This is a genomic window from Flavobacterium sp. WG21, from assembly GCF_000335775.1.
Taxonomy (GTDB): domain Bacteria; phylum Bacteroidota; class Bacteroidia; order Flavobacteriales; family Flavobacteriaceae; genus Flavobacterium; species Flavobacterium tructae.
This window is the reverse complement of the sequence record NZ_AMYW01000029.1, coordinates 1-57245: the sequence shown is the minus strand read 5'-3', so window position 1 is coordinate 57245 and position 57245 is coordinate 1. Positions and strand designations below refer to the sequence as shown.

Genomic DNA, 57245 nt, shown 5'->3' with positions numbered 1-57245 from the left:
TGCAAAATACCAATTCTGGCCCAACGCAGAACGATACGGCACTTCTATGATCAATGATTTTAATAACGGAACCGTGGGCTGGACAGACTGGAATATACTTTTGGACCAATTTGGAGGACCGAACCATGTAGGCAATTTTTGCTTTGCACCCATACATGCAGATACCACTACAGGGGAACTCATTTATACCCCGTCGTATTATTATATCGGGCATTTTTCAAAATTCATTCGTCCGAATGCCGTTCGTGTAAGTACTTCGGTAAGTCGCAGTTATTTGTCAAGTACCTCTTTTTTAAATACTGACGGAAAAATGGCAACCGTAGTGATGAACAATACCGACAATGCTATTACCTATAATTTTATTATTGCAACAGAACAGACCATTGTAAAAATTCCTGCACACGCGATACAAACGCTGGTCTATTAAAATTTTGGAGTTAGTTAGAGGGGCAATCTGATTCGTCCGTTTCGCCCCTTGCTTTTTAATAATAATGAAATCGTTTTGAGTGTACCATGAAAGCCATAAATAGAGTTTTAATCGCCCCATTGCTAGTGCTGCAATTCGTTTCTTCTTCAAAAGTTGGAGCACAGTCTGCAGCACCCTCATTTAAATCAAACCCAAAAATACAAGTATATACTACTGCCGAAAACACCAAATTAAGATTGTCATTATCCAATAATTTCATTTTAAATTCAGCTTCACAGCAAACAAAATCAACGGTTTCAATTGCGATTGATCCTTCAAAAACTGATCAGACTTTTTTAGGAATCGGAGGAGCCATTACCGATGCCAGTGCAGAAGTTTTTGCTAAACTGTCATCCAAAAAGCAACAGGAATTTCTAAACGCTTACTATGATAAAAATAAAGGAATAGGGTATTCTTTGGCCAGAACCAATATGCATAGCTGTGATTTTAGCAGCGAAAGTTATACCTATATTCAGGAAGGAGACAAAGAGCTAAAAACCTTTACTATTGATCACGATAAAAAATACCGAATCCCATTACTCAAAAAGGCAATTGCAACGGCCGGTGGGAAATTAACTTTATTTGTTAGTCCGTGGAGTCCTCCGGCTTTCATGAAAAACAATAACGATATTTTGCACGGCGGTGTTTTATTGCCGGAGTTTGCACAATCATGGGCCAATTATTATGCTAAATTTATAAAGGCATACGAAAAAGAAGGAATTCCGTTCTGGGGACTGACGATTCAAAATGAACCAATGGCAAGTCAGAGATGGGAATCTTGCATTTACACCCCAGAAGCCGAAAGAGATTTTCTGAAAAATTTTCTGGGGCCTACTTTAGAAAAAGCAGGATTGGGATCTAAAAAGATCATTATTTGGGACCACAACCGCGGAGAGATGCTAGAGAAAAGAGCTAATTTAGTTTTTTCTGATCCCGAAGTTTCCAAATACGCCTGGGGAATTGGATTCCATTGGTACGAAACCTGGAACGGAGGCAGTCCGAAATTTGAATCCGTGGGGAAAGTGCATGAAGCTTTTCCAAACAAAAATCTGCTTTTTACAGAAGGCTGTATCGAAAAATTTGACGCTTCGAAATTCCAGTTTTGGGGAAATGCCGAACGATACGGAATCAATATGATCCATGATTTTAACAACGGAACGACAGGCTGGACGGACTGGAACATTTTGCTGGATCAAAACGGAGGACCCAATCATGTTGGTAATTTTTGTTTTGCCCCAATTCATGCCGATACCACAAAAGATGAACTGATCTACACACCGATGTACTATTATATTGGACATTTTTCAAAATTCATCCAACCGGGAGCGAAAAGAATTAGAAATGTAATAAGCGACAAAAGTGTATTAAGCACTTCTTTTTTAAATACAAACGGAAAAATTGCCACCGTTGTAATGAATCAGTCAGACAAAGCAGTGGTATACGAAATAGCAATCAATGCGGTGAAAAAAACGTTTACTATACCGGCTCATGCCATGCAAACGTTAGTGTATTAGCCTCTTTTAGCAGCATATTAATTTAAAGAAATACAATGAAAAACACGAAGTTTATAGTAGTTGCTCTATTTTTTTGTGGAGCAGTATGGAGTCAGGAAGCCAGGAAAACGAGAGCAGCAATAGATGCCAAGGTATCAGAGTTGTTATCAAAGATGACATTGGAAGAAAAAGTAGGGCAAATGACACAAATTACAGTCACTGTTTTTGAAGATGCTCAAAAACCGGGTTATTTTGATGCCGCCAAACTAAAAAAAGGAATTCAGGAGTACCATATCGGTTCAATTCTTAATGTACCTAATCCGGGAGCACCAACGCTTCAGAGATGGCAGGAGACCATGACCGCCATTACCAATGAAGCCAACAAATCGAGACTTAAAATTCCGGTATTGTATGGTATAGATGCCATACACGGAGCGAGTTATACCGCCGGAGCCACCTTATTTCCACAACAAATTGGTCTGGCGGCAACCTTTAATACAGAGCTGGTAAAACACGGTGCTGAAATTTCGGCTTACGAAACCAGAGCCTCCTCCATTCCATGGGTATTCTCACCAGATTTGGATTTTCCGAGAAACCCGGCCTGGTCCAGAATGTGGGAATCTTTTGGAGAAGATGCCTATTTGTCTTCCAAAATGGCCGTCGCTTTGGTAGATGGTTTTGAAGGAAGTAATGTAGGATCAAAATATAGCGTAGCCTCCTGTATGAAACATTATATTGGTTATGGCAGCACTACAACCGGAAAAGACAGAACACCAAGTATTATTCCCGAGCGCATTCTAAGACAATATGATTTAACCATATATCAGGCTGCCATAAAAGCCGGAGCAAAAAGCGTAATGGTAAGTTCCGGAGAAATCAACGGAACTCCGGTGCATTCGAGCAAACATCTGATTACGGACATTCTTAAAAAAGAATTAGGTTTTGAAGGAGTGGTAGTAACCGATTGGAAGGATATTATTTATTTGAACACCAGACATAAAATTGCAGCAACCAAAAGAGATGCGGTTCGTATCGCGGTCATGGCCGGAATAGACATGAGCATGGTACCCGAAGAATTTACTTTTTACACAGACCTTGTAGATTTAGTTCAAAAAGGAGAAGTGCCAATGTCCCGTATTGATGATGCGGTAACCAGAATTCTGAGAATGAAATTCGAGTTAAACCTGTTTCAGAATATAGTTGCGAATCTAAAGGATTATCCAAAATTTGGTTCATCCGAACACATTCAGGAAGCTTATAAAACGGCTGCAGAATCCATTACATTGTTAAAAAATAACGATGCCGTTTTACCTTTAAACAAAGAGGAAAAAATTCTGGTAACCGGAGCAACGGCAAACAGTATGAAAAACCTGAATGGAGGCTGGTCGTACACCTGGCAGGGTGAAAATGCAGATACTTACGCTGCTGACAAATTAACTATTCTGGAAGCTTTTCAGGCTAAATTAGGAAAAGAGAATGTGCTCTATACCGCCGGAGCAGATATTGAAAAAGAAGATGATGCCGAAATTCAAAAAGCGGTTGAACTGGCTCAAAAGGCATCGAAAATTGTATTGTGTCTGGGAGAGAAAAACTACACCGAAACTCCAGGAGATATCAGTAATCTTTATATGAGTAAATCTCAGGTAAAATTAGCCCTCGCCTTAGCCAAAGTAAACAAACCAATTATTCTGGTTTTAAACGAAGGAAGACCAAGACTGATTAGTGATTTTGAAGATAAAATGAGCGCCGTTGTACAATGTTATTTACCAGGAAATGAAGGAGGAAGAGCATTGGTTGATATACTGTACGGAGAGGTAAATCCAAGTGGGAGATTGCCTTACAACTATCCGAGATACCCTAATTCATTAGAAAAATACAACAGAAAACATACAGAGAGTTTAGCAGATGAAGAACAAAATAATGATGCTAAATACGAGAAAAGTTATTCCCCTCAGTTTGAATTTGGAACAGGATTATCCTATACCACCTTTACGTATTCGAATTTAAAAATCGACAAAGCAGAAATTACGAATACCGATGAAATAAAAATAACAGTTGATGTTACCAATTCCGGAAAAAGAGCCGGAAAAGAATCGGTTTTGTTGTACCTGTCAGATAATTATGCTTCTATAACTCCTGAAGTTAAAGCGCTAAAAAGATTCGAAAAGATTAGTTTAGAGCCAAACGAAACCAAAACGGTAAAATTTACTTTAAACCAAAAAGATTTGCAATTCGTAAACGAAGACCTGAAATGGATTTCCGAAAAAGGAACTTTTACAATTCAGATCGCAAATCTTAAAAAGGACTTTTTATTAAAGTAACCCGTTGCGGGAAATTGTTTTAACACATAGAGTCATAGTCTTTATAGACTTAAAAAAGGCGTTTCACTAGTCAAAAAGCAAATAACTATATGAAAGAAATATTTCTATTTTGTCTTCTTTTTTGGGGTAGTACTATCTAAGTGTTTAAGAACAATAACGACAGATTGAAAGGATTAAGAAGATTATTAAATCTGCAGAATCTGCGAGATCTGCGAGTGAAAAAATATTCAACATATAGATACATAGTTTTTTAAAGCAAGAAAGTCTATGCTTCTGCTAATGTGTTAAAATTAAAGTTTGTTCAATTTCACCTCACGGGTTAAAGCAAAGAAAATAAACATCGTTATTTCCGCAAAGATATTTGGTGTTTGAATGTCAAAAGAAAATTAGCTATTTCATATTATAGAGACATGAAAAAAATAATTATTACCCTACCGTTACTACTTTCCTTTGCCGCTTTCGCTCAGGGTTTTTTACATAGAGACGGACAAAAAATTGTAGACGGAACCGGAAAGAATATCATTTTAAGAGGTCTCGGAACAGGAGGCTGGATGGTTCAGGAAGGCTATATGTTAAAGACACAACCTTTCGCAAGTCCACAGTATGTTATCAGGCAGAAGATTCAGGATGTTATTGGAGAAGAAGCAACCAAAGAATTTTACGCTGCCTACAAAGCAAACGGAATCACCAAAAGAGATGTAGATTCATTAGCCGCCTGGGGATTCAATTCGATCCGCCTGCCGATGCATTACAATTTATACACACCACCAATCGAAGCCGAAAAAAAGGATGAAATCTCCTGGATTGAAGAAGGCTTTATCATGACGGATAATTTGTTGAAATGGTGTGCCGAAAATAAAATGTATCTGATTTTAGACTTGCATGCCGCTCCCGGAGGTCAGGGCAATGATGCCGCAATTTCGGATTATGATACCACAAAACCCTCCTTGTGGGAGAGCGAAGCCAATCAGAAAAAAATGATTGCCTTATGGAAAAAACTGGCTTCACGTTACAGAGACAATCCGTGGATTGGAGCCTATGACATTATCAACGAACCCAATTGGAATTTTACCGGGACGAATAAAAATGGCTGTGATGAAAACTCAAACGGTCCTTTAAGAGATCTGATGGTTCGGGTTACAAAAGCCATTCGGGAAGTCGATACCAACCATTTGATTTTTATTGAAGGAAACTGCTGGGGAAACAATTACAACGGAATTTTTCCTTTATGGGATGAAAATATGGCATTGAGTTTTCACAAATACTGGAACTACAATACCACAGCCTCCATTCAGAAAATGCTGGACTACAGAACACAATACAATGTGCCGATCTGGCTGGGTGAAAGCGGAGAAAATTCGAACGTATGGTTCAAAGAGGCATTGACATTGGTCGAAAACAACAATATAGGCTGGGCATTCTGGCCCATGAAAAAAATCGAGAATATTGCGGGAGTGACCTCCGTTACAAAGATTCCCGAATACGATGTTTTATTAAAGTACTGGAAAGACGGCGGAGAGAAACCAAAGTCTGATTTTGCTAAAAAAACTTTAATGAAAATCGCCGACAATTACAAAATGGAAAACGTAACCGTAAAACCGGACGTGATCGATGCCATGTTCAGACAAGTGCAGACCAATGATACCAAACCTTATAAACGGCATTTGATTCCCGGAAAAATTGCAGCAACAGAGTATGATTTAGGAACAAATGATAAGGCTTATTCAGACAAAGATTTTATAAACTACAGAGTCGAAACCGGAAAATTTGACGAGTGGAACAAAGGAAATACAATGCGAAATGATGGCGTTGATATTTTACCCTGCAAAGATGCCGGATCAAACGGATATCAGGTTTCATTTATTGAGGATGGAGAATGGTTACAGTTTACAGCTGAAGTAAAGAAGCAAAATACATACAAAGTAGCAATTCGATATTCGGCTGAAAAATCAGAAGGAAAAATACACCTCGAAGCAGAAAATGGAAAAAGATCCCCGATCGTTACATTACCTGCAACGGGAGGAAATGACAAATGGAAAACGGTTGTACTGTCCGGAGTGATATTAAATGCCGGAACGCAAAAAATTAAAGTTGTTTTCGAAAAAGGAGGTTTCAACCTGAATTACTTAGATTTTTCAGAACAGAAAAAATAAAGGCTTAAAGAGGTATTTAGAAGAGAATAGGTATTTAAATGAAGTGAAATGTCTTTTTTATGCGTGCAGCACCTATGTGTTTAGATAACCGCCACAGATTAAAAGGATTAAAAAAAATCTGCATAATCTGCGAGATCTGCGAGAAAAAATAGATGCGTGAAATATGAAATGTTAGATGTGAAATGCGACTGCAATCTATGAATTTAAGTAACCGATACAGATTAAAGGATTTAAAAAAATCTGCGAGATCTGCGAGAAAAAATAGATGTGTGAAATGTGAAATGTGGCTGAAAACTGCGACTGCAAACTTTCTATGTGTTTAAATAGATGCAACGGGTTAAATTAACATTATTTTGAAGCTTATATTTTTCTTTAGGGCTAATGAAATGGTAGCTTTACGAATTCAATTTTTTTATTATGAAAAAGACAAATACAATTGCTCTCGTAATGTTTCTGATTTTTGTTAGTACTTCATTTTATGCTCAGACTGTAAAAATGATGACGTATAATATTCGTTTAGATGTTGCTTCTGACGGAGAAAATGCCTGGCCAAACCGGAAAGACTTTTTTAATTCTCAAATCAGATTTTACAGTCCCGATATTCTTGGAATTCAGGAGGCGTTGCCTAATCAGGTGGCTGAGATTGCTTCGGCCTTACCGGAGTACCATAAATTTGGGATAGGCAGAGAAGAAAAAGGAACCGGAGAAGCCTGTACGATTTACTATAAAAAAGACCGTTTTCAGGTAGAACATACGAACACATTTTGGCTGTCAGAAACACCGGAAAAAGTATCAAGGGGCTGGGATGCTGCCTGTAACAGAGTTTGTACCTATGGATTGTTTAAAGATTTAAAAACAAAAAAAATGTTTTGGGTTTTTAACCTTCACCTGGATCATGTTGGAGAGGTAGCCCGCGTAAAAGGAGTCGAGTTAGTTCTCTCAAAAATAAAAGAAATAAACACTAAAAATCACCCCGTGTTTTTAATGGGAGACTTCAATTCAGTACCGGACACGAAACAAATTGTCGAGATAAAAAAGGTGATGGACGATACCAGGGATATTTCGATAGAAAAACCTTTTGGTCCTTTGGGAACCTTTAACGAATTCAAACACAATGAACCAGTGAATTTGTTACTGGATTATATTTTTGTATCAAAAAATAGCGGATTAAAAATTCAAAAACATGCAGTCTTAAGTGATTCAAAAGATTTAAAATATCCATCCGATCATTTGCCTGTTTTGATCCAAATAAATTAATTATGAAAAAAATAACCACATTTACCCTGTTGATGGTATCGCTTTTTGCGACCGCTCAGCAAGAAACAATAGATCAGAAAGTTAATGCTCTATTGAAAAAAATGACTCTTGAGGAAAAAATCGGTCAGCTAAATCAGTATACGGGCGACAATGCAGCAACGGGGCCTATTACCATAAACGCCAACAAACAAGCCGAGATTAAGGCAGGATTAATAGGTTCGATGTTAAACGTAACCGGAACAAAATACACCCGACAATATCAGGAACTGGCCATGCAGTCCCGATTAAAAATCCCCCTGTTATTTGGTCAGGATGTCATCCATGGGTACAAAACGACTTTTCCAATTCCGTTAGCCGAAGCAGCGAGTTGGGACTTAGCAGCTATTGAATTGGCGGCAAGAGTTGCGGCTACAGAGGCTTCAGCAAGTGGGATTCACTGGACATTTGCTCCAATGGTCGACATTGGCCGTGATCCGCGTTGGGGGAGAGTGATGGAAGGAGCGGGAGAAGATACCTGGCTGGGTTCTAAAATTGCCTATGCCAGAGTTAAAGGTTTTCAGGGAAATAAACTCGGAGATCTGAACTCGGTTATGGCCTGCGTAAAACATTTTGCAGCATATGGCGCAGCTGTGGGTGGCAGAGATTACAACTCGGTAGATATGAGTGAACGCATGCTTTTAGAAACGTATCTGCCTCCTTTTAAAGCAGCTCTCGATGCCGGCGCAGCGACTTTTATGAATTCTTTTAACGACTTAAACGGAATTCCGGCTACCGCAAATGTGCATTTGCAGCGTGATATCTTAAAAGGAAAATGGAACTTTCAGGGATTCGTAGTTTCAGACTGGGGATCGATTGGGGAAATGGTAGCACACGGATATTCTAAAGATTTAAAGGCTGCAGCACTTGCAGCGATTACAGCGGGAAGTGATATGGATATGGAAAGTAATGCGTACCGATATCATTTGGCAGAATTAGTGAAAGAAGGCAAAGTACCTGTAGACCTGATTGATGATGCCGTGAAACGTATTTTACGCAAGAAATTTGAATTGGGTTTATTTGATGATCCCTATCGATATTCAGATCAAAAAAGAGCCGATAAAGCTTTAAACAACCCGGAAAACAGAAAAGCAGCTCTTGAAGTAGCTAAGAAAAGTATCGTTTTATTAAAGAACGACAACGAAACATTGCCGCTGTCTAAAAATCTGAAAACTATTGCATTCATTGGTCCAATGGTGAAAGAGTACAAAGAAAATATGGGATTTTGGTCAGTAGAATTACCCGAGGTTGATTACAATAAATGGATTGTCTCACAATGGGATGGATTGCAGAACAAAGTGGGCAAAAACACAAAACTGCTTTATGCCAAAGGCTGTGAAGTAGACGGAGATAACAAAGACGGTTTTGCAGAAGCAGTGGCAACGGCCCAACAGGCAGATGTGGTGATTTTGAGTATTGGTGAAAGACGTGACATGAGCGGTGAAGCAAAAAGCCGAAGCGATCTTCATTTGCCGGGTGTTCAGGAAGATTTGGTAAAAGCGATTCAGGCAACAGGAAAACCGGTAATAGTTCTGGTAAACGCAGGAAGACCTCTTATATTTAACTGGACAGCAGATCATGTTCCGGCAATTGTTTACACCTGGTGGTTGGGAACTGAAGCGGGTAATGCTATCGCCGATGTTTTGTTTGGAGATTACAATCCATCAGGGAAATTGCCCATGACTTTCCCGAGAGAAGTGGGGCAGATCCCAATTTATTACAATCATTTCAGTACCGGAAGACCTGCTAAAGATGAAGATGCCAAAAACTATGTTTCGGCCTACATTGATCTGAAAAACTCTCCTAAATTTCCTTTTGGATACGGGTTGAGTTATACCAAATTCAATTATTCTGATTTGAAATTGTCAGCAGTAAAAATGAAAAGCAACGAAACTATTAAAGTTTCTTTTCAATTATCAAATGTTGGAAAAGTAGCAGGAGAAGAAGTGGTGCAATTGTATTTAAAAGACAAATTCGGATCGGTGGTAAGACCCGTTTTAGAATTGAGAGATTTTCAAAAAGTAAAACTAAATGCAGGAGAATCTAAAACAATTGAATTTACTATTGACAAAGAGAAACTTTCCTTCTACAATAATAAATTAGAATGGACAGCAGAACCGGGAGATTTTGAAGTCATGATCGGAGCTTCATCAGCTGACCTCAAATTAAAAGCAGATTTTGAATTGCTTTAACTTTTTTAACCAAACAGAAATATAGATTACTGTTATAAAAAATAACACGAATTGCACGAATTGTCACTAATTTGTTGGTGTAATTAATTTCACAAACAAGGTTAACGCATTAAATTTGTGCAAATTCGTGTAATTTGTGTTGAGACAGTAGGCTACAATTAACCTCCTTTTTGGATGATTATTTTACTAATTTTTTGAAATTGAATTTCAGCTTGTTCAATAAACCGTCTTCTATAATGTCGACTCCAATTCCAAAATTACTGTCGGCTACCTCGTTATGGGCCTCCCTGAAATCTTCAAAATCTTTTTCAGGAATTTCTAAGTTAATCAGCGGTTTATAGTCGATGTAAATAGTTCCTCCGTTTTTGTTGATCTTTTTACGGCTCACATAATCAAAGTAAGCATTGTTGATCGTACTTTCCTGTATCGTAAACTTCTCGCTAACATCAATTTTTTGATCCGTTACAAGAGTGATTTCATATCGCTCATTGTCAAAATTGTGCCAGAAAGAGATGTCTTTATGCATAAAATCCCTTGCTCTGTTTTTCACAATATTGGAGTCAAAATACATCAGGAAACGATTGTTTTTCCCGTCTGAGAAATAAGGGTTTTCAATAGTGGTCTGATATTCAATTTTAAACTCATTCAGTTTTTTATCATCACTGACAATTTCGATTGCGGCATCTTTAAAAATCTTTCGAAGATCAGTTCCGTTTCTGTCATTCGTATAATTTAAGGTATAAAAAAAGAAATTGTTCCAGCTGTCAATAATCTCTCTTTTGTTGGTGTTTTTGAAATACCTTCGCATGCTGTTGGCGCGATTTCCTTTGTATACGGTCGTTAGTTTCAGTTTACCAACATTGTTCTCCGCAACAAGTTCTGATTTTTCATCAAGCGCATAATAAGGGAAACGATGAGGAGGTTTATGTTGTAATTCCAAATTAGGCTTCACTTCCAGATAATGCAGGAAGAAAATAAAACCACGATTTTCAATCAGTCCAAATTCATCGCGCAATGTGGCATCAACAAAGTAGCTTTCACCCTTGTAATTGATCTTTACAATTACGTGATTAAAAGTTAGTAACGACGGTAAGTAATGTTTGATATAAAAATCAGTACCGAAATTGACCAGAATAATCGAAGAATCAATACCAATATAATCTAAAATAACTTTTAGTAAAACCGATTTAGCCTTGCAGTCGCCCTGTTTATTAGTAAACGTTACAGCAGGCTCCTGCGGCTTGTGGCCATTCATTTCATCGGCATTGTAAATATAATTGATATGGTTTTGAACATATTCTATCGCAAATTGCAACTGATCGTCTTTAGAACCTATTTTATCCAGTTTTTCAACCAGTTCGGGAGCAAATTCTGCCAAAGAAGATTTTTCGAAAATAGTCTCATAAATAGGAGAGATGTAATTGGATAATTCTTTCCAATCGGCAGCCGTGGCAAAATCTATAAACGAAGAAACCTCACGGTTTGAATCTACAAAATTGATGTAATTCTCTTCTTCTCTTACATATTTTTCTCCCTTTTGCAAATAAGCGGTCTGTGGTTCCAGCACATTTCCGTCTTCATCTCTAAAGAACGATTTTTTGTAAGCAACTGCCTTTTCGCGATCGTTTATAAAAGTGAATTTGTACTTTCCGTACGCCCAGTAACTGTCAGGACCTACCCAAACATATCTGGCGAATTCTTTGCGTAGAAAATCACGCTCGGTAAATATTTTAATTCTGGAATCTTCCATAATCAAAATATCATACAAACGAAGATCCTTTATCGTAATATTAATCTTTTTGTTACTGCTTAAAACACCGCCACCGCTTTGGTTTTCGCTGTCCAGTATTTTAACTTTAGTATCGGGAATTTTGTCGACTAAAACACCATCTCTTAAAACACTGATTCGGTGTATCACATAAGTTTCACTTTCTTCCAATACAACATCCACAGCAGAAGCTTTCTCCAAATTGGAAGGCTCATTTAAAGTATAGGCCACACAGGCATATTCGCTGTTTTCGTTATCATTGGTATAATAAATTTTATCTAAAAAATAACAATAGTCACGTCCCTCGTCTGCTTGTTTTTGAGAGAATTCAGATTCTTTGATATAATCTATAAGCTGGTTGTCATTAAGGTCACTAGCCCACGGTTCAGGCTTTTGAATTTTGTAAATTTCTGACTGTATATCTTGTTCCATAATAAGGCTTTTAATTGAAGTAGGTAAAATCTTCGGTTTATAACAAAAATATAGCTTTTTGTCTATATCTAAAGGGACCGAATGTATTATTAGGATAAGTTCAGTTTTCTTACAATAAATAAATTTATTATTTGATTTTGAAGAAATTTCACCTTAAATAATTTAAAAAAGGTCTGAAAGAATTAAGGAAATTAGGAAAATGAATTCCAAAAATAATAAGAGAAATTAAGGTATAAAGCGCTCCGTTTTTGTTGCGAAGAATAAAATAAGGAAATTTTTGTATTGAACTTAAAGGATCAAATAATTGAATGAAAATTATTTTAAAACAGTGTTGATAAAATCCATTACACCAATTCCTTTGTAAGAAGCATATAACGCCTTGTCATAAGCTTCGCTTTTTGCTTTTTTATTTTTGGATTCCGTTTCAACAATCATTTCGTTGAAGATTCTTTCCTGCTCTTCACTATATTTTAAAGAAGCTTCAAGAAGATAAGTCTTAGAAACAAACCCGAAAGAAGTCCAGATTTTATTTCTGATTTTTTTATTTATGTCTTTTAACGGATTGGTAATCATATCTCCGGCATTAAAATTCTACGTTCATGTTGGATTAAAAACTGTAAATAGTATGCTGATTTACAGTGTGTTTTTGTTGAAAAAATAACAAATCGTTTTTCAAATGTGTTATTATGACGCAATGTAATTATTTTTTTAATTCGATTTTCATTTTAAGTAAAAATTGTGATAGTTGTACCGGGAGTTTTTTAGAAGAATTCTTATAAAAACAGAAGCTCATTTTTTGCAAAAATGTTTCTGATTTATAAAAATGCATTAAATTGCAGGTATATTAAAGAACAGCATGCTGATTTAAGAAACGTTAAATGCCAAAAAAGATAATAGAAAATAGCGAAAATTACCAGCCCGGACTTTCAATTGACTGTGTCATTTTTGGATTTCATGACAATCAGCTAAAAGTTTTACTCATTAAAACTCCATTTGATGAAAAATGGTCCTTACCCGGAGGATTTATACCCATTGAGGAAGATATTGACACCGCAGCCGTAACCGTTTTAAAGGAACGTACCGGAATGCAGGGTATTTTTTTAAGACAGTTTGCGACTTTTGGCCGCGTCAAACGAAACGATCTGCATTTTGGGAATGCTGTACTGGATCACTATAATATTTCCAAAGAAGACGGAAAATGGCTTACTCAGCGTTTTATAACCATTGGATATTATGCCTTAATTGATTTTTTAAAAGCAGTTCCGCAAAAAGAAAACAGTCAGGAAATTATAGAATGGATCGATCACAAAGAAGTTCCTGAACTTATTCTGGATCATAGAGAAATTCTGGATAAAGCCCTGAATACTCTTAGGATCGAGTTGAATTTAATGCCGGTGGGTTACAATTTGTTACCCGAAAAATTTACAATTCCCCAGCTGCAAAAGCTGTATGAAACGATTTTAGATCGAAAATTAGACAGACGAAACTTTCTGCGTAAAATCACCAATATCGGAATTCTGAATAAACTGGACGAAAAGAAAAGCAATGTGGCTCACAAAGCCCCAAACCTATATACTTTTGATACAGATAAATACAAAGAGGTCCTTAAAAACGGACTGAATCAGGGATGGTGAAAAACAGGTTTTAAGCAGTGAGATCTTAAAAGACGAGTTAAATATGATTGCAATAGAAACATTTAGAAGCCTTGCGTTGTCATTTCCGGACGCCACAGAAGAACCTCATTTTGAGAAGACCTCTTTTCGCATCAACAAAAAAATATTCGCCACTTTTGATGAAAAGAACAATACAGCCGTTTTAAAATTGAACGAAATCGATCAGTCCGTTTTTTGCGCTTCAAGTGAATTGATTTTTTATCCGGTTCCCAATAAGTGGGGCAAACAAGGCTGGACGGTTGTAGAGCTTTCAAAAGTAAGGCCGGAAATGTTTGAAGACGCTTTGATTCTTTCTTATCAAAATGTAGCTTTTAAAAAAAAGTGAAAAGTGAAAAGTGAGAATGTATTGTTAAGTTACAATAGTTCTGAACGTCAGATTTACTCTTGGTTTTGAAGTCGTTTTTGTGGGAGGTAAACGATGCAGCCAGTTCGTTTGAGTAGCATCTTTCATAACCAGTAAACTTCCGTGTTCTAAAATTAAAGAAACAGTTTCTTTGGTTTCCTTGTGTTTGAAGGCAAATTTTCGTTCAGCGCCAAAGCTAACGGAGGCAATGGCACCGTTCTTTTTTAAATCTTTTTCAGCATCACTGTGCCAGGCCATTCCTTCCTCACCGGAATGATATAAATTGAGCAAACAGGAATTAAAGGTCTCTCCCGTTTTTTCTTCTATCACCGCTTTTAGTACTAGTAATTCCGGAGTCCACGCAAGCGCTTTTTTGGTGGTATTGGAATACGTATATTCAAAACCTGAATCACCATACCAGGCCACTTTCCGTTTGGTTAAAATCAATTTACCAAAGATAACAGCTTCATCATTTTTCCATTCAATGGTATTTAAAAGGACCTCCAAATAATGATTGGAGTCCTCTCTGGAAAACAACTTTCCGTAATAATTAACCGTTCCGTCTTTAGGAAGCAGATTCGTTGTTTCGTCTGTATGCGGATTAAATAAGTCCATTTTTCCAGTTTTGATATTCAGTTTTCATACAATGTCCACAAGGCCGAAAATTGTTTTCTTTGGCTTCGTCCTCGGTTGAAAAGAAAACCCTGTTTTCGCGTTTCATTCTTTTCCCGGATTTGCATTTTAGCGTTCCGTAGATTTTTAGTTTTCGGTTGCCACCAAAGCAAATTTCTTCATTTTTAATTTTACTTCGAAGATCTGAATCTTGAATTTGATTATGTTTAATCATTTTTTTAAAGATAAATTTCTCGCAAAGTCACAAAAACGCAAAGTCTTTGTCTTTATTGAAGAAACAAGGAAGAAAACTTAAAACGCAAAGGTAAGTAATTGCTTTTGCGACTTCGTAACTTTGCGAGAGATAAAATTATGAAAGAGCGTCGTGAAAAATAATTCCCAACGTATGTCGTTCGCCAGAATGAATCTCGCTTACACCATGTTTCATATTTACGCGATAGTATCCTTTTGTACCTTTCACAGGTCTGAAATTGGTGGTAAAAACTAAAACGTCTCCTTTTTTAGGTTTCAGTACAATAGCTTTGGATTGCGCCCGAGGTGTTTGCTGTGTCAGTACAAATTCTCCGCCTGTAAAATCTTCATCGGGTTCGTTCAGGAAAAGAACAATCTGAATTGGAAAATAAACATCTCCGTACAAATCCTGATGCAGCGTATTGAAACCGCTTTTACCATATTTTAAGATTAAAACAGTTGCCTTTAATTGATGATTGGCATGGCATTGTTCCAGTAATTCCTGATGCGTATCCGGAAAAACGGTCTGAATATGAAGTGCTTTCATCCAGGCGTTTGCGATAGGAGCGAGTTTAGGGTAAATAGAAGTACGAATGTTCTGAATCAGATCGGGTAAGGGATAAGTGAAGTATTTGTACTCCCCTAAACCAAAACGGTAGCGTTCCATGACGACCGTTTTTCGATATAATTCAGACTTTGAATAATCGGCTTTTAGAGCTTCACATTGTTCGTTATCTAACAGATTTGGAATAATGGCGAATCCGTTATCGTGCATAGATTCGGTGATGCTGTCCCAATGAAGGGAAGCAATTTTTGAGGATATGTTTTGCATAATGATTTTAAGTTGAGGTTTTTCGGCCACGATCCAAGCGATAGCGAACGGACGAAGTGATTCCCGATTATAGCAATTTTGCAGGAAAAGATTTTAAAAAATAATGGCAGAAAATTATGGATTTATCTGTGCGCCTTCCCATCCAATAATGGCCGTTTTACGGGTGTTTCCCCACATATATCCACCAAAGGTTCCGGTGGATTGAATCACACGATGGCAGGGAATTAAAAAAGCGACTGGGTTACTTCCGATAGCGGTACCAACGGCACGGGAAGCATTGGGCTTCTCAATTTGCTGTGCGATTGAACCATAAGTAGAAAGCTGTCCCAATGGGATTTTTAAAAGAGTTTCCCAAACTTTCAATTGAAAATTAGTGCCTTTTAAGTGCAGTTTAATTTCGGATAATTTGCTCCAGTCATTTTGAAAAATAAACAGTGCATTTTGTTGTATCAGATCCAGCTTTCTGGAGAATGTGGCGTTGGGGAATTTCTGTTTTAAATTCTCAAAACCCATTCCTTCATTTTCGGCAAAAGCCATAAAACAAACTCCTTTAAGTGTTGAAGCCACAATGATATTTCCAAACGGACTTTCGGCAAAACTGAAGTTAATTTCTAAGTTCTTTCCCCCATTTTTATATTCGGCTGGCGTCATACCTTCGATGTTCACAAACAAGTCATGCAAACGGCTGGTTCCCGAAAGACCGGTGTCAAATGCAGCATCAAATAAAGTAGCCTGATGGTCTTCCTGAAGTATTTTCTTGGCATGTTCAACACTTATGTATTGCAAAAACTTCTTCGGACTTGTGCCTGCCCATTCAGTAAACAAACGTTGAAAGTGAAAAGGACTTAAATGCACTTTTTCGGCAACTTCATCAAGATTAGGCTGCGCTTTAAAATTGGCTTTGATATAATCAATCGCTTCAGCAATTCGATTATAATTAATGTTTTCCTGTGTGTTCATTTTCGTTTCATTTTATAAGGCAAATATCGACACGTTTTTGCGGGTATAAAATCCGAAACTTGCGGAAGTAATAGTTTGTTTCAAGTTTCAGGTTTCACGTTCTGCCGAAACTTGAAACTTGAAACTTGAAACTTGAAACAATTACAGCTACAATTCTTTCTCCATTTTATAATTAATCAGTTCGACACCCAATCTTACATTTCGTTGTTTGACTTTTGCGGTAAAACCGTTCTTCTCGAAAAAAGGTTTGGCAGTAATGCTGATGTCTGATGTTATGATTTTTGAATGTTGTCTTTTGGCTTCAAGTTCTAATTCGGTTAAGAGCTTATTGGCGATTCCTTGTCTTTGATAGTCTTTGTGGATATAAAAGAAATCAATATAATCTCCGTCTTTTAAAGTGCCAAAACCAACAATTTTAGTTGCAATGATAGCCAGTAAAACAAATTGTGTTTGAATAACGTCTAACCAACGCTCGGTATTATGAACACCATAAGTCCAAGCCTCAATTTGTGCAGGATTGTAATCGCTCTTACAAACCGATTGTATGGTTTCGGTATACAATTGCTGCATTTCCGCTAAGTCTGAAATTGTTGCTTTTCTAAAATTCATTAAATTTTTGATTTATAGTGTAAGGAGTGTTTTTATAATATCATTTGATAGTATCAATGATTGATTTAAAATACCTTAATGCGCTGTAGTTTTAGAAAAAACATTAATGACAATAACACCTGCCATAATCAATGTTAATCCAATTATCGCTGGTAAATCGGGGATTTGTTTGAAGAAAACAGCGCCGATAATCGTGATCAGTACAATCCCAACTCCCGACCAGATGGCATAAGCAATTCCGACCGGAATGGTTCTGATGGCAAAACTTAAAAAATAGAAAGCGGCAAAATACCCCAAAATGGTTATAATACTTGGGATTAGTCGGGTAAATTCTTCAGATTTTTTTAGGGCCGAAGTAGCAATGATTTCAAAGATTATAGCAATGCCTAAAAAGAAAAAGTTTTTCATATCACGTTTTTTACAAAGATAGCTTTATTAAAAGAAGAACTTTATTTGAGATCGTCTTTTGCGACGGAAACACTTATGAGCTTGTAACCTTTTTCGGTTCGAAGAAATTCAAAATGATCCTGTTTGAAATCAGTTTTATTACTTGAATTAATAACTATGTTTTTAACAGGATACATCCATTCTTTAGGCTCATTACAATTATTAAAGTACGTATTATATTCGCTCGTTTCAAAAATAAAAGGATTCAACCCATCAGACGAAACGAAATAATCTATTCCGGAAGTCTTAAGCTGTTGAAGTTTTGATTTTAAAAGAGCATAATTATCTTCAATAAATTTTGTCTTTGATTCGCTTTTCCATCCAATTGGTTCTTTCCAATAAGTGATTTTGTCAAAGGAGATCTTCATTAAATTTTCTTTGGATAAATCAGAAAGCAAATTGTTTTTTAACCACCACTTAAATTCCTTATCGTAATTAATAAAAGAATAATACTCACCGTCAACGCCGGTGAAATTCTCTCTTGATTCTTCTTTATTAGGGGCTTTTGATTTTTGTAAAGAATAAAAGTTAAGATCAGTATGGTCGTTGAAATCCTCAATTAAGACTTTGTTGTTAAGGTCTGTAAGATATCTTTTTCCTCCTGTCCAGAAAAAATGTTCGCCGTCCTGTTTTTTTAGGGCACCTTTTAAGGCCACAATCATTCCGTTTTGAACTTTTGATAAAACACTGTAATCGGCAGGAATTGCAATTTTGCCTTCACTATTAAACATTCCGGTTTTGTCTGTTTTTCGGTCTGTAAATCTAATGTAACCTTCATTTTCGCAATCCGGGCCATTGTCAAAAATGTATAAACTATCACGTCCCACTATTTTACCGGATTTAGTTAAATAGTAGCTTTTCCAGCTGTCATTTATCTCTTCTGTTACAGCAATAATTTTATCGAATTTACGGGCAGTAGTGAACCCCATAAACTTTGGCGTTATTTTGATAGTTCCGTTTGCGTCTTTAAATCCAATATGTGTGGTGTCTTTGTCCCAAAATGAAATCCAGATATCTTTTTTTTGTGCGAGTATAACACAATTCGTAAAGAAGTACAGGCAAAAAACTAGAAATCGTTTCATAAAGGCAAATTTCCAGTAAAGATAAGAATAACATTTTCTAAAAATAGACCTTGGACATTTGGGAGGAAAAGCAGTACTTTTCGAGAAAAAATAAATGAATAGAATTGTATTGATTTTGATGAGCTTTAGTCTTTCTATGTTTTCCCAAAAAAAACAACCAAGTAAAGAGGAGAAAGACATGATCTATGAAATTACTTATAATGTAAATAAAGAAATTTTTAAGACTCCTAATTTTCCGTTTAAAAAAGTAAATAGAAAAATGGATGAAATTCAAAAGAAAGCCATTCAATCTGCTGAAGTAATCAACTCTTCAATAGATACAATTATCGCACGAGGAGTGTTGAAATTGGAGAAATCTACTTATGGATATGACCTCTTGTTTAATTCCCGTTTTCCTTCTTATTTTAAAGAAAATGATGAACCTACTATTGTAGATTTTCACCCCGTAACCAGTAAGCTGTTTAATTCGAAAAAAGAGTTGATTGAAATTCAGCATGTCGGTGGAACTTCTTTTGGAAGCGAGTTTTTGTACAAATACAAGAACGGAAAAGAGGTTAATTTGAATTTTACTACGTTACGCAAGCAGGATCAGATCAACAATGCCATAAATTTTAAAAACAACAACGAACTTGATGAAATTAAAGGAAGTGTGGTTTACAATATTAAATTCATTACAGATTATTCTCAGGTAAAGCTTTCTCAAAAGGATATAGGAAGTACGTTTAAGCTGAATAATAACGAATACAAGTTAGTAGATGTCATAAACAATGTGATTTTGATAGAAGCAGTTGATCAGAATAGTGATCGGGAAAACAAGATACGCTTGGTGAATTACGATGAGTTGGGCAATGTATTGGTTACATACAGTGACAAGGAAATGGCAGAACTAAAGAAGAAAAATAAAAAAATCAATGATGAAAGGGCCGGTCTTAGTGATATAAGAGGTAATATTAGTAAACATGTTTTTGAGACTTTTAAAGCCAACCCTGCGATGAGTTTTGAAGAATTTAAAAAAACATTTACTATTGATGAGGTAATAAATGAAAAAAGGAAGTACATCTTTATTCAGACTATTGCGCCAATTAAAAATGATTTTGTTCTTTATGAACCTGTTTATGGTATAGACAGGACTTTTGAGATGATTCCGAATCTGAAAGAGCCTGAGCCTAAAAAAATGAGGACTGAAGATTACAATGCTCCACAATTATCTGCAGATTGGAATGAGAAACTATTCGGAAACATTAAAGAATACACTGAGAACGTTTACTATGCAACAAAAAAGAACGGCAAGTATGTAAAAGGTAAAATGCAAAATTATACCACCTATAAAAAGAATGCTAATGGGGAGTTTGTTGAAGATAAAATATTTCCTAAAAAGTCTGATTATCCGGAGAACAAATATAATAGCTTAAAACAAAAGATCGAATCAATAGGTTACGATGATGATGAAAAAATTACCGGAAGAACAATTTACAGTTACGGCCCTGAAAAAAAATTAGTAGAAGAGAAAAGTTATTTTTCGGATAATGATACTCTAAGAAGTTTGGTGAAATATAAATACGATAAAAATCAAGTTGTAAAAACAAGCTTTTCGTATGATTATCAAGATGGAGAAACCAAAGTTACGGAGTCTGAAGATGTATTCGTATATGATGAAAGAGGGAATCTTATAGAAGAACATTCGAAGAATAATAAAGAGGATTCGGTGTATCTGGATGAAATGGTAATTTATAGAAAATACAACTCCGATAATAGAAGAATTGAAGAATCAAGTTCAGATTCCTTTTTAGGAGATGGAAAAATTAAGTTGGATACAAAATTAGAGTATCTTAAAATCGACAATCAGAAAAACTGGACCGAAATGTTTTTTGAAGGAAGGTTAAGTTCAGAAAAACAAGAGGCTAATTTTGTTGAGAGAATATTTGTATATGAATAGGAAGCATTACAAAAACTAAACCCGACAGGTTTTTAAAACTTGTCGGGTTTGAAAGATATTTTTTAATTTTTTCTACGGATTAAGTGATAATCCGACACTGAAAAACAATCGGACTTTGTCGATATTATTGATCCATGAAGTATCAAAGTGAATTGGGCCTAAAATAGACTGATAGGAAATAGCAGCTCCTCCGGATAGTACAAGGCTGGTTTCGAAATTATGATCCCAATTTCCTTTTGGTTTAAAGGCGTGGTCGATGAAATCGCCAAAACTGTCAAAACCTACAGAGGCAATATTAACATGAGGGGTCAGATAGATTTTTCCGGTAATATTTATTTGCGAGGCGAGTTTAAGCCCCATATATTGTGTAACATTGAGTTCGTCTTCATGCAAACCCGGGAATGAAAAGCGATTACTGCCGGAACTTGGGATAATACCACCAAGAAAATATCTTGTTGCATAACCAAAATCGAAAAACGAAATTTGATTGTTTTTGAGCTGATCTTGAAAAATAAAACAAGCATCAAACCCTACGATTCCTGTAATTTTCTTTTTTAAGGGCAACCTCTTTTCAAAGCTTAAGCCAAATTTCGTATAATTATTTGTTGAGCCTGAAAGACGCAGGACATCTGGGGCGGAAATGGAGGCGTTGACATTGCTAAGGAGTGATCGCGTTATATTTGATTTTATAATGGTTCCGTTTGTAGCAAAGAAAACTTTATCCATATCATTATAAGAATAATGCATGTTGAATTCGATATTATTAGAGCTGTAGTTGTTTAGTGAAACTGTGTTCGGATTGTATTCCCGGTCATATTTTGGTTTGAAGTAGGTGTAGTGATAGTTTAAACCAAAACCAAAATAGCTTTTCAGCGAATTTAAATTTCTGTTTACCTCATTGTTGAATTCAAATGTATTATAAAGGATATTATCTGAGGCTTTGCCATTAAGGTAAATTTCCTGTTTTAAGAAAGCTCCGTAAAGTTCCGTACCCCACCACCATTCTCTGCGTCCTCCAAAATTTTTCTGAAAATTGATTCTGCCTTTTGGTTGTTCTGCTATATCGGCAGTAACCAAAAGACGGGAAGCATCGGCAAGGACGTTTCTGGCGGTGTAGTTAAAAATAACGCCAACACCTCTGTAAGTATCATAGTGTACAGAGGTATTTAGCTGGTTTTTAGCACGCTCAGATCCAAATAATGTAAGTCCGGGTTTATCGCCATCTTTGATGAAATAGCTATATCCAATTTCATCAAAAAGATTGGTGCCCATAGCCCTGTTGATACCTGAAATTAAATCTTTGGAGGTATATTTTACATGGGGTTTAAGATTTGCTCTTCCCACTACCAGAGGGAGATTTTCAGGACTTATTTTCTTGTAAATTATGGTGTCAAGAACAAATTCTTTGGGCATATAGGGCAATTTGTGCGTTCGTTGCGTAAATCCCTTTAACTTTTCCGATAAAGCAATTAAAGCCGGAAGATTTTTATTTGCCGCTATTTTGCCGTCTTTGTAGATTTCGTTACTAGCTGCAAAGTCAGCTGTTGAGAAACGCAGGTTGGGCATGTGATCGACTAATATGGTACACAGATCACGGTTTGCCGGGTTTTTAACATTACTCGGAAACATACTCGTCTGCATTAATATCATCATAATATTATTCAGTTTCCCCATTGGCTGCATTCCTCCACCTACATCGCTGCCAATAATAATATCGGCACCCATTTTTTTGGCCACATCAGTTGGAAAATTATTTAATACTCCTCCGTCTACTAACATGGTTTTTTCGTAAGGCACTGGTTTGAAAATAGCGGGCAAAGACATGCTGGCTCGCATGGCGTAAGCTAAACTGCCTTTGCTTAAAATAACTTCTTTGCCTTCAACTAAGTCAGTAGCCATAGCTCTAAAAGGTATCGGGAGGCTATCAAAATCTTTAACATTATATACAGGAAAAGTCAACTCAGAAAGTGATTCCCTCAGGTTTTGATCATTTAAAAGGGAACCAACGCTATTGAGTTTTCCATCTTTAATCCCTATTCCGACCAAGTATCTTTGGAATTCTCTTTTTTCTTCGGCACTTACCGATCGTAATGACTGACCTCCGCCAAGGAGTTTATCCCAATAAATATTCTTAGTGATTTTTTCGATGCTATCGCCGGAATATCCCATGGCATATAAACCGCCAATGATACTTCCCATGCTATTTCCAACAATAAGATCAGGCACAATGTGTAGAGAATCCAGTTTTTGCAAAAGCGGAATATGTGCAATTCCCTTTGCTCCGCCACCACTTAATACTAAAACGACTTTAGGTTTCTTTTCCTGAGAAAATAGTATGTGAGGAAGACATAATAAAAACAAGAATACCAATAAACAAGATTTTTTTTTCAAGAGCACGGCGTTTATGTAGTTGAGAAGTAGTGACTTAATTGAATTCTATTTGAATTCTTAAAATTAAAAAGTTATTCTGAAAAAAGCTTTTTTTTGATAGAAAACTTTTTCTTTTTAGAAATAGACCTACGATTTATTTCTGAAAAGCCATTAAAAACAAAATCCGACAGGTTTTTAAAAACCTGTCGGATTTGAAAGATATAATTGAAGGAATCTAAAATCAGAAATCTTCAATCTAAAATTATTTAGTATCTGTAGTATTCTGGTTTGAATGGACCTTGAACTTCAACACCAATGTAAGCAGCTTGGTCTTCGCGAAGAACTTCCAATTCAACTCCTAATTTAGCTAAGTGTAGGGCCGCAACTTTTTCATCTAAATGTTTTGGTAACATATAAACATCATTGTTGTAAGCAGCACTGTTGTTCCATAATTCGATTTGAGCCAAAGTCTGGTTGGTGAATGAGTTACTCATTACAAAACTTGGGTGACCTGTAGCACAACCTAGGTTTACTAAACGACCTTCAGCCAAAATGATGATGTCTTTTCCGGCGATAGTATATTTGTCAACTTGTGGTTTGATTTCGATTTTAGAAGCACCGTGGTTTTTGTTCAACCAAGCCATGTCGATTTCGTTATCGAAGTGTCCGATATTACAAACAACAGTTTTGTCTTTCATTTGCTCGAAGTGCTCTCCAAGAACGATATCTTTATTTCCTGTAGTAGTAATGATGATATCAGCATTAGCAATTACAGTGTTTAATTTTTTAACTTCATAACCGTCCATTGCAGCTTGTAAAGCACAAATTGGATCAATTTCAGTAACAGTTACAATAGATCCTGCACCTCTGAAAGAAGCAGCAGTTCCTTTTCCAACATCACCATATCCACAAACTACAACTCTTTTTCCAGCCAACATTAAGTCAGTTGCACGACGAACAGCATCAACAGCAGATTCTTTACAACCGTATTTGTTATCAAATTTAGATTTAGTAACAGAGTCGTTAATGTTAATTGCAGGCATTGGTAAAGTTCCGGCTTTTACTCTTTCGTAAAGTCTGTGAACACCAGTGGTAGTTTCTTCAGATAAACCTTTAATTCCAGGAACCAATTCAGGGAAACGGTCAATAACCATGTTTGTTAAATCTCCACCATCATCAAGGATCATGTTCAATGGTTTTCTGTCTTCACCAAAGAATAAAGTTTGCTCAATACACCAGTCAAATGATTGCTCATCAAGACCTTTCCAGGCATAAACCTGAATTCCTGCAGCAGCAATAGCAGCAGCAGCCTGATCCTGAGTGGAGAAAATGTTACAAGAAGACCAGGTAACTTCAGCACCAAGAGCAATTAAAGTTTCGATCAAAACAGCAGTTTGAATCGTCATGTGCAAACATCCAGCAATACGAGCACCTTTTAAAGGTTGTTCGTCTTTATATTCAGCACGAAGCGCCATTAAACCTGGCATTTCAGCTTCAGCCAATTCAATTTCTTTTCTTCCCCAAGCCGCTAGAGAGATGTCTTTTACTTTGAAAGCCACAAAAGGCGTAGTTGTAGTACTCATTTATAGTATATTTGTAATTGTAAAATTTTTGCAAATTTACGGAATAGGTTTTTAATTTAGACTACTTTCTGTCAGAATTGTGAAATGTTTAATTTCTTAATCTTTAGAATATTAGTTGATTACTATAGCTGTTATATGGAGCGTAGTTGAAATAAGAAGCTAATCCTGCTGTCCACTATATCTTTTGCAGCGAACCCCGCTGCAAAAGGATGCCGTTCCCATCAGGGCTATAAGACGAGACGTTAAATAAGAAATTTCGTTTTCAAATCAGAAAAACAACTCATAGCTAACAACTCATAACTCATAATTAAAAAAGAATGCCTTTATTTGAAACCATACAATTCAACGAAACGACTAAAATCTTAGTTTGGCACATAACAGAATCATTTGAGGAGTTAGTGAGCAATGTACTTTTAAAAGAGAAAACACAGTTGAGGCTGAACGGGATGAAATCTGTAATGCATCAACGCGCCTTTTTGAGCGTTCGTATGCTGATCCAGGAAATGGGTTTTACAGATCAGGACTTGCACTACGACGAATTTGGGAAGCCCTATTTCAATTGCGAAAATCATATCTCCATCACACATTCACATGATTTTGCAGCGATTATAATTAGTGATAAAACAGTAGGAATCGACATGGAGCTGCAACGCGACAAAATCCTTCGAATTGCAGACAAATTTGTAGAGACCGAAAACAGTTATTTAAACACTCAAAATACTCCCGATTACATCAGGGAACTGACAGTAATTTGGGGAGCCAAAGAAGCTATTTTTAAGATCAGAAACGAAAAAGGAATCAGTTTTAAAGATCATATTAGTGTAGATGCATTTTCGTTAGATAAAAATCAGACCGAAGCCAGTCTTCATTTTAATGATCTTGCAGTAAATTTTGACGTGTACTATAAAGAAATTAAATCAAATACTTCTGGGCAGAACTTTACTTTGGTTTATGCTTTTGATAAATAAAGTTTAAATAAAAATTCAATAAAGAAATTCCATTATTGGTTCTCGATTTTGTCATTTCGATCGAAGAGAGAAATCACGCTGGAAGATCGACAAAGATTGGCGATTTTTGTTGGTGGAATTTCCTGGGTGAGTTGCTACGCCAATTCGCTACCGCTCAGGTCTCTTTTCGGTAGAAATGACAAACAATGTGTTTTAAGATCTGGTACTACAAGGTTTCATTCATTTTCTTTCGTTTTTCAAACATACTCAGAAACAAAAAAGTTCCCATTTTACGGGCACGTCGTTTTAATGTTTCGGCATTTTCGCCTTCAAAATGTTCTTCTAAAGTCTGAAACCAATGATTCAGCCAGATTCCAAATTCATTAGAGGTGATTCTTCCTTCAAAATGCGAATCGACTTCATTGTGTACAGCAATCGGATTACCATTATATTTTCTTATGGCAAATAAGTTAGTTTCCCAAAAATCGGTAAGCTTCTCTAAATGCGCATCCCAATCTTTAATCATAGAATTGAAATAAGAGCCGATTTCATTATCGGCTCTTATTTTAGCATAAAACTGATGGACTAAAAATTCGACATCTTCTCGATTCTCTATTTGTTTTTTCATAGAATAAAACTGTTTAACAGAATAAAAAATACACTTAAAAGGGCACTTGCAATAATAAGGTTAAAAACCGTTTTATGTTTCATTTGTGCCAATATAGAAGTATTTGCAAAAACACAAGCCAAAACAATAATGGCAAGTTGTATCATTTGTGGTATTGAGGTTCCGTTAGCCAGAACGTACATGGCTGCAGCACCACCTAAGCAGCTTTGACCAATTACAGCCATTGCAGCAGAACCCATATAGTTTTTATTGAAATTTTCGAATGTTGTTTGATATAGTGTCATGATATTGAGATTTTTATACTACAAAGGTACAGGCACTATAGGGTTGCATTTTATGATTAAAATCATATAAACTGAACTATTTTATCGGTATACTTTTCTGTTTATAATTTTTAAAAGACCTTTTTTCTCCAGAGTTTTTATCGTTCTGATGACCGTTTCGACACGTAAACCTGTTAGGTCTCCAATCTGTTGTCTTGTAAAATTGATGAGGTATCCATTTGCGTCTTTTTTAAAATTGAAATAGGCAATTCCATGATCGATTAATTTTAAAATCCGATGCTCCGGCTCCTGAGTAGACATCTCTGCCGCCATAACCGATTTGTAATACAGTCGCTGCGCCAGATTTTCGATTATTTTAAGACTGATGTCCGGATTCTCCCCCAGCAGTTTCATGAAACTATTTCTGTCAAGAAGAAGAATTTCCGAATCTTCAACAGCAATGGCATTTGCCGGATATTTTTGATTTAAAAATAAAGGAGGTTCTCCAAAAGGTTGTTCTTTGTAAAAAATACCCTGAATAAATTCACGTCCGTCATCGTTATAATTACTCATTTTCACTTCTCCGGAAACAATCTGATAATAGTATGCTGGCAGATTGTTTTCTTCAAAAATAATTTCATTTTTGTCAAAAGACTTTTTCAAAGCGCCATATTTTTCCAACAGATCAATTGCAATCATAATTTTGTTTAACTATAACACAAATATAATTCATTCAAAATAGTTCTTCTACATCAAAAAACTTTTACTTTTACGCCCATTATGAGACAAAAATTACTCACTATTCGGCAAGAAATTTTGGAAGCTAAAAGGAATGGGCAAAAATTACTGGCTATTCTGTTAGATCCCGATAAGATTGTTTGGGAAAATTTAGATCATTTATTGCTTAAAATAAATCAATCTCCCGCCACACATATTTTTGTAGGAGGAAGTATTGTGCAGGCAACAATTTTAGAAGATTTAATATCAAAATTAAAACAAGAAACCAATTTACCCGTTGTTATATTTCCGGGTGATCCTTCGCAGATTTCACCTCAGGCAGATGCGATTTTGTTCTTATCTTTATTATCAGGCCGAAATCCCGATTATTTAATAGAGTATCAGGTTCAGGCAGCTCCAATTTTAAAAAAGACAAATTTGGAAGTTATTTCGACAGGTTATATTCTGATTGAAAGCGGCAATGAAACTGCCGTAGCCCGTGTAAGTAAAACAAAACCACTGGAAAGGGATAACTTTGATCTGGTGCTGGCAACAGCGCAGGCAGGAGAAATGTTAGGAAACCAATTGATTTATCTGGAGGCGGGAAGCGGTGCAAAAAAAGCAGTTCCGTTAGAGATGATACAGCTAATTGCTCAAAATGTTGAGATTCCTATAATTGTTGGTGGAGGAATTGTAGATTTGCATGGAATTCAAAAGGCTTATAATGCCGGTGCTGATTTAGTAGTTATCGGAACTGCTTTTGAAAACGACAGCCATTTTTTTGAATCATAAATAAAAATCCAACCCAAACAAACCTGCTCAATTATGATTGATTTTTTTCTGGACAGTTATAAAAATACTCCGTTATGGCATATTGCCCTGGAGTTTTTAGTTTTTATCTGTGGGATTTTGAGTGTGTGGTTTGCGAAAAAAGAAAATATCTGGGTGTATCCAACCGGTTTGATTGCCACCGTTATTTCGGTTTATCTGTTATATGTCGCGGGTTATATCGGAGATATGATCATCAACGGATATTTTTCGATTATGAGTATATATGGATGGTATGTATGGGCCAAAGGAGGAACGGTTGAAGATAATTTGCCTATAACACGAACAAATGCCAATGAAAAAATAATTGGAATAGTATTGTTTTTTATAACTGTTTTTGTAGTTTTCGGTATCTATAAATACTTTGATTATGAAATTAGAAACGACAATTATGTCGATATGATTTCATCTGGAATATTTTTTGCAGGAATGTGGTACATGGCGAAGAAAAAGATCGAGAACTGGACGCTTTGGATCATTGGTGATATTATTGTGGTGCCCCTTTATGCTTATCGCGGTTTAGGGATGTTGTCACTTCAGTATTTAATTTTTACAATTTTGGCTATTTCAGCTTATTTAGAATGGAGAAAAATCTTAGACAGCAAAAAACAGCTATCATAAAAATTGCTTTATTTGGTCCTGAAAGTACAGGAAAAACTACCTTGGCAAAACAACTTGCGGAATATTATGAAACCGAATGGGTTCCTGAGTTCGCACGCGATTATTTGCAGGAAAAATGGGAAGAAAACCAGCACATTTGTGTAGCCGATGATATGATGCCTATTGCATACGGGCAAGTAGCTCTTGAAAATCAAAAGCAGGCTTTGTCCAGAAAGTATCTGTTTTGTGATACCAATTTAATGGTGACAAAGGTTTTTTCTGAAATGTATTATGGATTTTGTGACCCGCTTTTAAACGAAGCAGCATTAGAGCATGAATACGATTTATTTTTCCTGACTGATATTGATGTTCCCTGGGAAAAAGATGACATTAGAGATACTCCTAAAGGTCGTGAAACAGTATTTTCAGTTTTCAAACAGACTCTTATTGATACTAAAAAACCTTTTATTACCCTTTCAGGAGATAAAGAAAGTCGTTTGACTAAAGCGATAGCGATCATAGAGCAATTAGCTGTCGCAAAACAGCACGGTATTTCATCTGAAGATTTTGTTCAGATATACGAACATGGAATTTCTTTTGAAAAGATTTTACAGCAGCTGCAAATTTTTAAAAACGGAATAAACAAATCTAATTTGGTTAGTCCGGCTACAATTTCCAGTGGTATATTAAGTTTGTCAGAAGCAGAATTTGAAGAGAAAGCAGCCTTTTTTGATCTTCAAAAATCAGAAATCAAATTGAAAAAGTTTGTTCCGGCTTCGGGTGCAGCCAGCAGAATGTTTAAATTTTTAAGCGCTTTTCTGAACGATTTTGACATTCAAAAAGAAACTATCAACGCTTATATCAATCGTAAAAATGACAAAGAGCTATCTATTTTTATAGTGGCTATGGAGAAGTTTGCGTTTTTTAAAGCGGTTGATAAAAAGTTAAAAGAAATCTATCCGGATTTTGAGGCGCTTGACCGTGATCATAAAAATTATTATTTTATAAAAACATTATTGTCTGTTGATTACTTTGATTTTGCAAATAAGCCAAAGGCAGTTTTACCTTTTCATCAATATAAAAGACATATTGCAAATCCAATTGAAGAACATTTAAACGAATGTGTCCACTATGCTTCTTCCAATCAGATTTCGAATTTGCATTTTACCGTTTCAGAAGCCCATCAGAATTTGTTTGAACGCGAAGTTGAGATCCTTAAAGAAAAAGTTGAAGTGGATTCAGAGATTAAAATAAATATCTCTTATTCTTATCAAAGTAAAAGTACCGATTCGATTTGTGTAGATGCTAAAAATAGCCCAATTCGGGATAAGAATAATAAATTAGTTTTTAGACCCGGAGGTCATGGAGCACTAATTGAGAATTTAAATGAACTTGATGCGGATGTTATTTTTGTCAAAAACATTGACAATGTAATTCAAAATCATATGGGTCAGATTGCATTATATAAAAAAGCATTAGCAGGGACTTTAATTAAAATACAGCAAAAAGTTTTTGGTTATTTAAATGCAATTGAAAAAGGGGAGATACAAGAGAAAGATCTTGAAGAGATTGTTCTCTTTTTATCAAAAAAACTTAATGTTGAGTTGAATAGTGACTATAGTAAGTTTACTTTCGAAAATAAAATCAGTAAGATAAAAAGCTTATTAGACAGGCCAATTCGTGTTTGCGGAATGGTGAAAAATGAAGGAGAGCCCGGCGGTGGTCCATTTTGGGTAATGAGCTCTAAAGGATCAGTTTCATTGCAGATTGTAGAGGCTTCGCAAATAGATCTTACAAATAAAAGACAACAGGAAATCCTGGCTTCGGCAACTCATTTTAATCCTGTTGATTTAGTATGCGGAATCAAAAATTACAAAAATGAGAAGTTTGATTTATTGCAATTTGTAGATCAAAAGACTGGTTTTATTGTCGAAAAAAGTGTGGATGGCAAATTAGTAAAGAGTTACGAACTTCCGGGACTCTGGAACGGAGCAATGGCCAATTGGCTTACTATTTTTGTGGCAGTACCATTAATTACCTTTAATCCGGTGAAAACAGTAAACGATTTATTAAAAGCTGCACATCAGCCACAATAATGGATATCGAAAAAATCATATCAGAATTAAGTTTTAAAGCCGTACGAAGCAGTGGTGCGGGCGGACAAAATGTAAACAAAGTGTCATCAAAAGTGGTGTTGACTTTTGATTTGAATGTATCTCAGGCACTGTCTGAAGAAGAAAAACTACTTTTGCAAAACAATATCGGATCTCGTTTAACCACAGAAAATATCCTGGTTTTAAATTGTGATGAAGACAGAAGTCAGCTTAAAAACAAAGATATTGTTATAAAACGATTCTTAGAAGTAATTAAAAAAGGATTGCATGTTCCTAAAGTTCGTAAAGCCACTAAAATTCCGAAATCGGTAATTAAAAAACGAATCAAGGATAAAAAGAGTGTCTCTGAAATAAAACAATCCAGAAAGAAACCTAATTTAGATTAAATACCAACTTTTTAAATTTCAAATTCCAATTATGGCGTTTAGATTTCATTGTCAAAATTTGGAATTTGGAATTTGAAAATTGGATTTTTTAACATTACATTTGCATCGTCTCAAAGGGGTGCTCTAAATAACGAGCTGAGATCATACCCAAAGAACCTGAGCGAGTAATGTCGCTAAGGGAAAGACGACAATTTTAGCGAATACACTATACTTTGTCGTGAAACATTTATTAATTTAACAAAAAGAATAATTCCCCCTTTTATTCGTAAATTTTTTACGGATGAAAACTTTTTTTTAAGTACTAAGGTACTAAGTCACAAAGGTTCTAAGATTCAAAAGTCGAACAGAACCAAATCTATTTTCTTACTTCTTTTTTCTATTTTCTTTTCTCAATTTTCTTTTGCACAACAGCAGGATTCTACAAAAGTCAATAAACTGGATGATGTTTTAGTTTCGGCAGTTCGTGTTACTGCTAAAACTCCGGTAAGTTTTAGTAATCTTGATAAAAAGGATATTAAATTTAGAAATCTGGGACAGGATATTCCAATTTTAATGAATTATTTGCCATCGGTGGTGACTACTTCTGATGCAGGAGGAGGTATAGGCTATACCGGGATCAGGGTGCGTGGTAGTGATGCTACAAGAGTAAACGTGACCATTAACGGAATTCCTTATAATGATGCTGAAAGTCAGGGAACCTTTTGGGTAAATATGCCTGATTTTGCTTCTTCTGTTGAGAGTTTGCAATTGCAAAGAGGTGTTGGAACCTCTACTAATGGTTCCTCTGCTTTTGGAGCGAGTTTGAATATGCTGACTGATAATTATGCTACGAAAGCAACGGGAGAAATTTCAAGTTCTTATGGAAGCTTCAATTCAAATAAAAATACCGTAAAATTCAGTACAGGCTTACTGAACGATCATTTTGAGCTGGCAGGGCGTTTGTCTACCATTAAATCAGATGGATATGTAGATCGTGCAAGTTCTGATTTAAAATCGTATTTTCTTCAGGGAACTTATATTGGTAAAACAACTTTAATTAAGGCGCTGGTTTTTGGTGGAACCGAAAGAACATACCAGTCCTGGAACGGAATTGATGCTGAAAAACTAAATTCAGACCGTACTTATAATTCAGCCGGAAAATATAAAGATGAAGCAGGAAATGTTCATTTTTACGATAATGAAACCGATAATTACAAACAAAACCATTATCAATTGCATTGGAGTGAATCAATTTCTGATAAATGGAGCAGCAACTTAGCTCTTCATTACACTAAAGGACAAGGATACTACGAAAACTTCAAATATAATGAGCCAATTAAAGGGTATGGGTCGATTCAGCCTACTAAAATGGTAGAAAATGACCTTGGAGAATTAGTTCCGGGAACTGATTTAATTCGTCAGAAATGGTTAGACAACGATTTTTACGGTACCACTTTTTCTGTAAAATATAAAGAAGAGAAATTAGACGTAATCGTAGGTGGTGGCTGGAATAAATATGAGGGAGCTCATTTTGGTAAAGTAATCTGGGCCAGAAATTCTTCTCAGGCCCTGCCGGGAGATCATTATTATGATGATTTTTCAACCAAAACAGATGGAAATATCTTCGCGAAAGCCAATTATCAGTTAACAGAAAAACTTAGTTTTTATGGCGATTTGCAATATAGAAATGTAACGTACAAAGCTAACGGAAAAGATACAGGATTGGTTGATGACAGTTTTAATTTCTTTAATCCGAAAGCGGGTTTAAATTACGCAATCAATTCAAAAAACACTTTTTACTTTTCATACGCAAGAGCCAATCGCGAGCCTAACAGAACCGATTATGAAGGTGGAAATGTAAAACCTGAAAAACTAAATGATTTTGAACTGGGCTGGAGATTCAATTCAGATAAATTTCAGTTGAATTCTAATGTTTATTACATGGCTTACAAAGATCAGTTGATTTTGACTGGAAGATTGGACGATGTTGGAGCTCCAATTCGTGCTAACACGGAGAAAAGCTACCGCTTAGGTTTAGAAGTTGATGCTACAATACAACTTTCTGAAAAGTTTATCCTTAGACCGAATTTCACTTTAAGCAGTAATAAAAATATTGATTTAGCTGTTGAAGGCACACATTACGGAACAACCGATATCGCTTATTCACCATCAGTTATTGCAGGAAATATTATTGTATATAGTCCGATCCAAAATCTGCACATTTCGTTATTGCAAAAGTTTGTAGGAGAACAATACATGAACAATATTGAATTACCGGCAGCAAAATTGGCGGACTATTTCGTAAATGATTTGAATGTGTCGTATGAAATCAAACCAAAATCAGTATTTAAATCAATTTTGATTACTGGTCTGGTGAATAATTTTCTGGATAAAAAATATGTTTCAAACGGAGCAATGTGGGATGTTTATCCTTACTACTATCCTCAGGCAGGAATTAATTTCTTAGCCGGATTGACATTGAAATTCTAAAAAAGTAAGAAATCAAACGTAAAATGTAAAAAGCCTGAAAAGTTATCTTTTCAGGCTTTTTTTTAATTGTAAACGTGAATTATCGTTCCGGTAAATTCTACGCGATATTGTTTTAATGGATAATCTTTACCTCCCAATCCCGTAAATAAACTATAGGCTGTTTTATCGCACGAACAAACTGCATTTATGCCGTCAATTGTCATGGCGGTGCAGGAAGTTATGGGCTGATTGGGACAGGCGGCATCAAACGCATTGTAACCACTTCCGGTATTAAAAATGATAATTCCTTTTGCTCCGTAATTTGGAATAATCACACCATTACTTACAAATTTAAGATTGGAATAAGCAGGCAGATTAGTATCAATAGACAGGTTAACTGCATAACTAGGAATGTAAGGGTTTTTGTCGCGTCTACTATTTTCACTACAGGAGAAAAGTACAGAAACAAAGAGGATTAAGTACCAGAATTTTTTCATTATTTTAATAAGAATTAGTGAAACAAAAATAAATTATTTACATTTGAATTCTATATGATTAACATATAATTATGTACTATTAAAAATAATAGTATATTTGTAATTAAGAAATCCCGTCCCGATGGGATTTTTTGTATTTATATAAACGACGAAGTTATGAGTAAAGTATCTTATTATACAGCAGAAGGATTAAAAAAATTAAAAGATGAGTTGGAGCATTTAAAAAGTGTAATGCGTCCAAAGGCATCTCAAGATATAGCAGAAGCAAGAGATAAAGGAGATTTGTCTGAAAATGCGGAGTATGATGCAGCAAAAGAAGCACAAGGTTTATTAGAAATGAGAATTGCTAAACTGGAAGAAGTGTATTCTAATGCAAGATTAATTGACGAATCACAATTAGATGTTTCGAAGGCATTGGTTCTTTCTAATGTGAAAATTAAGAATCAAAGCAATGGAATGGAAATGAAATATACACTTGTTGCTGAAAGTGAAGCTGATTTAAAAACAGGAAAAATCTCTGTAACGTCTCCTATTGGAAAAGGATTACTGGGGAAATCTGTTGGAGAAGTAGCTGAAATTACGGTTCCAAACGGAGTTTTGAAATTTGAAATTCTTGAAATCACCAGAGACTAATTTTTTTACGTTTAATCGTTAAATCGGTTAGACGATTCACCCAATAAACAAAGAAATAATGCCATCAATATTTACCAAAATAGTAAACGGAGAAATTCCTGCTTATAAAATTGCTGAGGATGATAATTATCTGGCTTTTTTAGATGTAAACCCAAATGCAAAAGGACATACACTTTGTATTCCAAAACAAGAAATCGACAAGATTTTTGATATGGAAGAGGAGTTGTATTTAGGATTAATGAAGTTTTCTAAGAAAATTGCAGCAGCACTGGAAAAAACGGTTCCTTGCAAAAGAGTTGGAGTGGCAGTTGTTGGTCTTGAAGTGCCTCACGCACACGTACATTTGATTCCGTTAAACGAAATGGATGAAATGCGTTTTCAAAATAAAGTTTCACTTTCTAAAGAAGAATTTGAGGTTTTGGCCAAAGATATTCAGGCGAATTTATAAACAAACAAAACAAACTGTCCAACTGAGCGAAGTCGAAATGTCAGACTGAGCGAAGTCGAAGTCTCTCGTTTCAGGCATAAAAAATCTCGACTCCGCTCGATTTGACAGTCGAAATAAAAAGATAAAGTGTAGTAAAAGTAAAATTTTGCTACACTTTTTTGTTTAACGAAATCCGATGAATCTATAAAACACCACGTCAGACTGAGCGAAGTCGAAGCCTCTCGTTTTAAGTATGAAAAAATCTCGACTCCGCTCGATTTGACAGTCGAAATAAAAAGATAAAGTGTAGTAAAAGTAAATTTTGCTACACTTTTTTGTTTAATGAAATCAGTCGAATTTGTAAAACAACTATGTCAGACTGAGCGAAGTCGAAGTCTTTTACGGCACTTTTTTGTTTAATGAAATCTGAAAAGTAGTTCCTTTTCCAATTTCAGACTGTAGAACTTTTATCTTTCCGCCATGATATTCTTCAACGATCCTTTTGGTTAAAGAAAGTCCAAGTCCCCAGCCGCGTTTTTTGGTTGTAAAACCGGGTTCGAAAATAGTTTTGAACTGTTTTTTAGAAATTCCCGTTCCGGAGTCTTTTACATTAATTTTTACATGATGTGCATCTTCTTCAATTTGAAGGTCCAGCGTTCCTTTTCCTTTCATCGCATCAATAGCATTCTTTACTAAATTTTCAATAGTCCAGCTGTGCAGCGTGGGATTTATCATTGCCGATATACTTTGTTGAGGTGCCCGATAAGAGAAAGTAACCTGTTTCGAAAAACGCGATTGTAAATATTGGTAAGTATTCAAAGTTTCGGTAACAATATCTCTCTCCTCTAAAACAGGAACCGACCCAATTTTAGAAAAACGGTCTGTGATAGTCTGTAAACGTTCAATATCTTTTTCAATTTCAAAAGTTATAGACGAATCGATGTCTTCTGTTTTTAAAATCTCTACCCAGCCAATTAAGGAAGATAAAGGTGTTCCGATTTGATGTGCCGTTTCTTTTGCCATTCCTGCCCAGAGTTTATTTTGGGTAGCCATTTTGGTGCTTCTGTAAAAGTTATAAATCAAAGCCCCAAACAAAAAGATAATCAGCAATAAGGCGATGGGATAATATTTCAGTTTATTAATTAATGCCGAATTACCATAGTACAGTTCCTGATGTTTTCCGGGCGCATATTCAATAACGATGGGCTCATTCTCATTTTTCAGATTTTTGAGATAAGATAAGGTACTTTCGTTATTTTGCAGGACTTCTTCCGGAACATTCACAGAACTAATGACCTTGTCGTACATAGTAAGCATAACAGGAACCGAAGTATTGTTGTTGATGATTTCAAGCGGTAAATCTAAATCTGTATTTTCATCTGCATTGACCAGTGTCTTTTGTGCATTGGCCCAAAGATTCATCTTTAAGCGTTCTTCATTTTTAAAGATTTGGAAAAAAGTATAAGTGTTCCAGAGAATCAGGGAAATGATTAAAAAGGAAATGGTAATAATGATCCAACGGGTTGTATTTCTTCTCTCGGAAAAAGACATAACTATTTTTTTGTGGTATAAATATAACGAAATATACACATTTAATATTTTGCGTAACGATAAAGATTTTTTTGTTTTAAAGTCCGAAACTATTTCTTTGGATTAAACGATTTTTCTATTTTTGTAGCTACGGAAATGAGATTCCTTTAAAAAGAAAAATATGATTAGTATTGATCCAAAAGAAATACCAACGGCCAAATTGCAAGGCTATTTACAAAGTGCCGTGGGACCTAGGCCAATTGCATTTGCTAGTACAATTAGTGCTAAGGGAATACCCAATTTGTCCCCTTTTAGTTTCTTTAATGTGTTCAGTGCCAATCCGCCAATTTTGGTTTTTTCACCAGCACGACGTGTACGCGACAATACCATAAAACACACTTTAATTAACGCCGAAGAAACCCGTGAAGTAGTTATAAATGTTGTGAATTACGATTTGGTACAACAAACATCATTAGCCAGTACAGAATATGGAGATGGCGTAAATGAATTTATAAAGGCCGGATTGACACAAGTTCCGTCCGATTTTGTAAAGCCTTATCGTGTAAAAGAGTCTCCGGTACAGTTTGAATGTAAAGTCACTCAGATTATTCCGTTGGGAGATCAGGGAGGTGCAGGAAATCTGATTCTTTGTGAAGTGGTTAAGCTTCATATCAGCGAAGCTGTTTTAGATGAAAACGGAGCCATTGATCAGCATAAAATAGATCTGGTTTCAAGATTGGGCAGTAATTGGTATTCCCGATCGAATCAGGGGCTTTTTGAAGTGCCTAAACCCTTGACAACTCTTGGGGTAGGAGTAGATGTAATTCCTGATTTTATTAAAGAAAGTCCTGTTTTTGACGGGAATGATCTTGGAAAATTAGGGAACATTGAAGCCTTGCCTACCACAGAAGAAGTTAGTATATTTGTGAAAGAAAATTTTTCGGTAAAAGGAGTTTTAAGCTCGGACGATCTCGAAAAAGTACATTTGGAAGCCAAAAAATATCTCAATAAAGATGATATTTCATCAGCCTGGAAAGTACTTTTAGCAAAGCAATAAGAATAGAAACAATAATTAATATAGAAAGAAGATGGAAGTTACAGGTAAAGTAAAAGTGGTGAACCCAGAGCAACAAGTTAGTGCTGCATTCAAAAAAAGAGAGTTGGTTGTTACCACAGATGAGCAATATCCACAGCATATTTTGATCGAATTTACGCAAGATAAATGCGATTTATTAAGTAGCTACAAACAAGGTGAGGCAGTAAAAGTTTCTATCAATTTAAGAGGAAGAGAATGGGTTAATCCACAAGGAGAAACCAGATATTTCAATAGTATTCAAGGTTGGAGAATCGAAAGACTGGCACCGGAAGGTCCTGGACAAACGCCTCCAATGCCAGCTGCAGAAGCTTTTGCACCTGCAACTAATTTAAACGAAGACGAACCGGACGATTTACCGTTCTAAGAAAGTTTAAACTTCAAAAAATTAATTCCAAATTCCAATTCATAAAATGTGTAATTGGGATTTGGAATTTGTTTTTGTATGGAAATTTAGTGCAGTCGTTTGTCAACTCTGAAAGAGGAAAGGTTGAAATACAATCTTGGAATTTGGAATTTTATAATTGATTTTTTTAAATGTATTACGTATTTAACGATTTGTTCTTTCCACCCGTTTCAGAAGCCGATGAAGAAGGAATTCTTGCCATTGGCGGAGACTTAGATCCGGAAAGACTGAAATTGGCATATCAAAGCGGGATTTTTCCTTGGTTTAATGAAGGAGAGCCTATTCTTTGGTGGTCGCCGGATCCCAGAATGGTTTTGTTTTTAGAGGAATTGATTGTGTCAAAAAGCATGCGTAATGTTTTGAATAGGAAACAATTCACGGTTACTTTTAATAAAAATTTTAGAGAGGTGATTTCGAATTGTCAAAAAATAAAACGGGAAGGACAAGATGGAACCTGGATTTCAAACGAAATGATTGATGCTTATTGTAAGCTTAATGAGCAGGGAATCGCGAAATCTGTCGAGGTTTGGCAGGACGAGAATCTGGTTGGAGGTTTGTATGGGATCGATTTGGGCCATGTTTTTTGTGGTGAAAGTATGTTTTCGAAAGTATCGAATGCATCAAAAGTAGCTTTCATAGCTTTGGTAAATTATTTAAAAGAAGGGAACTACCAACTCCTGGATTGTCAGGTTTATAATTCGCATTTAGAGAGTTTAGGCTGTCGTGAGATTGATCGAGAAGCGTTTATATCTATTTTAAAAAAGGAATAAAATGAGTGCAGTTTATATTGTAAAAGAGCTTTATATCTATCCTGTAAAAAGTCTGGCCGGAGTAAGCTGTCAAAGCGCCTATGCAGAAGAAATGGGGTTTGAAAACGACCGCAGATGGATGCTTGTTGATACTGAAAACAAGATGCTGACACAAAGAGAATATCCTCTGATGAGTCAGTTTTATCCTCAGATTTCGAAAGGTAAAATCAGCATTACTTTTAAAGACCAAAATCATGATTTTTTAATCGAAGAACATTTGGGTCAGTCCATTGCCGTTAAAGTGTGGGAGGATGACAGTGATGTCGTTGAGGTCAATAAAAATACTTCGATCTGGTTTAGCGAACATTTGGGTTTCGAATGTAAACTAGTTAAAATTATTAGAAACGGAGATCGTAAACACGAAAGTTCAAAGCTAAAAGAAACCTTTAATGTAAGTTTGGCCGACGGTTATCCGTATTTAATGATCGGGACCGAAAGTTTGGATTATCTAAATGAAAAACTAGAAGACAAAATTACTGTTTTGCGCTTCCGTCCTAATATTGTAATCAGCAGCCAAAAGGCTCACGAAGAAGATGATTTTGTTACTTTTAAAATTGGAGAAGTTCGATTTAGAAATATAAAACCCTGCGGAAGATGTATTATGGTAAATAATGATCCGCAAAAAGGCATTGTAAAAAAAGAACCTTTGAAGACTTTAAGTAAATATCGAAATGTAAATAATTCTGTTTTATTCGGAACTAATATTGTAAGTCTGAATTCGGGACTTATCAGTGTTGGAGACGCGATTGTTTTTTAAAAGTTAAGTTTCATAAAGTTCCAGTTTATCGTATTAAAAAGTACTAACTCATTGTTTAAAGTTGGTAATTCCAGAATTATTTTGAGCGTTTCATGTGCCATCATCGTACCAATAATTCCGGGCAATGTTCCTAAAACACCATTGAGATTGCAATTCGGAACATCCTTCGGATCCGGCATCTCGGGAAATAAATCGCGTAAATTTTTACTGCCCTTATGGTTAAAAACGGCAATTTGTCCTTCAAACTTTAAGATACTACCGTAGACCAAAGTTTTTTGCAGCGCCACACAGGTATCGTTAACCAAATAGCGTGTTGTAAAATTATCCGAACCATCGACCACAATATCGTATTGCGTAATAACCTGTCTGGCATTTTCCGGAGTTAATTTTTCGACTATGGCTTCGACTTTTATTAATGGATTAAGTTCAGAAACAACTTCTTTTGCAACAACAGCTTTAAGTTTACCAAGTTCTTTTTCGGTATATAAAATTTGTCTGTGCAGATTGTGAATTTCGATAGTGTCAAAATCCATAATGCCAATGTAACCGACTCCCGCTGTGGCGATATATTGTAAAATGGGACACCCTAAACCTCCGGCACCAATTACTAAAACTCTTGCCTTTTTGAGTTTCTCCTGACCTTCGTCACCTATTTCGGGAAGAATGGTTTGTCTGTTGTAGCGTAAAAATTCCTGTATGATACTCATTGTAATTTAAGTCTTAAAGTTAGAAAGTCAAAAGTCAAAAGTCGAAAGTTAGAATTGAAGTAAAAGGATTTACTTTAAGACTTTAAGACTTTCCTCTTTATGACTATATATTTTGTCCCAGTCTTTCCAGACAGGTTCATAGCCTGAATTCGTTATAATTTGTGCAATTTCTTTGGCAGAACGTTCGTCGCTGATTTCGAATTGCTCCAGAGATTGCGGATCAACAACATAACCACCGGGATTGGTTTTAGAGCCCGCACTCATACTGGTCACACCGATAGGGATAATATTGTTTCTGAATTTTTCATTCTCACGTGTCGAGATTGAAATTTCCAAATCCTCATTCCATAAGCGATAGGCACAAATGAGTTGTGTCAGATCTTTATCGTCCATAATAAAATTTGGTTCAATAATGCCTTCTGCCGGGCGGAGTCTCGGAAAGGAAACAGAATATTTAGTCTGCCAATATTTTTTCTGAAGATAATCCAGGTGTAACGCATTAAAAAAGCTGTCGGTTCGCCAGTCTTCCAGCCCCAGTAAAACCCCCAATCCCATTTTATGAATTCCGGCTGTACCAATACGATCGGGAGTTTCCAATCTGTAATCGAAATTAGATTTTTTTCCTTTCGTATGATATTTTTTATATACTTCCTGATGGTAGGTCTCCTGATATACCAAAACGGAATAAACACCAGCCTGATGCAAACGTTCATAATCTTCGGTTGAAAGCGGCTGGACTTCCACAGAAATAATGGAGAATTCTTTTCGTATTAAAGCAATTGCATTTAGGAAGTAATTAATGTTTACGGTATAATTCGCTTCACCGGTCACCAATAAAACATGGTCAAAACCAATCTCTTTTAAAGCTTCTACTTCAATTTTTATCTCAGCATCAGAAAGGGTTTTTCGTTTGATTTTATTGTCTAAGCTAAATCCGCAATACGTGCAGATATTTTGGCATTCGTTGCTGAGATATAAAGGAGCATACATTTGTATGGTTTTGCCAAAACGTTTTTTGGTAATTTCATGGCATTTTTGTGCCATTTGCTCCAGATAATTTTGTGCAACAGGAGAAATCAAAGCTAAAAAATCATCAAGATTTCGTTTGGCTTTAAACAAAGAGTGTTCTACATCTTTTGATGTGGTTTGATATATTTTAGATTGAATAGTATTCCAATCATAATTCTCAAAAACCGATTTGAATGTTTTCATTGGATTGTGTTTTGTTTCACGCAGATTTTTGTGGATAGGTTAGATTTTGTTTACGACTCGATGTATGTTATCTAGGATATTTATACAATTAAAGTTGACCAATAGTCCCAGCTTTTTATCTGTTAATTTTAAATAAGTATTTAATTGTTTAAAGTGAATGGATTTTAATTCATCAACAGATTTTAATTCAACAATTACTTTGTTTTCAACCAATAAATCCAATCGAAAAGTGATATCTAATTCTACATTATCATATTTAACGGGTAGATTAATTTGTTTGATAGTATTTAGTCCATCCTTATTTAATTGATAATATAAAGCACTTTCGTAAACTGATTCCAACAATCCCGGACCTAGAGTGTTATATACTGTAAAAATAGCTCCTCGAACTCGATATGAAATTTCATTTTCTGACATAATAGTAGTTTTAGATCAAATTTAATGAAATTTCCTACTTTTTATAAAATATTTTCTCGCAGATTTGGCAGATTGAGCAGATTTATCTGAATTAAAATGGGACAAAAACAATCTGCTCAATCTGCCAAATCTGCGAGAGATTAAAAACTACTCATATAAAAAAGAGGTCAAAGGACTCGAAGCCACAGCATAATTCTGTTGAGGAGCAATTTTAGCTTCAAAGGCTTTTCGGCCCGCAATGACAGCCTCTTTAAAGGCTTCTGCCATTAGTTTTGGATTTCCTGCAACCGCAATTGCAGTATTAACTAAAACAGCATCTGCACCCATTTCCATTGCTTTTGCAGCATCAGACGGAGACCCAATTCCGGCATCGACGATTACGGGAACATTACTTTGTTCGATAATAATCTCTAAAAAATCAATCGTTTTTAGACCCTTATTGCTTCCAATCGGGGAACCTAGGGGCATAACAGCGGTTGTTCCGGCACTTTCAAGATGTTTGCATAAAACGGGATCGGCATGGATGTACGGCAGGATAAAAAAACCAAGTTTAGCGAGCTCCTCTGTCGCTTTTAAAGTTTCTATCGGATCGGGCATCAGATATTTCGGATCCGGATGAATTTCAAGTTTCAGCCAATTCGTTTCTAATGCTTCTCTCGCTAATTGTGCAGCGAAAACGGCCTCTTTGGCGTTTCGTGCTCCCGATGTATTGGGTAATAAATGAATGTTTGGATGATTTAAGTGCGTCAAAATAGCATCAGTTTCGGTTTCGAGATCGATACGTTTCAGTGCTACAGTGACCAACTCACTTTCTGATGCCAAAATAGCATTCTCCATTTCCAGATTCGAACCAAATTTTCCTGTTCCTAAAAATAGACGGGAGGTTAAGGTTTTATCTCCTATGTTAAACAATGACGTTTGCATATAACTTTTCGTTTAATTGTTGAATGAGTTTTTCTTTTTGATTACTTTCTGTAAGCATTCCGGAGATCGCAATTCCATGAATCCCGGTTTCCATTAAAGGAGCGACATCGTTCAGAGTGATTCCTCCAATGGCATAAACAGGAATCTCCAGTTTATTGCGTTTTAACTCTTGAATAATTCTAAAATAACCTGACAATCCCAGAATTGGACTTAGTTTTTCTTTGGTTGTTGTAAAACGAAAGGGACCCAGACCAATATAGTCGCAGCCGTTTTTGATATGATTTTCAATGTCTTCATAAGTGTTGGCTGTTGCTCCTATGATTTTGGTATTTCCAAGTATTGCCCTTGCTTCGTCAATTTTCATGTCCGATAGTCCGAGATGGACTCCGTCTGCAGCGATTTGCTGAGCGAGATATAGGTTGTCGTTTACAATAAAATTAGCGAGATACTCTTCACATAAAAATTTTACTGCTTCTGCCAGAGTAAAAGTGTCTTTTTCAGTTTGATTTTTAAAACGGAGCTGCACCCAATCGCATCCGGCATCTAAAGCCTCATGAATATTATACAGCTGTTCTTCTATTGTTTTTCCTTGCGAGATATATTGCAATTTATGATACATAATGATGTCCGATTAAGGTTGGAGTGGAATTCAGGTATTTTTCTATGTAGGTTTTCGCATTCCTGCAAGCTTCTTCCAAAGATTGATTCCGTGCAAGATTTGCAGCTATTGCAGCCGATAATACACAGCCTGAGCCATGTTTTGCGAAGCATTTTTTATCAGAGGGCAGAAGATCGATGATTTCGTCTTTCAGGAACAAACGATCAGTTCCGGTTGCTGAAGGATGATGCCCGCCTTTTAATAAAATGTTTGTTGGGATTTTATTCTGAAACTCAAGTTGATTGATAATAAAACCCGGAAACAATATTTCAATTTCGTTATAATTAGGCGTAATTAAATCAATTTTTGACAACGTATGATTTAATTCCAAACGATCTTCAATACTCATAAATTCAAATTGGGTAGACGATTTTAAAACCGGGTCCCAGACAATTAAAGTGTTTGGGGATATTCGTTTTATGGTCGAAAGAATTTGGTTCAGATAATTCAAAGACGGAACAATTCCAATTTTGACGGTACTGATCTTATAACGTTCAAAAAAGGTTTCAATAGAACGAATCACAAAACTCAAATCAGTCCATTGAATTTCAATAAATTGATCTTCCGTTTGAATGGTATTGGCGGTTAAAATGCCAAATCCAGTAACGTGATGCTGTTCAAATGTTTTGACATCTGCCAAAACACCGGCGCCACCCGAAGGATCAAAACCTGCTATTGAAAGTGCGATTGGACGATTTGCTGACATAATTTGAATTGTTTTATAGGGTTTTCATTTTTCCAAATACTTCCTAGAAGAGCCACATCATCAAAGCCATTTTCGAACGTTTTTTGGATGTTTTTAGCATCAATTCCTCCTAAAGCAATAACTTTAGTTTTGTGATTTGTTCTTGAGTTTAAAGCTTCAAACAGGTTTGTTTTTGGATGATAATTCTCTTTGGAAATACTTTTAAATACAGGACTTAAGAAAGCATAGTTGAATGCAGATGATAAGGAATTGAAATCTTCAATTGAATGGGTTGCTGTCGAATATGCCTTTTGATCTGAGTCAATTGAAAAATTATTTTTCCTTTCCCTTTCTGAAAAATGAATCTTAGTAATTCCAAAGTCTTCCGCCAAAACGTGATGACTGTGTAAGACTAAATGGCTTCGATATTCAGGTTTTATCTGCTGAATGAATCGAGCCATTTCAGTTTCAGAAAAATCAGGCTTCCGAATATGAAGTAAAGCCAATCCTTCTTCAAATAGAGTATGAACGATATGTGTTTCATTTTTAATTGGGGAAGGATTGGTAATTACGATCATATATTTTCTTCACTAACTACATTAAATATAAATCTCTTTCCCCTGTTCAATAAATTCTTCTGATTTCTCCTTCATGCCTTTTTCGGCCGCGGCTACATCACGAATTTCCTGAGAGATCTTCATGGAGCAGAATTTAGGGCCGCACATCGAACAAAAATGAGCGACTTTCGCACCATCGGCAGGAAGGGTTTCATCGTGAAACTCTCTGGCCGTATCCGGATCAAGGGCTAAATTGAACTGATCTTCCCAACGGAATTCAAAACGGGCTTTACTTAAAGCATTGTCGCGGTATTGTGCTCCCGGATGACCTTTGGCAAGATCGGCAGCATGTGCGGAGATTTTATAGGTGATTACACCGTCTTTCACATCTTTTTTGTTAGGTAAACCAAGATGTTCCTTTGGAGTAACATAACACAACATCGCACAGCCATACCAGCCAATCATCGCCGCTCCAATAGCCGAAGTTATGTGATCATAACCTGGTGCAATGTCCGTCGTTAGTGGGCCTAAAGTATAAAAAGGAGCTTCATGACAATGTTCCAGTTGTTTGTCCATATTTTCTTTAATCATGTGCATCGGAACGTGACCTGGACCTTCAATGAAAACCTGAACATCGTGTTTCCAGGCAATTTTTGTTAATTCTCCCAGAGTCTCTAGCTCTGCAAATTGCGCTGCATCGTTAGCATCTGCAATAGAACCCGGACGTAAACCATCCCCAAGAGAAAAAGCCACGTCATATTGTTTCATGATTTCGCAGATTTCCTCAAAATGAGTGTACAAAAAGTTTTCTTTATGATGAAACAAGCACCATTTGGCCATGATAGATCCGCCACGCGAAACAATTCCGGTAACGCGATCGGCAGTCAAATGAATATAACGTAACAGTACTCCGGCATGAATCGTAAAATAAGAAACGCCTTGCTCAGCCTGTTCAATTAAAGTGTCACGAAAAACTTCCCAGGTTAAATCTTCGGCAATTCCTTTTACTTTTTCTAAAGCCTGATAAATCGGAACCGTACCAATTGGAACAGGAGAGTTACGGATAATCCACTCTCGGGTTTCGTGAATGTTTTTACCTGTTGATAAATCCATAATCGTATCTGTACCCCAACGGCAAGCCCAGACTGCTTTTTCTACTTCTTCTTCAATACTCGAAGTCACGGCGCTATTGCCAATGTTAGCGTTTATCTTAACCAGAAAGTTGCGACCAACGATCATAGGCTCACTTTCAGGATGATTAATGTTGTTGGGGATAATGGCTCTTCCACAAGCTACTTCGCTGCGAACAAATTCGGGAGTGATTTTACTCTTTGGGGTATTGGCTCCAAAACTATGACCACCGTGCTGACATTGCATCGCTTTGGTTTGTTCGTTTAAAAGCTCTATTCGTTGGTTCTCACGAATAGCAATATATTCCATTTCAGGAGTGATAATGCCTTGTTTGGCGTAATATAATTGTGAAACATTAGCGCCCTTTTTAGCTCTTTTAGGCTGATGTAAATATTCAAATCGAAGATGATTTAAACTCTCATCGCGTAATCGGCTTTGTCCGTAATCGGAAGTGATTTCATTTAGAATTTCGACATCATTTCGGTCTAAAATCCATTGTTCTCTTAGTCTTGGAAGACCTTTTCTAATATCGATTTCAATATTAGGATCGGTATAGGGACCTGAGGTATCATAAACCGTTACGGGAGGATTTTTTTCAATTCCGCCATTTGAAAGTTTGGTGTCGCTAAGATGTATCTCGCGCATGGCCACTTTGATGGGGTGTATTTCTCCGTTGATGTAAACTTTTTTAGAATTAGGAAACGGGGTTCTGGAAATTTGTTCTTCTGTAGTCATAGCTTGTAGTTGTATTTTGTGAGATGTGAAATGTAAAATGTGAAAATGTGAAAATGTAAGATGTGAAATGTAATTGTCGATTGCAGAGGGGCACGGCAGTACGCCTACTTCTTGCTTGACAATTGGAATTTGGAATTAAAAAATTGGAATTTTAACCTCCCTGAGTAGCAGAAATAATTAGAATTTCGTCAGTTTCGGATACAAGTTGTTCGTTCCAGTTGGATTTTGGAACAACAGTATTGTTGAGAGCAACGGCAATTCCGTTTTGTTTGTTGGGAATTTCGAGATCGAGCAATGACTGAATGCTTAACGATTCAGCATCGAAATTTTTGATTTGTTGGTTGATTTTTAGTTCCATTCCTTTAAGTTTAGTATGTAGTTATACTTTAGGAATGGCTACAATCGCGCATAGAAATGCGCGCAGAAGTCATCTTACTTTTCCCTACGCTAGTGTGAGCTAGATCAGGTTCAGAGGGTAAAATCTCAGCCTACAAGTTGTAGACACCCCTAAAGTGTGAAGCAAATGTAATAAATTTTTATTGGAGAGCTGAAAAAAGTTTCAGGTTTCAAGTTTCACGTTTTTGGAAAATTGAAAATGGAGACTGAAAACTATAAACTATTTCTTTCTTGTCCAGCAGTCCTCAACATGATCATTGACCATACCGGTAGCCTGCATATGAGCGTAAATCACGGTTGATCCGACAAACTTGAAGCCTCTTTTTTTTAAATCTTTACTAATTTCGTCCGAAATTGGAGTAGTAGCAGGGACGTCTTTTAATGTTTTTGGATTGTTGTCGATCGGTTTTCCGTTGACAAATTTCCAAATATAGTCAGAGAAAGTGCCAAATTCTTCCTGTACTTTCAGGAATGCCTGCGCGTTTGAAACAGTAGCACGAATTTTAAGTTTGTTGCGAACAATTCCCGTATCCTGTAGCAAAGACTCTATTTTTTCTTCGGGATATTGGGCTATTTTTTTATAATCGAAATGATCAAAAGCGGCTCTGAAATTTTCTCTTTTATTTAAAATGGTAATCCAGCTTAAACCTGCCTGAAAAGTTTCCAGAATTAAAAATTCGAATATAGAAGGGTCATCATAAATGGCAACACCCCATTCTTCGTCGTGGTATTTTTTATATAAATCGCTGGAAGAACACCAGCCGCAGCGTACTAGATTTTTATTCTCCATTGTCTGTATGTTTGGATTTTTCGTGAGCAGGATCTTTGTCTAAGTATTTTTTAATCAAATGATGTCCTGCATAAATTGCCGGTGTCAGTAAAACAGCTACGGATAGTTTGAAAATGTAACCTGTTAATCCTGATGAAATAAAAGTGTCGAAATCAATTTTTCCGGGTAACCAAAAGGCAATTCCAAGTACAATAAAAGAATCGAACAATTGTGAGATTACAGTTGATCCTGTGGTTCTGAGCCATATTTTTCGCTCTCCGGTACGTCTTTTGAAAAACCAGAAGATCCAGACATCAATCAACTGAGAAGCCATGAAGGCAATTAAACTACCTACGATGATCCACATACTTTGTCCAAAAACCGCCTTAAATTGTTCGTCATTAACAGGACTGATTCCTTTGGCGGCGGGTATCACGATAGCCATAAATAAGATCAGAAAAGCATAAGCAATTAGACAGGCTGTTATAAAGGACAGTTTTTTGACTCCTTTTTCACCAAAATATTCATTGATTAAATCGGTTGTTAGAAAGACGATCGGCCAGGGTAAAATACCAATGCTCATGACAAATGGTCCAATCTGAATTAATTTTCCTCCAATAAGTTCGGCTACAACAGCATTGGTTATAAAGATGCCAGCCAGAATTACAAAAACAATTTCTCTACGGGTTTTAAACATGTGGTTCGGTTAATGATGTTTCAAATTTAAACTATTTCTCTATAACTTTTTAGCGGAATATTTAAATTAAAGGGTAGTTTTTAGAGGATTCCAAAGTTAAAATTTCCAAATGAATACTGATTTTTAGTTACATTTGGAACCATAACCTATTTTAAAATAAATCAACGATAATGAAAAAATTAATGACAATTTTTCTCATGGGAACAACCTTATTTGCGGCGAACGCACAGACCATTCCGGACAATCCGCTGGTTCAAAAATGGACAGGTCCTTATGGCGGTGTCCCTGCTTTTAATGAGTACAAGGTTTCACAGTTTAAACCGGCAATTGAATTTGCGATTCAGGAAAAACTAAACCAAATAGAGGCTATTGCTAACAATCCAAAAGCGCCTACTTTTGATAATACGATTGCCGCAATGGAGCGTTCAGGGGAAACAATGGATAGAATTTCTACTGTTTACGGAATTTACAGATCTAACTTGAGCAGTTCGGAATTTAGCGCTATTGACAGGGAAATGTCTCCTAAGTTCTCTGAGTTTAGTGATAAAATCAATCAGAATAAAAAGCTTTTTACAAGAGTTGAAACGCTTTATAATTCTAAAGAGAGTAAAAAACTAACCAAAGAACAGCAGCGTCTGATCTGGTTGTATTATACAAATTTTGTTCGTCAGGGAGCAAAGTTAAATGAAGCTGATAAAGAGAAAGTGGCAGCGATAAATAAAGAGCTGGCGTCACTTTTTACCCGTTTTAGCCAAAACTTATTGGCGGAAGAGCAAAATCAATATGTAGAATTGAAAACAGAAAGTGATTTTGACGGGCTGCCTGAAGAGGTTAAGAAAGCTGCTATTGCTGAGGCTAAAGACAGAAAGCTGAATGTTATGGGGTGTATTGCTAATACACGTTCATCAATTGAGCCTTTCCTGACTTTCTCGACACGTAGAGATTTAAGGGAAAAAGCATTTGATATTTTTGTAAAACGTGGTGATAATGGAAATGCGAATGATAACAATTCGACATTGGTTTCTATTTTAGAATTACGAACGAAAAAAGCTAAATTATTAGGTTTCCCTACTTTTGCTCATTGGAGTTTATCGAACAAAATGGCAAAGGATCCTCAGAAAACTTTAGATTTAATGCTTTCTGTATGGGAACCTGCAGTTGAAAAAGTGCGTGAAGATGTAGCTGAAATGCAAAAGATCGTAGATGCAGAAGGAGGTAAATTCAAAATTCAGCCTTGGGATTACCGTTATTATGCTGAAAAAGTTAGAAAAGCGAAGTACGATTTAGATCAGAATGAAGTTAAACCGTATTTACAATTAGAGAAATTAAGAGAAGGAATGTTTTGGGTAGCGGGCGAATTGTTTAATTTGAATTTTAAACAAATCACAAATGTGCCGGTTTATCATCCTGACGTTCGTGTTTGGGAAGTAAGTAACAAATTAACAGGTAAAACAGTTGGTTTATGGTATTTTGACCCTTATGCACGTGCAGGCAAACGTTCAGGAGCCTGGATGAATGCCTATCGCAATCAGGAGCGAATGGATGGAGAGGTGTTGACGATTGTGTCTAACAACTGTAACTTTGTAAAAGGAGCTCCAAACGAGCCTATTTTAATCTCCTGGGAAGATGCTTCAACTTTGTTTCATGAGTTTGGACACGCACTTCACGGATTGTGTTCAAATGTAACCTACCCAAGTTTAGCAGGAACTTCTGTAGCTCGTGATTATGTTGAGTTCCCATCTCAATTATTAGAGCATTGGTTAGCGACTCCGGAAGTATTAAACAAGTTTGCATTACATTACAAAACGGGTGAGCCATTACCAAAGGCTTTGGTTGATAGAATTGAAAGAGCGGCTAATTTCGGTGAAGGTTTTTCAACTGTAGAAACCATTTCGAGCTCTTTGATTGATATGAAGCTTCATTTGGCAACCACTACTATTGATCCTCATAAATTTGAAAAAGAGACTTTAGATGCACTTCATATGCCGTCAGAAATTGTAATGCGTCATAGAATTCCGCAATTTGGACATATCTTTTCAGGAGATGGTTATTCAGCAGGATATTACAGTTATTTATGGGCAGACGTGATCAATGCTGATGCCTGGGAAGCTTTTACAGAAGGAAAAGGGGCATATGACAAAGCAGTAGCAAAACGTCTTTACGAAAGTGTTTTTAGTGTTGGAAACACGATTGATCAAGAGAAAGCGTATGAAAACTTTAGAGGAAGAGCTCCGAAATCAGATGCTTTGATGAGAGCCAGAAATTTTCCGATCAAGAAGTAAATAGTTAGATGTAAGATGTAAAATGTGAGATGGAATTAGAGGAAAACTTGATACTTACGAAATAATCGAGTTGCTCTGAAGATGAAATAGATTCGAGGTACTATCCTTAAAAGTTACGATTCTAACTTCTTCACATTTTACATCTGACATTTCCACAAATAGACATTACATAAAAAAGCCCGAATAAATTAATATTCGGGCTTTTTAAATATTGAAATAATATATTAACCTAAAGTAACTCTTTTGAAACCTGTGATCTCAACGTTGAATCCTTTAACGTAATCACCAACTTTTTTACTGTCATCTTTGATGAAGTTTTGATCTAGTAATGCTTTTTCCTGATCTAAAGTAGTGTTGTCAGAAATGAAACGTTGAATTTTTCCAGGAATAATTTTATCCCAAATTTGTTCTGGTTTACCTTCAGCTTTTAATTCAGCTTTAGCATCTTCTTCTGCTTGTTTGATAACTTCTTCAGTTAATTGAGAGAAAGAGATGTATTTAGGAACATTTTTTAAAGTTTTTCCTAAACGTTTTGCTTCTTCATTATCTTTTTCGATTACAGCAATACGAGCAGCAAGTTCAGATTCAACGAAAGCAGGATCAAAATCTTTGTAAGATAATGTGTCAGCTCCCATAGAGGCAACTTGCATAGATACGTCTTTTGTTAAAGTCTCAGCGTTAGCGATTGGAGCAGAAATAGCTGTTAAAGCAGCAATTTTGTTAACGTGAACATAAGATCCAACGAAAGCACCTTCTAAGATTTCAAAACCACCGATTTCGATTTTCTCACCGATAACACCAGTTTGCTCAATTAATTTTTCAGCAACAGTAATTCCATTGAAATCTGAAGCTAAAAATTCTTCTTTAGAAGAGAAGTTGATCGCTTTTTCAACTAAATCTTTAGCTAAAGTTACGAAAGCTTCATTTTTACCTACGAAGTCAGTTTCACAGTTTAAAGTGATGATAGCTCCTTTAGTGTTGTCTGCATTGATAAAAGAAACAGCAGCTCCTTCAGAAGACTCACGGTCAGAACGGTTAGCAGCAACTTTTTGTCCTTTTTCTCTAAGGATTTGTATAGCTTTATCGAAATCTCCTTCAGCTTCAACTAAAGCTTTTTTACAGTCCATCATTCCGGCACCTGTAGATTGTCTTAATTTATTTACGTCTGCAGCAGTAATTGTTGCCATAATATTTTGAATTTTAATGTTAAAAGTAAAAATTCCATCTTCTAAATCCCAAACTCCAATTTTATTAAATTATCAACATAACGTTTTTAATTTTGTATTTGGAATTTGGAATTTAAAATTTGGAATTTAAAATTTGATTTATTCTTCAGTTGCAGGAGCAGCCTCAGCCTCAGCAGCAGGAGCAGCTTCTTCAGCTACTTCAACTTCTTTTTCGGAACCTCTGTCAGAAAGACCTTCGATTACTGCAGTAGTCACTAAAGATAAAATTTTGTCAATTGATTTAGAAGCATCATCATTTGCTGGAATTACGTAATCAACCTCTCTTGGGTCAGAATTCGTATCAACCATTGCGAAAACTGGAATGTTTAATTTTTGTGCTTCTTTTATTGCGATATGTTCAGCTTTGATATCTACTACGAACAATGCTGCAGGTAGTCTAGACATATCAGCGATTGAACCTAAGTTTTTCTCTAATTTAGCACGTAAACGATCAACTTGCAAACGCTCTTTTTTAGATAACGTCATGAAAGTACCATCTTTCTTCATTTTATCGATAGAAGACATTTTTTTAACTGCCTTTCTGATAGTTACGAAGTTAGTTAGCATTCCACCTGGCCATCTTTCAGTGATGTAAGGCATGTTTGCAGCTTTTGCTTTATCAGCAACGATGTCTTTTGCTTGTTTTTTGGTAGCTACGAATAAGATTTTTCTACCTGATGCAGCGATTTTTTTCAAAGCTTCGTTAGCTTCTTCAATTTTAGCTGCAGTTTTATATAGATTGATAATGTGAATACCATTACGCTCCATATAAATGTAAGGAGCCATGTTTGGATCCCATTTTCTAGTCATGTGTCCGAAGTGAACACCTGCTTCTAGTAATTCTTTTACTTCTATTTTGTTTGCCATTTTTGTACTAGTTTACGTTCTGTTGATTAGCAATGTGTCTTTTTGGATTTTAGATTTTAGATTTTAGATTTTTAGATTTTTCAATCTTTTAATCTTTTTAATCTTTCAATCTTTATAATCGCTTAACCCATTTAGATGCTAAACTATTTCCTACCTCGATAGGAGAGCAACAACAACTGTGTTTTTTAATTTCAATAAATAATTGATAGTGTCCTGTACCAAATGTACAAGACAGGTAATATTAACGTTTAGAGAATTGGAATCTCTTACGAGCTTTCTTCTGACCGAATTTCTTACGTTCAACCATTCTTGGATCTCTTGTTAATAAACCTTCTGGTTTCAAGATAGCTCTGTTTTCGATGTTCACTTCACACATTACACGTGCTAATGCCATTCTTACAGCTTCTGCCTGACCAGTTGAACCACCTCCGTAAACGTTTACTTTTACATCAAAGTTACTAGCATTTTCTGTCATAGATAATGGTTGTAAAACTTTGTATTGTAAAGTTGCAGTTGGAAAGTAAGTTGCGAATTCTTTTTTGTTTACAGTGATTTTTCCTGTTCCTTCAGAAACATATACACGTGCAACAGCGGTTTTTCTTCTACCGATTTTGTGAATAACTCCCATTACTTAAGATCGTTTAGGTTAACAGTTCTAGGTTTTTGAGCTCCGTGAGTATGCTCAGCACCTACAACAACATTTAGATTTCTAAAAAGTTCAGCTCCTAATTTGTTTTTAGGTAACATTCCTTTTACAGCTTTTTCTACTAATAATGCAGGATTCTTAGATTGCAATACTTTAGCAGTTAAAGTTCTTTGTCCTCCTGGGTAACCTGTATGACGCATGTAAATTTTGTCATTCATTTTTGTACCTGTAAGGTTAATTTTTTCTGAGTTGATAACAATTACGTTATCTCCACAGTCAACGTGCGGTGTGTAACTTGGTTTGTACTTACCTCTTAAGATCATTGCAACCTTTGAAGCAAGACGTCCTAAGTTATGACCTTCAGCGTCAACAACAATCCACTCTTTAGTTACAGTGGCTTTGTTAGCTGAAACCGTTTTGTAGCTTAATGCGTCCATAATATTATTTTAATTAAACATTCCATCCCCAATAAAGGGGATGCAAAAGTACAATTAATTATTTTAAAACCAAATACCTGAAAAGAATATTTTATCTGCTGAAAATCAGGACATCAGTTTTCGATTTTAAACCATAAAAAAAAACCACCTTCACAAGTAGTGTAAAGATGGTTCAATATTTAGAATTGTTTTGTACTAAACAATAAATATATTTGCAATATCAACGACCTGTTGTGTGGTAAGCGGCTCATCATAAGCTTCTGATCCTGCAGCAGCTCCAAAAGCAGCTGCGGTGTTGAATCCTGCCTGTACAGTAACGCCTTCGCCATCATAGACAGCTTGTGTTGCGGCGGGCATTCCTGCACCTCTCTCACTGTTAGAAATCCATCCTTTTAATCCTCTTAAGCGTCGTACTTCAGAAGCATGACGGGCTTCTACTGAGTGAATTTGTAATGCGGCAGTTAATAAATCCGGTGTAGTGATTAAATTTGCTGCCTGACCTTTGTAGGCTCTAACGCCTGTATCTTCAAAGGCTTGTGCTAATGCTAAAAAGGTTGGGTAGTCATGAAACGGGTCAAAAGCTCCTCCCACGGTAAAGTCAAAAGTAGGTTTAGCAACAAAGTTTGCACTTGCTGGTCCGCCCAGTCCTGCAATCAAAAACTTAACGTGATCAGACTCGTGGGCTGCTATTTGTTCAAAAACTTTTCGATCTCTTCCTCCATTTTCTGATGCCGGAATTACACCAGAATCTAATGCCATAGCATAAAATTCGTTTTCCAGATATTCTAAAGTTAAGGCAAATTGTAGCGCTCCAATCGGAGTTGCAGGAGTTGCGGTAATGTCTTTTGCTAATGCTTTATTGGCCATTGCAGATAATCCGAAAGGGATTGATGCGTAGGCTAATGTTTTTCCAATACTTCCAAACTGATTAAAACTGTCTCTTCTTGAACCAGTGCTTCTCATCAAGCTATCATCAGTAAACGTTTCTATAAATTTTAAAATATTCATAATTTCTATGTTTTAGCTTGTTAAGATTAAGGTAAGTATTTGGCTGTGAATTTTGTAGTAATGAAGCCTCCTGCAATTGGTAGAATTTTTGAAGGGTCCTGAGCAACATCCAAACCGGTGCTTGCGTTTACAATATCATCGCCGGCAAAATCCTTAGAGTTAGGATTGATTAAGCTTCTGATAGCTGAGGCGTGTCTGGCTTCTACCGAAACAATTTTTCCGGCTAAAAGTAAATAATCAGCACTTTTAATTAGTTTTCCTGCTCCATTATAAGCAGCAACTCCTGTATCTTCAAGAGCTTTTGCTGTAGCAAGAACCTCAGTACGGCTGTTGAAATTTAAAGAACCATAATTAAAAGCCAAGGAGGGAAGCAGTTGTGAACTTGGGTCAGGAAGCGCTCCGGTTAAAGCGGCCTTGAAAAAATCCCTGTGAATAACTTCATGATGATACAAATCCGTTAATACCTGACGTTCGATAGGATTAAAAGTGACATTAAAGCTTGTTGAATTTACGACTTTAGTATAAAAATCGGCTTCCAGCTGTTCCAGAGCATACGCATAGGTCAGTACTCCAAAATCACCGGATCCTAAATCAAAAACTCCATTTCTGATTCCGGGCAGCGTAGTGTCCTCCATATCATCGTCATTGTCATTATCGCTGCACCCAGCCATAAGAAGGCCTGCGCCAACTAATGTAAGGCCGCTGAGCTTAAGAAAGCTCCTTCTGTTGTTCAATGAAGGGTCAACTTCATGAATTTTAACTTCGTTTTTCATAATCAAGGATTTTAAAAGGTTAAAAGCATGTATTCAGGTATTAACGAAATTTTAAGGCTTGCGGTTTTGAAAAAGAAGTTAATTTTAAAAAACACTCTGAAATTTTAAATAGGATAACGTGTTTTTTGTTTTATTTTAGGTAATTCTACTATATTTGTATTAATTACATAAAATTTATTTTTAAATGAAAGCTAAAGCAACTCTAAAGCAAATTGCGAAGGAACTCGGTGTTTCTGTATCGACTGTTTCTAAGGCATTAAATGATAGCCCGGAGATCAGTGAGCAAACAAAGGTGAAGATTAAGGAGTATGCCAAACTCAAAAATTATAAACCGAATGTTATTGGTTTGAATTTAAAGAATCGTAAAACCAAAACAATAGGTGTAATTATACCTAATATACTTAACTCCTTTTTTGCAAAGGTTTTTAGTGGTATCGAAAAAGTAGCCGATAAAAAAGGATATAATGTAATTACTTGTATTTCGAACGAATCTCTGGAAAAAGAAGTTCATACGCTTGAAATGTTGAGCAACGGAACGATTGACGGATTTATATTGTCAGTATCTGAAGAAGCGCAAAAATTAGAAGATTATGGTCACTTTTCGGCGATCATCGCTGATGGAACACCAATTGTGATGTTTGACAGAATCGCTGACGGAGTAGAATGTGACAAAGTAATAGTTGACGATTTTGATTCTGCTTTAAATTCAACACAGCATTTAATTGATTTAGGATGTAAAAATATTGCTTTGATTTCATCAGTAGATAATTTGAGTGTTGGAAAATTAAGAGCCGACGGTTACTTAAAAGCATTAGCAGACAATAATATTCCGGTAAACGAAAATATAATTCTTCGTACCGATTCTGAAGAAGATATGAAAGCTAAAATTGACGCCATTTTCGAACATAAAATTGATGCGATTTTTGCTTTGGATGAAAATGATTCAGTGGCCGCTTTACGCGTAAGTCTGAAAAAAGGATATAAGGTTCCCGAAGATATTTCAATTATAGGTTTTGCCGATGGAATTTTAGCTTCAAGACGTTTGTCGCCAAGTTTAACAACAGTAAGCCAGCATGGAGTAGAAATAGGCGAGGTCGCAGCCAGACAATTAATCAAGCGTTTAGAGGAGGAATCTGAAGAAGAAACATCAGATTATGAAACAATCGTCATCAAAACGAAACTGAAAGAACGAGAGTCAACAAGAAAGAAATAAGCAAT

The 57245-nt window shown here is 36.0% G+C and carries 56 protein-coding genes and 2 riboswitches (1 of these 58 running past the window's edge); of the genes, 23 read left to right on the top strand and 33 right to left on the bottom strand.

The window, feature by feature from the left end; genetic code table 11:
* From C245_RS0117965 to C245_RS0117940, 6 genes are all read left to right on the top strand, one after another.
* Nucleotides 1-427: the end of a glycoside hydrolase family 30 beta sandwich domain-containing protein gene (locus C245_RS0117965; protein WP_017497999.1), read on the top strand. Its footprint begins 1034 nt before the window's first position; 427 of the gene's 1461 nt are visible here — the last part of the coding sequence; its start codon lies beyond the left edge, outside the window; it ends in the stop codon at nucleotides 425-427.
* A gap of 86 nt (nucleotides 428-513) precedes the next feature.
* Nucleotides 514-1980, top strand: coding sequence for a glycoside hydrolase family 30 beta sandwich domain-containing protein (locus tag C245_RS0117960; protein WP_017497998.1), 1467 nt, complete (start codon nucleotides 514-516; stop codon nucleotides 1978-1980).
* A 35-nt stretch (nucleotides 1981-2015) separates the two neighbouring features.
* A complete protein-coding gene (locus tag C245_RS0117955; RefSeq protein ID WP_017497997.1) occupies nucleotides 2016-4280 on the top strand; it encodes a glycoside hydrolase family 3 N-terminal domain-containing protein in 2265 nt (754 codons plus the stop codon).
* A 410-nt stretch (nucleotides 4281-4690) separates the two neighbouring features.
* A complete protein-coding gene (locus C245_RS0117950; RefSeq protein WP_017497996.1) occupies nucleotides 4691-6433 on the top strand; it encodes a cellulase family glycosylhydrolase in 1743 nt (580 codons plus the stop codon).
* Nucleotides 6434-6850: 417 nt separating this feature from the next.
* A complete protein-coding gene (locus C245_RS0117945; RefSeq protein ID WP_017497995.1) occupies nucleotides 6851-7690 on the top strand; it encodes an endonuclease/exonuclease/phosphatase family protein in 840 nt (279 codons plus the stop codon).
* A gap of 2 nt (nucleotides 7691-7692) precedes the next feature.
* On the top strand, nucleotides 7693-9918 hold the full coding sequence (locus C245_RS0117940; protein WP_017497994.1) for a glycoside hydrolase family 3 N-terminal domain-containing protein: 2226 nt from the start codon (nucleotides 7693-7695) through the stop codon (nucleotides 9916-9918).
* Nucleotides 9919-10096: 178 nt separating this feature from the next.
* Here C245_RS0117940 and C245_RS0117935 read toward each other — a convergent pair whose 3' ends face one another.
* Nucleotides 10097-12118, bottom strand: coding sequence for a DUF3857 domain-containing protein (locus C245_RS0117935; RefSeq protein WP_017497993.1), 2022 nt, complete (start codon nucleotides 12116-12118; stop codon nucleotides 10097-10099).
* Between the two features lie 315 nt (nucleotides 12119-12433).
* A complete protein-coding gene (locus tag C245_RS0117930; protein WP_017497992.1) occupies nucleotides 12434-12691 on the bottom strand; it encodes a hypothetical protein in 258 nt (85 codons plus the stop codon).
* Between the two features lie 305 nt (nucleotides 12692-12996).
* On the opposite strand from C245_RS0117930, the gene C245_RS0117925 reads away from it, so the two are divergent.
* Nucleotides 12997-13752 (top strand): NUDIX domain-containing protein, encoded by a 756-nt coding sequence (locus tag C245_RS0117925; protein WP_017497991.1) that lies wholly within the window; start codon nucleotides 12997-12999, stop codon nucleotides 13750-13752.
* Nucleotides 13753-13795: 43 nt separating this feature from the next.
* Nucleotides 13796-14116 (top strand): MmcQ/YjbR family DNA-binding protein, encoded by a 321-nt coding sequence (locus C245_RS0117920; RefSeq protein ID WP_017497990.1) that lies wholly within the window; start codon nucleotides 13796-13798, stop codon nucleotides 14114-14116.
* A gap of 24 nt (nucleotides 14117-14140) precedes the next feature.
* Here C245_RS0117920 and C245_RS0117915 read toward each other — a convergent pair whose 3' ends face one another.
* From C245_RS0117915 to C245_RS0117885, 7 genes are all read right to left on the bottom strand, one after another.
* Nucleotides 14141-14749: an alpha-ketoglutarate-dependent dioxygenase AlkB gene (locus tag C245_RS0117915; RefSeq protein WP_017497989.1), complete on the bottom strand. Its 609-nt coding sequence runs from the start codon at nucleotides 14747-14749 to the stop codon at nucleotides 14141-14143.
* Nucleotides 14736-14981 carry an Ada metal-binding domain-containing protein gene (locus tag C245_RS0117910; protein ID WP_017497988.1) on the bottom strand — a complete coding sequence of 82 codons (246 nt, stop codon included), beginning with the start codon at nucleotides 14979-14981 and terminating at the stop codon, nucleotides 14736-14738. The genes C245_RS0117915 and C245_RS0117910 overlap by 14 nt, the downstream gene beginning before the upstream one ends.
* A gap of 135 nt (nucleotides 14982-15116) precedes the next feature.
* A complete protein-coding gene (locus tag C245_RS0117905; protein WP_026110139.1) occupies nucleotides 15117-15830 on the bottom strand; it encodes a 2OG-Fe(II) oxygenase in 714 nt (237 codons plus the stop codon).
* A 114-nt stretch (nucleotides 15831-15944) separates the two neighbouring features.
* Nucleotides 15945-16790 (bottom strand): methylated-DNA--[protein]-cysteine S-methyltransferase, encoded by an 846-nt coding sequence (locus C245_RS0117900; protein WP_017497986.1) that lies wholly within the window; start codon nucleotides 16788-16790, stop codon nucleotides 15945-15947.
* A gap of 147 nt (nucleotides 16791-16937) precedes the next feature.
* Entirely contained in the window at nucleotides 16938-17399 is a 462-nt protein-coding gene (locus C245_RS0117895; RefSeq protein WP_017497985.1) for a GNAT family N-acetyltransferase, read from the bottom strand.
* A 75-nt stretch (nucleotides 17400-17474) separates the two neighbouring features.
* Nucleotides 17475-17807, bottom strand: a complete 333-nt coding sequence (locus C245_RS0117890; RefSeq protein WP_017497984.1) for a multidrug efflux SMR transporter — start codon at nucleotides 17805-17807, stop codon at nucleotides 17475-17477.
* Between the two features lie 41 nt (nucleotides 17808-17848).
* Nucleotides 17849-18928: a hypothetical protein gene (locus C245_RS0117885; RefSeq protein ID WP_026110138.1), complete on the bottom strand. Its 1080-nt coding sequence runs from the start codon at nucleotides 18926-18928 to the stop codon at nucleotides 17849-17851.
* Between the two features lie 94 nt (nucleotides 18929-19022).
* Between C245_RS0117885 and C245_RS0117880 the strand changes: the two genes are divergently transcribed.
* On the top strand, nucleotides 19023-20864 hold the full coding sequence (locus C245_RS0117880; protein ID WP_157495903.1) for a hypothetical protein: 1842 nt from the start codon (nucleotides 19023-19025) through the stop codon (nucleotides 20862-20864).
* A gap of 72 nt (nucleotides 20865-20936) precedes the next feature.
* On the opposite strand, the gene C245_RS0117875 is transcribed toward C245_RS0117880, so the two are convergent.
* Complete coding sequence (locus C245_RS0117875; protein WP_232424381.1) at nucleotides 20937-23261, bottom strand: patatin-like phospholipase family protein; 2325 nt, start codon at nucleotides 23259-23261, stop codon at nucleotides 20937-20939.
* A 239-nt stretch (nucleotides 23262-23500) separates the two neighbouring features.
* Nucleotides 23501-24817: an adenosylhomocysteinase gene (gene ahcY / locus C245_RS0117870; protein ID WP_017497980.1), complete on the bottom strand. Its 1317-nt coding sequence runs from the start codon at nucleotides 24815-24817 to the stop codon at nucleotides 23501-23503.
* A gap of 317 nt (nucleotides 24818-25134) precedes the next feature.
* Here ahcY and C245_RS0117865 point away from each other — a divergent pair, with 317 nt between their 5' ends.
* Nucleotides 25135-25785 carry a 4'-phosphopantetheinyl transferase superfamily protein gene (locus C245_RS0117865; protein ID WP_017497979.1) on the top strand — a complete coding sequence of 217 codons (651 nt, stop codon included), beginning with the start codon at nucleotides 25135-25137 and terminating at the stop codon, nucleotides 25783-25785.
* A gap of 205 nt (nucleotides 25786-25990) precedes the next feature.
* On the opposite strand, the gene C245_RS0117860 is transcribed toward C245_RS0117865, so the two are convergent.
* The 3 genes from C245_RS0117860 to C245_RS0117850 form a co-directional block, all read right to left on the bottom strand.
* Entirely contained in the window at nucleotides 25991-26392 is a 402-nt protein-coding gene (locus C245_RS0117860; RefSeq protein ID WP_017497978.1) for a group III truncated hemoglobin, read from the bottom strand.
* The gene (locus C245_RS0117855; RefSeq protein WP_017497977.1) at nucleotides 26389-26676 is read right to left on the bottom strand and encodes a hypothetical protein; all 288 of its coding nucleotides are present in this window, start codon (nucleotides 26674-26676) and stop codon (nucleotides 26389-26391) included. The genes C245_RS0117860 and C245_RS0117855 overlap by 4 nt, the downstream gene beginning before the upstream one ends.
* Nucleotides 26677-26757: 81 nt before the next feature.
* A complete protein-coding gene (locus tag C245_RS0117850; RefSeq protein ID WP_017497976.1) occupies nucleotides 26758-27354 on the bottom strand; it encodes a Crp/Fnr family transcriptional regulator in 597 nt (198 codons plus the stop codon).
* 81 nt (nucleotides 27355-27435) lie between these two features.
* On the opposite strand from C245_RS0117850, the gene C245_RS0117845 reads away from it, so the two are divergent.
* The 5 genes from C245_RS0117845 to C245_RS0117825 all read left to right on the top strand — a co-directional run bounded on the left by C245_RS0117845 (nucleotide 27436) and on the right by C245_RS0117825 (nucleotide 33769).
* Nucleotides 27436-28164: a geranylgeranylglyceryl/heptaprenylglyceryl phosphate synthase gene (locus C245_RS0117845; protein ID WP_017497975.1), complete on the top strand. Its 729-nt coding sequence runs from the start codon at nucleotides 27436-27438 to the stop codon at nucleotides 28162-28164.
* 33 nt (nucleotides 28165-28197) lie between these two features.
* Nucleotides 28198-28821 (top strand): nicotinamide riboside transporter PnuC, encoded by a 624-nt coding sequence (gene pnuC, locus C245_RS0117840; protein WP_017497974.1) that lies wholly within the window; start codon nucleotides 28198-28200, stop codon nucleotides 28819-28821.
* Nucleotides 28782-30896, top strand: coding sequence for a DUF4301 family protein (locus C245_RS0117835; protein ID WP_017497973.1), 2115 nt, complete (start codon nucleotides 28782-28784; stop codon nucleotides 30894-30896). Before pnuC ends, C245_RS0117835 begins: the two co-directional genes overlap by 40 nt.
* On the top strand, nucleotides 30896-31300 hold the full coding sequence (arfB, locus tag C245_RS0117830; protein WP_017497972.1) for an alternative ribosome rescue aminoacyl-tRNA hydrolase ArfB: 405 nt from the start codon (nucleotides 30896-30898) through the stop codon (nucleotides 31298-31300). Before C245_RS0117835 ends, arfB begins: the two co-directional genes overlap by 1 nt.
* Before the next feature lie 104 nt (nucleotides 31301-31404).
* Nucleotides 31405-31498: riboswitch (TPP riboswitch) on the top strand.
* Nucleotides 31499-31630: 132 nt separating this feature from the next.
* The gene (locus C245_RS0117825; RefSeq protein WP_198288058.1) at nucleotides 31631-33769 is read left to right on the top strand and encodes a TonB-dependent receptor domain-containing protein; all 2139 of its coding nucleotides are present in this window, start codon (nucleotides 31631-31633) and stop codon (nucleotides 33767-33769) included.
* Between the two features lie 62 nt (nucleotides 33770-33831).
* Here the strand turns inward: C245_RS0117825 and C245_RS0117820 are convergent, their stop codons facing one another.
* Nucleotides 33832-34245: a hypothetical protein gene (locus C245_RS0117820; RefSeq protein WP_017497970.1), complete on the bottom strand. Its 414-nt coding sequence runs from the start codon at nucleotides 34243-34245 to the stop codon at nucleotides 33832-33834.
* A gap of 156 nt (nucleotides 34246-34401) precedes the next feature.
* On the opposite strand from C245_RS0117820, the gene greA reads away from it, so the two are divergent.
* Together greA and C245_RS0117810 are read left to right on the top strand one after the other, a co-directional pair.
* Entirely contained in the window at nucleotides 34402-34878 is a 477-nt protein-coding gene (gene greA, locus C245_RS0117815; RefSeq protein ID WP_017497969.1) for a transcription elongation factor GreA, read from the top strand.
* 58 nt (nucleotides 34879-34936) lie between these two features.
* On the top strand, nucleotides 34937-35326 hold the full coding sequence (locus C245_RS0117810) for an HIT family protein (RefSeq protein WP_017497968.1): 390 nt from the start codon (nucleotides 34937-34939) through the stop codon (nucleotides 35324-35326).
* Nucleotides 35327-35704: 378 nt separating this feature from the next.
* On the opposite strand, the gene C245_RS0117805 is transcribed toward C245_RS0117810, so the two are convergent.
* Nucleotides 35705-36856, bottom strand: a complete 1152-nt coding sequence (locus C245_RS0117805; RefSeq protein WP_017497967.1) for a PAS domain-containing sensor histidine kinase — start codon at nucleotides 36854-36856, stop codon at nucleotides 35705-35707.
* Between the two features lie 160 nt (nucleotides 36857-37016).
* On the opposite strand from C245_RS0117805, the gene C245_RS0117800 reads away from it, so the two are divergent.
* The 4 genes from C245_RS0117800 to C245_RS0117785 all read left to right on the top strand — a co-directional run bounded on the left by C245_RS0117800 (nucleotide 37017) and on the right by C245_RS0117785 (nucleotide 39900).
* Nucleotides 37017-37892 carry a flavin reductase family protein gene (locus C245_RS0117800; RefSeq protein WP_017497966.1) on the top strand — a complete coding sequence of 292 codons (876 nt, stop codon included), beginning with the start codon at nucleotides 37017-37019 and terminating at the stop codon, nucleotides 37890-37892.
* Nucleotides 37893-37923: 31 nt separating this feature from the next.
* Nucleotides 37924-38295, top strand: coding sequence for a DUF3127 domain-containing protein (locus C245_RS0117795; protein ID WP_017497965.1), 372 nt, complete (start codon nucleotides 37924-37926; stop codon nucleotides 38293-38295).
* A gap of 170 nt (nucleotides 38296-38465) precedes the next feature.
* The gene (gene aat, locus C245_RS0117790) at nucleotides 38466-39104 is read left to right on the top strand and encodes a leucyl/phenylalanyl-tRNA--protein transferase (RefSeq protein ID WP_017497964.1); all 639 of its coding nucleotides are present in this window, start codon (nucleotides 38466-38468) and stop codon (nucleotides 39102-39104) included.
* 1 nt (nucleotide 39105) lies between these two features.
* The gene (locus C245_RS0117785) at nucleotides 39106-39900 is read left to right on the top strand and encodes an MOSC domain-containing protein (protein ID WP_017497963.1); all 795 of its coding nucleotides are present in this window, start codon (nucleotides 39106-39108) and stop codon (nucleotides 39898-39900) included.
* Here the strand turns inward: C245_RS0117785 and C245_RS0117780 are convergent.
* From C245_RS0117780 to C245_RS0117730, 11 genes are all read right to left on the bottom strand, one after another.
* The gene (locus C245_RS0117780; protein ID WP_017497962.1) at nucleotides 39897-40607 is read right to left on the bottom strand and encodes a HesA/MoeB/ThiF family protein; all 711 of its coding nucleotides are present in this window, start codon (nucleotides 40605-40607) and stop codon (nucleotides 39897-39899) included. The genes C245_RS0117785 and C245_RS0117780 overlap by 4 nt on opposite strands.
* A gap of 69 nt (nucleotides 40608-40676) precedes the next feature.
* Nucleotides 40677-41819, bottom strand: a complete 1143-nt coding sequence (gene thiH / locus C245_RS0117775) for a 2-iminoacetate synthase ThiH (RefSeq protein WP_017497961.1) — start codon at nucleotides 41817-41819, stop codon at nucleotides 40677-40679.
* A gap of 39 nt (nucleotides 41820-41858) precedes the next feature.
* Complete coding sequence (locus tag C245_RS0117770; protein ID WP_017497960.1) at nucleotides 41859-42236, bottom strand: GxxExxY protein; 378 nt, start codon at nucleotides 42234-42236, stop codon at nucleotides 41859-41861.
* Nucleotides 42237-42383: 147 nt separating this feature from the next.
* Nucleotides 42384-43160, bottom strand: coding sequence for a thiazole synthase (locus tag C245_RS0117765; RefSeq protein WP_017497959.1), 777 nt, complete (start codon nucleotides 43158-43160; stop codon nucleotides 42384-42386).
* The gene (locus C245_RS0117760; protein WP_017497958.1) at nucleotides 43141-43779 is read right to left on the bottom strand and encodes a thiamine phosphate synthase; all 639 of its coding nucleotides are present in this window, start codon (nucleotides 43777-43779) and stop codon (nucleotides 43141-43143) included. Before C245_RS0117760 ends, C245_RS0117765 begins: the two co-directional genes overlap by 20 nt.
* On the bottom strand, nucleotides 43769-44524 hold the full coding sequence (locus C245_RS0117755; RefSeq protein ID WP_017497957.1) for a hydroxymethylpyrimidine/phosphomethylpyrimidine kinase: 756 nt from the start codon (nucleotides 44522-44524) through the stop codon (nucleotides 43769-43771). The genes C245_RS0117760 and C245_RS0117755 overlap by 11 nt, the downstream gene beginning before the upstream one ends.
* Nucleotides 44491-45081, bottom strand: a complete 591-nt coding sequence (locus C245_RS0117750) for a thiamine phosphate synthase (protein WP_017497956.1) — start codon at nucleotides 45079-45081, stop codon at nucleotides 44491-44493. Before C245_RS0117750 ends, C245_RS0117755 begins: the two co-directional genes overlap by 34 nt.
* A gap of 21 nt (nucleotides 45082-45102) precedes the next feature.
* Nucleotides 45103-46926 carry a phosphomethylpyrimidine synthase ThiC gene (gene thiC / locus C245_RS0117745; RefSeq protein WP_017497955.1) on the bottom strand — a complete coding sequence of 608 codons (1824 nt, stop codon included), beginning with the start codon at nucleotides 46924-46926 and terminating at the stop codon, nucleotides 45103-45105.
* A gap of 151 nt (nucleotides 46927-47077) precedes the next feature.
* The gene (gene thiS / locus C245_RS0117740; RefSeq protein WP_017497954.1) at nucleotides 47078-47284 is read right to left on the bottom strand and encodes a sulfur carrier protein ThiS; all 207 of its coding nucleotides are present in this window, start codon (nucleotides 47282-47284) and stop codon (nucleotides 47078-47080) included.
* Between the two features lie 64 nt (nucleotides 47285-47348).
* Nucleotides 47349-47445, bottom strand: a riboswitch (TPP riboswitch).
* 97 nt (nucleotides 47446-47542) lie between these two features.
* Nucleotides 47543-48112: a DNA-3-methyladenine glycosylase I gene (locus tag C245_RS0117735; protein WP_017497953.1), complete on the bottom strand. Its 570-nt coding sequence runs from the start codon at nucleotides 48110-48112 to the stop codon at nucleotides 47543-47545.
* Nucleotides 48102-48788: a queuosine precursor transporter gene (locus C245_RS0117730; protein ID WP_017497952.1), complete on the bottom strand. Its 687-nt coding sequence runs from the start codon at nucleotides 48786-48788 to the stop codon at nucleotides 48102-48104. Before C245_RS0117730 ends, C245_RS0117735 begins: the two co-directional genes overlap by 11 nt.
* Nucleotides 48789-48970: 182 nt before the next feature.
* Here C245_RS0117730 and C245_RS0117725 point away from each other — a divergent pair, with 182 nt between their 5' ends.
* Nucleotides 48971-51070 carry a M3 family metallopeptidase gene (locus C245_RS0117725; protein ID WP_232424380.1) on the top strand — a complete coding sequence of 700 codons (2100 nt, stop codon included), beginning with the start codon at nucleotides 48971-48973 and terminating at the stop codon, nucleotides 51068-51070.
* 224 nt (nucleotides 51071-51294) lie between these two features.
* On the opposite strand, the gene tsf is transcribed toward C245_RS0117725, so the two are convergent.
* From tsf to C245_RS0117690, 6 genes are all read right to left on the bottom strand, one after another.
* Nucleotides 51295-52257, bottom strand: a complete 963-nt coding sequence (gene tsf / locus C245_RS0117720) for a translation elongation factor Ts (RefSeq protein ID WP_017497950.1) — start codon at nucleotides 52255-52257, stop codon at nucleotides 51295-51297.
* 138 nt (nucleotides 52258-52395) lie between these two features.
* Entirely contained in the window at nucleotides 52396-53163 is a 768-nt protein-coding gene (rpsB, locus tag C245_RS0117710; RefSeq protein ID WP_017497948.1) for a 30S ribosomal protein S2, read from the bottom strand.
* 241 nt (nucleotides 53164-53404) lie between these two features.
* A complete protein-coding gene (gene rpsI / locus C245_RS0117705) occupies nucleotides 53405-53791 on the bottom strand; it encodes a 30S ribosomal protein S9 (RefSeq protein WP_017497947.1) in 387 nt (128 codons plus the stop codon).
* Nucleotides 53791-54246, bottom strand: coding sequence for a 50S ribosomal protein L13 (gene rplM, locus C245_RS0117700; protein WP_017497946.1), 456 nt, complete (start codon nucleotides 54244-54246; stop codon nucleotides 53791-53793). The genes rpsI and rplM overlap by 1 nt, the downstream gene beginning before the upstream one ends.
* Before the next feature lie 195 nt (nucleotides 54247-54441).
* A complete protein-coding gene (locus tag C245_RS0117695) occupies nucleotides 54442-55254 on the bottom strand; it encodes a ferritin-like domain-containing protein (RefSeq protein ID WP_017497945.1) in 813 nt (270 codons plus the stop codon).
* A gap of 26 nt (nucleotides 55255-55280) precedes the next feature.
* On the bottom strand, nucleotides 55281-56027 hold the full coding sequence (locus tag C245_RS0117690; protein WP_017497944.1) for a ferritin-like domain-containing protein: 747 nt from the start codon (nucleotides 56025-56027) through the stop codon (nucleotides 55281-55283).
* Between the two features lie 184 nt (nucleotides 56028-56211).
* On the opposite strand from C245_RS0117690, the gene C245_RS0117685 reads away from it, so the two are divergent.
* On the top strand, nucleotides 56212-57240 hold the full coding sequence (locus C245_RS0117685) for a LacI family DNA-binding transcriptional regulator (RefSeq protein ID WP_017497943.1): 1029 nt from the start codon (nucleotides 56212-56214) through the stop codon (nucleotides 57238-57240).
* Nucleotides 57241-57245: the final 5 nt, after the last annotated feature.

What these genes read in the sequence shown, in the direction of transcription:
- C245_RS0117960 (WP_017497998.1), top strand. Translation starts at nt 514, where the DNA reads ATGAAAGCCATAAATAGAGTTTTAATCGCCCCATTGCTAGTGCTGCAA.
- C245_RS0117955 (WP_017497997.1), top strand. Translation starts at nt 2,016, where the DNA reads ATGAAAAACACGAAGTTTATAGTAGTTGCTCTATTTTTTTGTGGAGCA.
- C245_RS0117950 (WP_017497996.1), top strand. Translation starts at nt 4,691, where the DNA reads ATGAAAAAAATAATTATTACCCTACCGTTACTACTTTCCTTTGCCGCT.
- C245_RS0117945 (WP_017497995.1), top strand. Translation starts at nt 6,851, where the DNA reads ATGAAAAAGACAAATACAATTGCTCTCGTAATGTTTCTGATTTTTGTT.
- C245_RS0117940 (WP_017497994.1), top strand. Translation starts at nt 7,693, where the DNA reads ATGAAAAAAATAACCACATTTACCCTGTTGATGGTATCGCTTTTTGCG.
- C245_RS0117935 (WP_017497993.1), bottom strand. Translation starts at nt 12,118, where the DNA reads ATGGAACAAGATATACAGTCAGAAATTTACAAAATTCAAAAGCCTGAA.
- C245_RS0117930 (WP_017497992.1), bottom strand. Translation starts at nt 12,691, where the DNA reads ATGATTACCAATCCGTTAAAAGACATAAATAAAAAAATCAGAAATAAA.
- C245_RS0117925 (WP_017497991.1), top strand. Translation starts at nt 12,997, where the DNA reads ATGCCAAAAAAGATAATAGAAAATAGCGAAAATTACCAGCCCGGACTT.
- C245_RS0117920 (WP_017497990.1), top strand. Translation starts at nt 13,796, where the DNA reads ATGATTGCAATAGAAACATTTAGAAGCCTTGCGTTGTCATTTCCGGAC.
- C245_RS0117915 (WP_017497989.1), bottom strand. Translation starts at nt 14,749, where the DNA reads ATGGACTTATTTAATCCGCATACAGACGAAACAACGAATCTGCTTCCT.
- C245_RS0117910 (WP_017497988.1), bottom strand. Translation starts at nt 14,981, where the DNA reads ATGATTAAACATAATCAAATTCAAGATTCAGATCTTCGAAGTAAAATT.
- C245_RS0117905 (WP_026110139.1), bottom strand. Translation starts at nt 15,830, where the DNA reads ATGCAAAACATATCCTCAAAAATTGCTTCCCTTCATTGGGACAGCATC.
- C245_RS0117900 (WP_017497986.1), bottom strand. Translation starts at nt 16,790, where the DNA reads ATGAACACACAGGAAAACATTAATTATAATCGAATTGCTGAAGCGATT.
- C245_RS0117895 (WP_017497985.1), bottom strand. Translation starts at nt 17,399, where the DNA reads ATGAATTTTAGAAAAGCAACAATTTCAGACTTAGCGGAAATGCAGCAA.
- C245_RS0117890 (WP_017497984.1), bottom strand. Translation starts at nt 17,807, where the DNA reads ATGAAAAACTTTTTCTTTTTAGGCATTGCTATAATCTTTGAAATCATT.
- C245_RS0117885 (WP_026110138.1), bottom strand. Translation starts at nt 18,928, where the DNA reads ATGAAACGATTTCTAGTTTTTTGCCTGTACTTCTTTACGAATTGTGTT.
- C245_RS0117880 (WP_157495903.1), top strand. Translation starts at nt 19,023, where the DNA reads ATGAATAGAATTGTATTGATTTTGATGAGCTTTAGTCTTTCTATGTTT.
- ahcY (WP_017497980.1), bottom strand. Translation starts at nt 24,817, where the DNA reads ATGAGTACTACAACTACGCCTTTTGTGGCTTTCAAAGTAAAAGACATC.
- C245_RS0117865 (WP_017497979.1), top strand. Translation starts at nt 25,135, where the DNA reads ATGCCTTTATTTGAAACCATACAATTCAACGAAACGACTAAAATCTTA.
- C245_RS0117860 (WP_017497978.1), bottom strand. Translation starts at nt 26,392, where the DNA reads ATGAAAAAACAAATAGAGAATCGAGAAGATGTCGAATTTTTAGTCCAT.
- C245_RS0117855 (WP_017497977.1), bottom strand. Translation starts at nt 26,676, where the DNA reads ATGACACTATATCAAACAACATTCGAAAATTTCAATAAAAACTATATG.
- C245_RS0117850 (WP_017497976.1), bottom strand. Translation starts at nt 27,354, where the DNA reads ATGATTGCAATTGATCTGTTGGAAAAATATGGCGCTTTGAAAAAGTCT.
- C245_RS0117845 (WP_017497975.1), top strand. Translation starts at nt 27,436, where the DNA reads ATGAGACAAAAATTACTCACTATTCGGCAAGAAATTTTGGAAGCTAAA.
- pnuC (WP_017497974.1), top strand. Translation starts at nt 28,198, where the DNA reads ATGATTGATTTTTTTCTGGACAGTTATAAAAATACTCCGTTATGGCAT.
- C245_RS0117835 (WP_017497973.1), top strand. Translation starts at nt 28,782, where the DNA reads ATGGAGAAAAATCTTAGACAGCAAAAAACAGCTATCATAAAAATTGCT.
- arfB (WP_017497972.1), top strand. Translation starts at nt 30,896, where the DNA reads ATGGATATCGAAAAAATCATATCAGAATTAAGTTTTAAAGCCGTACGA.
- C245_RS0117820 (WP_017497970.1), bottom strand. Translation starts at nt 34,245, where the DNA reads ATGAAAAAATTCTGGTACTTAATCCTCTTTGTTTCTGTACTTTTCTCC.
- greA (WP_017497969.1), top strand. Translation starts at nt 34,402, where the DNA reads ATGAGTAAAGTATCTTATTATACAGCAGAAGGATTAAAAAAATTAAAA.
- C245_RS0117810 (WP_017497968.1), top strand. Translation starts at nt 34,937, where the DNA reads ATGCCATCAATATTTACCAAAATAGTAAACGGAGAAATTCCTGCTTAT.
- C245_RS0117805 (WP_017497967.1), bottom strand. Translation starts at nt 36,856, where the DNA reads ATGTCTTTTTCCGAGAGAAGAAATACAACCCGTTGGATCATTATTACC.
- C245_RS0117800 (WP_017497966.1), top strand. Translation starts at nt 37,017, where the DNA reads ATGATTAGTATTGATCCAAAAGAAATACCAACGGCCAAATTGCAAGGC.
- C245_RS0117795 (WP_017497965.1), top strand. Translation starts at nt 37,924, where the DNA reads ATGGAAGTTACAGGTAAAGTAAAAGTGGTGAACCCAGAGCAACAAGTT.
- aat (WP_017497964.1), top strand. Translation starts at nt 38,466, where the DNA reads ATGTATTACGTATTTAACGATTTGTTCTTTCCACCCGTTTCAGAAGCC.
- C245_RS0117785 (WP_017497963.1), top strand. Translation starts at nt 39,106, where the DNA reads ATGAGTGCAGTTTATATTGTAAAAGAGCTTTATATCTATCCTGTAAAA.
- C245_RS0117780 (WP_017497962.1), bottom strand. Translation starts at nt 40,607, where the DNA reads ATGAGTATCATACAGGAATTTTTACGCTACAACAGACAAACCATTCTT.
- thiH (WP_017497961.1), bottom strand. Translation starts at nt 41,819, where the DNA reads ATGAAAACATTCAAATCGGTTTTTGAGAATTATGATTGGAATACTATT.
- C245_RS0117770 (WP_017497960.1), bottom strand. Translation starts at nt 42,236, where the DNA reads ATGTCAGAAAATGAAATTTCATATCGAGTTCGAGGAGCTATTTTTACA.
- C245_RS0117765 (WP_017497959.1), bottom strand. Translation starts at nt 43,160, where the DNA reads ATGCAAACGTCATTGTTTAACATAGGAGATAAAACCTTAACCTCCCGT.
- C245_RS0117760 (WP_017497958.1), bottom strand. Translation starts at nt 43,779, where the DNA reads ATGTATCATAAATTGCAATATATCTCGCAAGGAAAAACAATAGAAGAA.
- C245_RS0117755 (WP_017497957.1), bottom strand. Translation starts at nt 44,524, where the DNA reads ATGTCAGCAAATCGTCCAATCGCACTTTCAATAGCAGGTTTTGATCCT.
- C245_RS0117750 (WP_017497956.1), bottom strand. Translation starts at nt 45,081, where the DNA reads ATGATCGTAATTACCAATCCTTCCCCAATTAAAAATGAAACACATATC.
- thiC (WP_017497955.1), bottom strand. Translation starts at nt 46,926, where the DNA reads ATGACTACAGAAGAACAAATTTCCAGAACCCCGTTTCCTAATTCTAAA.
- thiS (WP_017497954.1), bottom strand. Translation starts at nt 47,284, where the DNA reads ATGGAACTAAAAATCAACCAACAAATCAAAAATTTCGATGCTGAATCG.
- C245_RS0117735 (WP_017497953.1), bottom strand. Translation starts at nt 48,112, where the DNA reads ATGGAGAATAAAAATCTAGTACGCTGCGGCTGGTGTTCTTCCAGCGAT.
- C245_RS0117730 (WP_017497952.1), bottom strand. Translation starts at nt 48,788, where the DNA reads ATGTTTAAAACCCGTAGAGAAATTGTTTTTGTAATTCTGGCTGGCATC.
- C245_RS0117725 (WP_232424380.1), top strand. Translation starts at nt 48,971, where the DNA reads ATGACAATTTTTCTCATGGGAACAACCTTATTTGCGGCGAACGCACAG.
- tsf (WP_017497950.1), bottom strand. Translation starts at nt 52,257, where the DNA reads ATGGCAACAATTACTGCTGCAGACGTAAATAAATTAAGACAATCTACA.
- rpsB (WP_017497948.1), bottom strand. Translation starts at nt 53,163, where the DNA reads ATGGCAAACAAAATAGAAGTAAAAGAATTACTAGAAGCAGGTGTTCAC.
- rpsI (WP_017497947.1), bottom strand. Translation starts at nt 53,791, where the DNA reads ATGGGAGTTATTCACAAAATCGGTAGAAGAAAAACCGCTGTTGCACGT.
- rplM (WP_017497946.1), bottom strand. Translation starts at nt 54,246, where the DNA reads ATGGACGCATTAAGCTACAAAACGGTTTCAGCTAACAAAGCCACTGTA.
- C245_RS0117695 (WP_017497945.1), bottom strand. Translation starts at nt 55,254, where the DNA reads ATGAATATTTTAAAATTTATAGAAACGTTTACTGATGATAGCTTGATG.
- C245_RS0117690 (WP_017497944.1), bottom strand. Translation starts at nt 56,027, where the DNA reads ATGAAAAACGAAGTTAAAATTCATGAAGTTGACCCTTCATTGAACAAC.
- C245_RS0117685 (WP_017497943.1), top strand. Translation starts at nt 56,212, where the DNA reads ATGAAAGCTAAAGCAACTCTAAAGCAAATTGCGAAGGAACTCGGTGTT.